Origin of the sequence: Hymenobacter caeli (assembly GCF_013294115.1) — a bacterium.
Lineage (GTDB): Bacteria > Bacteroidota > Bacteroidia > Cytophagales > Hymenobacteraceae > Hymenobacter > Hymenobacter caeli.
The window spans coordinates 1-56,008 of record NZ_JABSNP010000023.1 but is presented as its reverse complement, the minus strand read 5'-3'; the positions used below and the strand labels follow the sequence as shown (position 1 = coordinate 56,008).

At 61.1% G+C, this 56,008-nt stretch carries 53 protein-coding genes and 1 pseudogene (1 of these 54 cut by a window edge); 16 read left to right on the top strand and 38 right to left on the bottom strand.

All coding sequences use genetic code 11. The features are described from left to right. The 14 genes from HNP98_RS18945 to HNP98_RS18880 all read right to left on the bottom strand — a co-directional run. Window positions 1–741 carry the 5' portion of a transporter gene (locus HNP98_RS18945; protein WP_173811754.1) on the bottom strand. The gene continues 48 nt to the left of window position 1, outside the view, so only the first 741 of its 789 coding nucleotides appear in the window; the start codon lies at window positions 739–741; its stop codon lies beyond the left edge, outside the window. Between the two features lie 42 nt (window positions 742–783). After that, window positions 784–2,121: a hypothetical protein gene (locus HNP98_RS18940; RefSeq protein WP_173811753.1), complete on the bottom strand. Its 1,338-nt coding sequence runs from the start codon at window positions 2,119–2,121 to the stop codon at window positions 784–786. A 245-nt stretch (window positions 2,122–2,366) separates the two neighbouring features. Beyond that, window positions 2,367–4,349 (bottom strand): heavy metal translocating P-type ATPase, encoded by a 1,983-nt coding sequence (locus tag HNP98_RS18935; protein WP_246275224.1) that lies wholly within the window; start codon window positions 4,347–4,349, stop codon window positions 2,367–2,369. A gap of 414 nt (window positions 4,350–4,763) precedes the next feature. Further along, window positions 4,764–4,973, bottom strand: coding sequence for a heavy-metal-associated domain-containing protein (locus tag HNP98_RS18930; RefSeq protein ID WP_173811752.1), 210 nt, complete (start codon window positions 4,971–4,973; stop codon window positions 4,764–4,766). Between the two features lie 201 nt (window positions 4,974–5,174). Further along, window positions 5,175–5,555: a DUF6799 domain-containing protein gene (locus HNP98_RS18925; protein WP_173811751.1), complete on the bottom strand. Its 381-nt coding sequence runs from the start codon at window positions 5,553–5,555 to the stop codon at window positions 5,175–5,177. Window positions 5,556–5,653: 98 nt separating this feature from the next. Then, window positions 5,654–8,125 carry a multicopper oxidase domain-containing protein gene (locus HNP98_RS18920; RefSeq protein ID WP_173811750.1) on the bottom strand — a complete coding sequence of 824 codons (2,472 nt, stop codon included), beginning with the start codon at window positions 8,123–8,125 and terminating at the stop codon, window positions 5,654–5,656. A 119-nt stretch (window positions 8,126–8,244) separates the two neighbouring features. Next, window positions 8,245–8,838 (bottom strand): hypothetical protein, encoded by a 594-nt coding sequence (locus HNP98_RS18915; RefSeq protein WP_173811749.1) that lies wholly within the window; start codon window positions 8,836–8,838, stop codon window positions 8,245–8,247. A gap of 126 nt (window positions 8,839–8,964) precedes the next feature. Then, window positions 8,965–9,561 (bottom strand): hypothetical protein, encoded by a 597-nt coding sequence (locus HNP98_RS18910; protein WP_173811748.1) that lies wholly within the window; start codon window positions 9,559–9,561, stop codon window positions 8,965–8,967. 367 nt (window positions 9,562–9,928) lie between these two features. Further along, window positions 9,929–10,375, bottom strand: coding sequence for a hypothetical protein (locus HNP98_RS18905; protein WP_173811747.1), 447 nt, complete (start codon window positions 10,373–10,375; stop codon window positions 9,929–9,931). 25 nt (window positions 10,376–10,400) lie between these two features. Beyond that, window positions 10,401–11,021, bottom strand: a complete 621-nt coding sequence (locus tag HNP98_RS18900) for a hypothetical protein (protein ID WP_173811746.1) — start codon at window positions 11,019–11,021, stop codon at window positions 10,401–10,403. Between the two features lie 140 nt (window positions 11,022–11,161). After that, window positions 11,162–11,890: a cupin domain-containing protein gene (locus HNP98_RS18895; RefSeq protein ID WP_173811745.1), complete on the bottom strand. Its 729-nt coding sequence runs from the start codon at window positions 11,888–11,890 to the stop codon at window positions 11,162–11,164. Between the two features lie 188 nt (window positions 11,891–12,078). Continuing rightward, window positions 12,079–12,414 (bottom strand): four-helix bundle copper-binding protein, encoded by a 336-nt coding sequence (locus tag HNP98_RS18890; protein ID WP_173811744.1) that lies wholly within the window; start codon window positions 12,412–12,414, stop codon window positions 12,079–12,081. 48 nt (window positions 12,415–12,462) lie between these two features. Beyond that, window positions 12,463–13,119, bottom strand: a complete 657-nt coding sequence (locus HNP98_RS18885; protein ID WP_173811743.1) for a helix-turn-helix domain-containing protein — start codon at window positions 13,117–13,119, stop codon at window positions 12,463–12,465. A gap of 287 nt (window positions 13,120–13,406) precedes the next feature. Beyond that, a complete protein-coding gene (locus HNP98_RS18880) occupies window positions 13,407–13,892 on the bottom strand; it encodes a hypothetical protein (RefSeq protein ID WP_173811742.1) in 486 nt (161 codons plus the stop codon). A 412-nt stretch (window positions 13,893–14,304) separates the two neighbouring features. On the opposite strand from HNP98_RS18880, the gene HNP98_RS18875 reads away from it, so the two are divergent. The 5 genes from HNP98_RS18875 to HNP98_RS18855 all read left to right on the top strand — a co-directional run bounded on the left by HNP98_RS18875 (window position 14,305) and on the right by HNP98_RS18855 (window position 21,710). Further along, a complete protein-coding gene (locus tag HNP98_RS18875; protein ID WP_173811741.1) occupies window positions 14,305–16,569 on the top strand; it encodes a heavy metal translocating P-type ATPase in 2,265 nt (754 codons plus the stop codon). 12 nt (window positions 16,570–16,581) lie between these two features. Continuing rightward, window positions 16,582–16,959, top strand: coding sequence for a cupredoxin domain-containing protein (locus HNP98_RS18870; protein WP_173811740.1), 378 nt, complete (start codon window positions 16,582–16,584; stop codon window positions 16,957–16,959). Then, window positions 16,959–17,594 (top strand): helix-turn-helix domain-containing protein, encoded by a 636-nt coding sequence (locus tag HNP98_RS18865; protein ID WP_246275220.1) that lies wholly within the window; start codon window positions 16,959–16,961, stop codon window positions 17,592–17,594. Before HNP98_RS18870 ends, HNP98_RS18865 begins: the two co-directional genes overlap by 1 nt. A 535-nt stretch (window positions 17,595–18,129) precedes the next feature. Further along, the gene (locus HNP98_RS18860) at window positions 18,130–20,370 is read left to right on the top strand and encodes a TonB-dependent receptor (protein ID WP_173811739.1); all 2,241 of its coding nucleotides are present in this window, start codon (window positions 18,130–18,132) and stop codon (window positions 20,368–20,370) included. Between the two features lie 89 nt (window positions 20,371–20,459). Then, a complete protein-coding gene (locus HNP98_RS18855) occupies window positions 20,460–21,710 on the top strand; it encodes a hypothetical protein (RefSeq protein ID WP_173811738.1) in 1,251 nt (416 codons plus the stop codon). 75 nt (window positions 21,711–21,785) lie between these two features. Here the strand turns inward: HNP98_RS18855 and HNP98_RS18850 are convergent, their stop codons facing one another. From HNP98_RS18850 to HNP98_RS18835, 4 genes and pseudogenes are all read right to left on the bottom strand, one after another. Next, window positions 21,786–22,058, bottom strand: a complete 273-nt coding sequence (locus HNP98_RS18850; RefSeq protein ID WP_173811737.1) for a hypothetical protein — start codon at window positions 22,056–22,058, stop codon at window positions 21,786–21,788. 27 nt (window positions 22,059–22,085) lie between these two features. Continuing rightward, window positions 22,086–22,820, bottom strand: coding sequence for a ZIP family metal transporter (locus HNP98_RS18845; RefSeq protein WP_246275219.1), 735 nt, complete (start codon window positions 22,818–22,820; stop codon window positions 22,086–22,088). 29 nt (window positions 22,821–22,849) lie between these two features. Beyond that, a complete protein-coding gene (locus tag HNP98_RS18840; RefSeq protein WP_173811736.1) occupies window positions 22,850–23,695 on the bottom strand; it encodes a hypothetical protein in 846 nt (281 codons plus the stop codon). Window positions 23,696–23,707: 12 nt separating this feature from the next. Then, a pseudogene (locus tag HNP98_RS18835) lies at window positions 23,708–24,022 on the bottom strand (heavy metal translocating P-type ATPase); the annotation flags it as partial. 131 nt (window positions 24,023–24,153) lie between these two features. On the opposite strand from HNP98_RS18835, the gene HNP98_RS18830 reads away from it, so the two are divergent. Next, window positions 24,154–25,623: a Fic family protein gene (locus tag HNP98_RS18830; RefSeq protein WP_173811735.1), complete on the top strand. Its 1,470-nt coding sequence runs from the start codon at window positions 24,154–24,156 to the stop codon at window positions 25,621–25,623. Between the two features lie 474 nt (window positions 25,624–26,097). Continuing rightward, on the top strand, window positions 26,098–26,358 hold the full coding sequence (locus HNP98_RS18825; RefSeq protein ID WP_173811734.1) for a hypothetical protein: 261 nt from the start codon (window positions 26,098–26,100) through the stop codon (window positions 26,356–26,358). 76 nt (window positions 26,359–26,434) lie between these two features. On the opposite strand, the gene HNP98_RS18820 is transcribed toward HNP98_RS18825, so the two are convergent. From HNP98_RS18820 to HNP98_RS18770, 11 genes are all read right to left on the bottom strand, one after another. Then, window positions 26,435–26,968 (bottom strand): hypothetical protein, encoded by a 534-nt coding sequence (locus HNP98_RS18820; RefSeq protein WP_173811733.1) that lies wholly within the window; start codon window positions 26,966–26,968, stop codon window positions 26,435–26,437. Beyond that, a complete protein-coding gene (locus HNP98_RS18815; protein ID WP_173811732.1) occupies window positions 26,969–27,856 on the bottom strand; it encodes a hypothetical protein in 888 nt (295 codons plus the stop codon). A gap of 22 nt (window positions 27,857–27,878) precedes the next feature. Then, window positions 27,879–29,279, bottom strand: a complete 1,401-nt coding sequence (gene traM / locus HNP98_RS18810) for a conjugative transposon protein TraM (protein ID WP_173811731.1) — start codon at window positions 29,277–29,279, stop codon at window positions 27,879–27,881. Window positions 29,280–29,297: 18 nt separating this feature from the next. Next, on the bottom strand, window positions 29,298–30,197 hold the full coding sequence (locus HNP98_RS18805) for a DUF4138 domain-containing protein (RefSeq protein WP_173811730.1): 900 nt from the start codon (window positions 30,195–30,197) through the stop codon (window positions 29,298–29,300). A gap of 42 nt (window positions 30,198–30,239) precedes the next feature. Next, a complete protein-coding gene (locus HNP98_RS18800) occupies window positions 30,240–30,989 on the bottom strand; it encodes a conjugal transfer protein TraK (RefSeq protein ID WP_173811729.1) in 750 nt (249 codons plus the stop codon). A gap of 48 nt (window positions 30,990–31,037) precedes the next feature. Then, window positions 31,038–31,757, bottom strand: a complete 720-nt coding sequence (locus HNP98_RS18795; protein WP_173811728.1) for a hypothetical protein — start codon at window positions 31,755–31,757, stop codon at window positions 31,038–31,040. A gap of 36 nt (window positions 31,758–31,793) precedes the next feature. Continuing rightward, window positions 31,794–32,951 (bottom strand): hypothetical protein, encoded by a 1,158-nt coding sequence (locus HNP98_RS18790; protein ID WP_173811727.1) that lies wholly within the window; start codon window positions 32,949–32,951, stop codon window positions 31,794–31,796. A gap of 2 nt (window positions 32,952–32,953) precedes the next feature. Continuing rightward, window positions 32,954–35,560: a VirB4 family type IV secretion system protein gene (locus tag HNP98_RS18785; RefSeq protein ID WP_173811726.1), complete on the bottom strand. Its 2,607-nt coding sequence runs from the start codon at window positions 35,558–35,560 to the stop codon at window positions 32,954–32,956. Between the two features lie 100 nt (window positions 35,561–35,660). Further along, complete coding sequence (locus HNP98_RS18780) at window positions 35,661–35,852, bottom strand: hypothetical protein (RefSeq protein ID WP_173811725.1); 192 nt, start codon at window positions 35,850–35,852, stop codon at window positions 35,661–35,663. A 12-nt stretch (window positions 35,853–35,864) separates the two neighbouring features. After that, window positions 35,865–36,287 (bottom strand): hypothetical protein, encoded by a 423-nt coding sequence (locus HNP98_RS18775; protein WP_173811724.1) that lies wholly within the window; start codon window positions 36,285–36,287, stop codon window positions 35,865–35,867. Window positions 36,288–36,343: 56 nt separating this feature from the next. Continuing rightward, window positions 36,344–36,958 carry a hypothetical protein gene (locus HNP98_RS18770; protein WP_173811723.1) on the bottom strand — a complete coding sequence of 205 codons (615 nt, stop codon included), beginning with the start codon at window positions 36,956–36,958 and terminating at the stop codon, window positions 36,344–36,346. Between the two features lie 360 nt (window positions 36,959–37,318). On the opposite strand from HNP98_RS18770, the gene HNP98_RS18765 reads away from it, so the two are divergent. Both HNP98_RS18765 and HNP98_RS18760 read left to right on the top strand, forming a co-directional pair. Continuing rightward, window positions 37,319–37,717 (top strand): hypothetical protein, encoded by a 399-nt coding sequence (locus HNP98_RS18765; protein WP_173811722.1) that lies wholly within the window; start codon window positions 37,319–37,321, stop codon window positions 37,715–37,717. An 86-nt stretch (window positions 37,718–37,803) separates the two neighbouring features. Continuing rightward, entirely contained in the window at window positions 37,804–40,842 is a 3,039-nt protein-coding gene (locus tag HNP98_RS18760) for a toprim domain-containing protein (RefSeq protein WP_173811721.1), read from the top strand. Between the two features lie 24 nt (window positions 40,843–40,866). Here HNP98_RS18760 and HNP98_RS18755 read toward each other — a convergent pair whose 3' ends face one another. From HNP98_RS18755 to HNP98_RS18730, 6 genes are all read right to left on the bottom strand, one after another. Then, window positions 40,867–42,666 (bottom strand): hypothetical protein, encoded by a 1,800-nt coding sequence (locus HNP98_RS18755; RefSeq protein WP_173811720.1) that lies wholly within the window; start codon window positions 42,664–42,666, stop codon window positions 40,867–40,869. Between the two features lie 5 nt (window positions 42,667–42,671). Next, window positions 42,672–44,807 (bottom strand): AAA family ATPase, encoded by a 2,136-nt coding sequence (locus tag HNP98_RS18750; protein WP_173811719.1) that lies wholly within the window; start codon window positions 44,805–44,807, stop codon window positions 42,672–42,674. Next, a complete protein-coding gene (locus HNP98_RS18745) occupies window positions 44,804–45,448 on the bottom strand; it encodes a hypothetical protein (RefSeq protein WP_173811718.1) in 645 nt (214 codons plus the stop codon). The genes HNP98_RS18750 and HNP98_RS18745 overlap by 4 nt, the downstream gene beginning before the upstream one ends. Before the next feature lie 121 nt (window positions 45,449–45,569). Further along, window positions 45,570–46,526, bottom strand: coding sequence for a HipA domain-containing protein (locus tag HNP98_RS18740; protein WP_173811717.1), 957 nt, complete (start codon window positions 46,524–46,526; stop codon window positions 45,570–45,572). Continuing rightward, entirely contained in the window at window positions 46,523–46,852 is a 330-nt protein-coding gene (locus HNP98_RS18735) for a HipA N-terminal domain-containing protein (protein WP_173811716.1), read from the bottom strand. Before HNP98_RS18735 ends, HNP98_RS18740 begins: the two co-directional genes overlap by 4 nt. Further along, entirely contained in the window at window positions 46,849–47,073 is a 225-nt protein-coding gene (locus HNP98_RS18730) for a type II toxin-antitoxin system Y4mF family antitoxin (protein WP_173811715.1), read from the bottom strand. Before HNP98_RS18730 ends, HNP98_RS18735 begins: the two co-directional genes overlap by 4 nt. A gap of 410 nt (window positions 47,074–47,483) precedes the next feature. Here HNP98_RS18730 and HNP98_RS18725 point away from each other — a divergent pair, with 410 nt between their 5' ends. The 6 genes from HNP98_RS18725 (at window position 47,484) to HNP98_RS18700 (ending at window position 51,918) form a co-directional block, all read left to right on the top strand. Next, entirely contained in the window at window positions 47,484–48,485 is a 1,002-nt protein-coding gene (locus HNP98_RS18725; protein WP_173811714.1) for an ArdC family protein, read from the top strand. 106 nt (window positions 48,486–48,591) lie between these two features. Continuing rightward, window positions 48,592–48,882 (top strand): hypothetical protein, encoded by a 291-nt coding sequence (locus HNP98_RS18720; protein ID WP_173811713.1) that lies wholly within the window; start codon window positions 48,592–48,594, stop codon window positions 48,880–48,882. A gap of 21 nt (window positions 48,883–48,903) precedes the next feature. Further along, complete coding sequence (locus HNP98_RS18715) at window positions 48,904–49,233, top strand: hypothetical protein (RefSeq protein ID WP_173811712.1); 330 nt, start codon at window positions 48,904–48,906, stop codon at window positions 49,231–49,233. A 30-nt stretch (window positions 49,234–49,263) separates the two neighbouring features. Further along, window positions 49,264–49,641, top strand: a complete 378-nt coding sequence (locus tag HNP98_RS18710; protein ID WP_173811711.1) for a hypothetical protein — start codon at window positions 49,264–49,266, stop codon at window positions 49,639–49,641. A 216-nt stretch (window positions 49,642–49,857) separates the two neighbouring features. Then, complete coding sequence (locus HNP98_RS18705; RefSeq protein ID WP_173811710.1) at window positions 49,858–50,448, top strand: hypothetical protein; 591 nt, start codon at window positions 49,858–49,860, stop codon at window positions 50,446–50,448. A 468-nt stretch (window positions 50,449–50,916) separates the two neighbouring features. Beyond that, a complete protein-coding gene (locus HNP98_RS18700; protein WP_173811709.1) occupies window positions 50,917–51,918 on the top strand; it encodes a hypothetical protein in 1,002 nt (333 codons plus the stop codon). Here HNP98_RS18700 and HNP98_RS18695 read toward each other — a convergent pair. Next, window positions 51,904–52,512, bottom strand: a complete 609-nt coding sequence (locus HNP98_RS18695; protein WP_173811708.1) for a hypothetical protein — start codon at window positions 52,510–52,512, stop codon at window positions 51,904–51,906. The genes HNP98_RS18700 and HNP98_RS18695 overlap by 15 nt on opposite strands. A 9-nt stretch (window positions 52,513–52,521) precedes the next feature. Next, window positions 52,522–53,289 (bottom strand): PD-(D/E)XK nuclease family protein, encoded by a 768-nt coding sequence (locus HNP98_RS18690; protein ID WP_173811707.1) that lies wholly within the window; start codon window positions 53,287–53,289, stop codon window positions 52,522–52,524. A gap of 580 nt (window positions 53,290–53,869) precedes the next feature. Here HNP98_RS18690 and HNP98_RS18685 point away from each other — a divergent pair. Then, a complete protein-coding gene (locus HNP98_RS18685; protein WP_173811706.1) occupies window positions 53,870–54,253 on the top strand; it encodes a hypothetical protein in 384 nt (127 codons plus the stop codon). Window positions 54,254–54,569: 316 nt separating this feature from the next. Here the strand turns inward: HNP98_RS18685 and HNP98_RS18680 are convergent, their stop codons facing one another. After that, window positions 54,570–55,793, bottom strand: a complete 1,224-nt coding sequence (locus HNP98_RS18680) for a hypothetical protein (protein ID WP_173811705.1) — start codon at window positions 55,791–55,793, stop codon at window positions 54,570–54,572. Between the last annotated feature and the right edge of the window lie 215 nt (window positions 55,794–56,008).

Below are 56,008 nucleotides of genomic sequence, written 5' to 3'. Positions count from 1 at the left end.
GGTGCCCAGGCCCGCGGCAGCCCCGGCGCTGAGGACCATTCGCGGATTCATCTGGCGGCGGATGCCGGCCTCCACGGACGACCCCATCTCGCCCCGGAAGCGGCGCTGCTCGCGCACAAAGTCTACGACCAGCGACGACTGCGGCGCGATGCGCGTGGAGTAGCCCACCAGCAGGGCGAAGCGGTCAAGGCGCTCCTCCTTTAACTGGCCGCCTTCGGCCTGCACGCCGGGCTGGCTGTTGTGGAAGTAGGCCAGGTTGAGGTGCAGGCGGTTGAGCGTGCCCAAAAAGCTTTTGGTGAGGATGAAACGGCCGTTGTAGTCGGTGCCCGCGCTGCGCAGGCCGGTGGGTAGCGTGAGGGTGCCGGCCAGGGCCACGGCGGGCAGGTACTTGCCTTCGGTGTTGAAGTTGTAGAGGCCCGCCACCTGCACGTTGCCGCTGCCCGACCGGTCGCCGTTGCCCGAGTACACGGGCACGGCCACGGCTAGCTGGGTATTGCGGAAAGGGCCAAATTCCAGCGTAGGCGTGTACTGCACCAGGTTGTCGCCCTGCTGGCTGCGCTGGTAGCGCACGGGCAGTTGCAACTCACGGTTGCCGTAGGCCGTGGGGTAGGCGTCTTCGAGGCGGGTGGGCAGGCCGGCATCGAGATTTATCTGGTCGGATTGGGCGTGGGCTAGCGGGGCCAGACCCAACAGGCAGAGCGCCGCCAGCAGCAGGCCGCGCAGGGTAATAGACTTGTTCATAAGAAGCTGATTCGGGAGATGAGAAAGAAAACGGCAGCGGCACTAGCGGGCCAGCGGGGCCAGCGTGGGCTCCTGGCTCATGTCGAGCGGCGGTACGTCGGGCATTGAGCCGTGCTTCTCCTGCCAGCCCTTGAGCATGGCGTCGCGCATCATTTCGGGCGTCTTACCGGGTTCCAGGGCCCCCGGCATCATCTTCATGCCGGGCATCAGCTGCATCATCGCGTCGTGCAGCGAGCCCTCGATTTCACCGGGCTCCATGCCGGGGCGCATCTTCATCTGAAACTGCGCCATCATCTTCTCTTTCATATCCGGGGCCATGTCGGGCATCATCAGGGGCATCATTTCCATCATCATCTCCATCATAATTTTCGACATTGCGCCTTCCGGGCCGGCCATCCAGGCGGGGTACTGGCGCGGGTCCACGTCGGGGTAGGGCAGGTCGAACTTGCGCACGTACTTCTCGTCGCCCGGCTGGTAGCTCATCGCGTCGATGACGCGGTACAGCTCGTCGCGCTGCTGCTGCTCGGTCCAGCCCTCGTAGCTGAGGATGTCGTAGGCCAGGCCGTGCAGCATGTGCAGGTTATCGAAGATGTTGGCCGACTCGGGCGACATGCGGGCATAGCGCGGCATCAGCTCCCGGCTGAGAATCATGCGCTGGGGCCGGTTTTTGTACACCTCGTTAAACATGAGGTCGTTCACTGCTTTCAGCGCCGCCTCCTGGCCACCGCTGGCGTTACCGCTCAACATCTGGGCCTCGTAGATGGCCGGGTGCCACCAGTGCGCCACCCAGGCCTGGGAGTTGGACTTGGGGTAGAAGTTGCGGTAGTAGGTGAAGTAGGGCTTCATCATGCAGGCCGCCCGGCGCATGGTGATGTCGAGCGGGGCCACCGAGCGGGCCACGTCCTGGTTGCGGGCCAGGTAGAGCTTCACGGCGCGGTCGGTCCACTGCTTTTTCTTGTCCCAGGCCACGCGCTGGCTGGCCATGATGTCGTAGGTCTGCTCGTGGTGCTGGTGGGTCCAGTCAATCGTGCGAAACAGCTTCCAGGCCACCCGCGCCGTGTAGGGCCCGAACAGCTCCATCGAGGGGCCCACCTTCGACTTTTTGTTTTTCACGAAGTCAAACACCTGGGCGTCGAAGTCGGCGTCCACCTGCACGCGGTCGGCCAGCTTGGTTTGCAGCAGCACGTCGTGCTCGCGGCCGTGGTGGAAGTGGAAACCCGCCGACAGGGCTTCGGATTCGCCGTGCCGGTGGAAAAATGCCGCATTGTACGGCCCCCGAATGTAGCTGACCTCCTTGCGGGGCTCGGTCGTGGTGTGGCTGGCCGAGCACGCCGCCAGCAGCATTCCCAGTCCCACCCCAGTAATAAACTTGAATGCCATAGTAGTGAGCTTATTAATCTGGTGCCCGTGAGGGCAGTTAGTTGAAATGAGTTGATTTTACGGCCCTGACGCAGGGTAGATTTATCCCTGTTCCCACGGGTTGTTGCATAATTTCGAGTACGCTTCAGCTTAGTTGCACCCATTTATAAAACGAAAAACGCCCGGTCATGCCGGGCGTTTTTGGCTGCTGAAACAAGGGGGGGTAGGCCGCTAGAAACTGCCGCCTGGCGAGGTAGCGCAATAACTTACTTCAGGGACCGGCGCAGTAGCTGCGCGTTCAAGGCCACGATGACGGTGCTCGCGCTCATGAGTACCGCGCCCATGGCTGGGCTGAGCACGAAGTGCGGGTAGAGCACCCCGGCCGCCAGGGGCAGGGCGATGACGTTGTAGCCGGTGGCCCAAAACAGGTTTTGCATCATCTTGGCGTAGGTGGCCTTGCCGAACTCCACCAGGTTGGTGATGTCCAGGGGCTGGCTGTTGACCAGGATAATGTCGGCGGTTTCGGCCGCGATGTCGGTGCCCGAGCCCACGGCGATGCCCACGTTGGCCTGGGCCAGGGCGGGCGCGTCGTTCACGCCGTCGCCGGTCATGGCCACGAACTGGCCTTTGGCCTGCAAGTCCTTAACAATTTTGACTTTCTGGTCGGGCAGCACCTCGGCGTACACCCCGTCCAGGCCCAATTCTTTGGCCACGGCGTCGGCCACCTGCTGGTTGTCGCCGGTGGCCATGTACACCTTAATGCCCTGCTGTTGCAGGCGCTGCACGGCCTCTTTGGAGTCGTCCCGAATGCGGTCGGCCAGGGCCACGTAGCCTGCCAGCTTACCATCCAGTAGCACGAACACCACCGTTTCGGCTCCGTTGCTGACGGCATCGGGGGGTAGGGCGATATTCTTTTCTTTGAGGTAGCCGGGGCTGGCCACCACCACGGCCTTGCCGGCCACGGTGGCAGATACGCCCTTGCCCGTCAGCGACTGAAAATCTTGAATGGCGGGCAGGGCAAGCCCTTTTTTGTGCGCCTCGCGCACGATGCCCTGGGCAATGGGGTGCTGCGACTGCTGCTCCAACGCCGCGGTCATGCCCAGTAAAGCCGCCTCGTCGAAGCCGGCGGTCAACACTTTAACGCGGGTCACGCCGAACGCGCCTTCGGTGAGGGTGCCGGTTTTGTCGAAGACCATGGCCGTAATCTTGCGGGCTTCCTCAAAAGCGGTGCGGTTGCGAATCAGCAGGCCCTTGCTGGCCGAAATGGACGTGGAAATGGCCACTACCAGCGGAATGGCCACGCCCAGCGCATGTGGGCAGGCCGTGACCATCACCGTGACCATGCGCTCGATAGCGAAGGCCGCGTCCTTGCCCAGCCAGAACCAGACGGCCAGCGTGCCGAGGCCGCCCACCAGCGACACCGCCGTGAGCCAGCCGGCGGCGCGGTCGGCCAGGGTCTGGGTTTGCGACTTGGTATTTTGGGCCTCGCCGACCATCTTCACCACCTTACTCAGGTAGCTGTCGGCCCCCTGGTGCGTGACGCGAATGGTGAGCGCGCCCTCGCCGTTGACCGCCCCGGCGATGACCTTGCCGCCCGCTTCCTTCTGCACCGGCACGCTTTCCCCCGTGAGCATGCTCTCGTTCACGGCGCTGCTACCGTCTGTTACTTCGCCATCGGTGGGAATCCGCTCGCCGGGCCGCACCAGCACCACATCGCCGACCACCAGGGCCGTGACCTTGACGTCGCTGATTTTATCGCCCTGCTTTTGGTGGGCCTCGGCGGGGAGCAGCTGCACCAGCAGCTCCAGCGCGTGCGAGGCCCCGGCCACCGACTTCATCTCCAGGTAGTGGCCCAGCAGCATGATGTCAATCAGCGTGGCTAACTCCAGAAACAGGTCCATGCCCCGCAGCCAGCCCACCGTCACGGCCACGCTGTAGCCGTAGGCCACGCTGATGGCCACGGCCACCAGCGTCATCATGCCCGGCTGCCGGCTGCGCAACTCGCCCACCGTGCCGCTGAGGAACGGCCACCCGCCGTAGAGGTAAATAGCGGTGGCCAAGGCCAGTAGCACCGGCGTGCTGTACGGGAACGTGAAGTGGTAGCCCACCAGGTTTTGAAGCATCATCGACCCGGCGACGACGGGCACCGACAAAGCTAGGCACACCCAGAACCGGCGCAGGAAATCGGCAATCATGGCCCCGTGGTCGTGCCCGGCCATTTTGCTGTGGTCCATTTTTTCGTGGTCCATCGGCTTGGGGGCCGCGCCCGGCGCTGCCGGTGACGACGCGGGTGCGGCCGGTCCGTGGTGCCCCGCGTGGTCCGGCGCTGGCAACTTGGACGGCGATTTGTCGCCGGGGGCAACGGGCGGCGGAGTGGCGGTAGCCGGCTCAGATTGGCTATTCATGATGCGGAAGGTTAGAAGACAGGGTTACCTGCCTACTACTGTTGGAGAAGAGCAGCGGGCGCAGAACCAGCGGTAGCAAAGGTCCACCGGGGCTGGACGCGGGGGCATGACAAGTGAAGCCCCGAAGAATGAGCTTTGTCATGCTTCGTAAGGCTAACTACCCTGGCGACGAATTCAGCAGCGGAGAAGGAACGGAACCGCCGCTAAACCAAAAGCGCCCGGTGCTACCGGGCGCTTTTAGCTGTTAAAATAACGGGCTTAGGCCGCCTGAATCCTGAAGCCGGCCCCCTCTACGGCCCGCACGACTTGCTCGGGAGTGAGCTGGTCGGAGTTGACCGTGAGAATCTTGTCGGGGTTGGCGGTATCCACCTGCCAGTTGCCGGCCCCGGCTTCCTGGTTGAGGGTAGGCGTAACGGACTTGATGCAGCCGCCGCAGTTGATGTTGGTTTTAAATTGGAGCGTTTTCATGACGAATGGAACTAGGGGGACCACCGGTGGTCCGTGTCAATAGAACGTACAGAGAGGCCGCCAGGTGCTACTAAAACGGTGTAGAATTACGTCGCCGGCTTGCATGATTTGGGACCGGGAAAGAATCGGGAGGCGTTAAAAAGCGGGACAGGGCTGCCCTAATTTCAGGAAGACCCTGTCGCACGGTTGGCCTTGTTTGGGTCACATTTTCATGTTGCCCATTTTCGCGTCCGCCTTCATTTTGCCATTCTGGTGCATTTCCGCCATCGTGGTTATCTTGCCGTTCATCATCATGCACTGGCCGTCCTTCATGGTCATGGTAGTGCCGTCTTTCCTGGTGCAGGTGCCGTCGGGCTTGCAGACGCTGCCGTCGCTCATGGTCATGTCTTTGGTCATAGGCATCATCTTGCCGCCCATCATCGTCATCATTTTGCCGTCTTTCATGGTGCAGCCGGCCTTGGCCATTTGGCCGTGGTGCATTTGGCCACTCATGGGCTTAGGAGCGGGGGCAGTCTGGGCTTGGGCCAGGGGGCAAGCGCCGCTGAGCAGCAGCGCAGGCAATAGTTTCAATACGTTTTTCATGGGGAAGGGAAAATTGAGGGAGAAAGAAATAAATGCCGCCGACCAGGAGGGCTCGGGTTGTGGCCGGTTTTAAACGCTGGCCCCGGCCGACTACGGGCTTAAAAGCGGTAGCTGAGGCCCCCGCCGCCCCCGAAGCGGTTGTCGTAGCTGCCCATCAGCGAGAAGTTGCGCGAGAGCAGGTAGTCGGCACCGGTATGCCAGACGACTTCTTTCTCAAAGCGGCGGTTGTTGTCCAGTGTGTTCACCCACCCGAAGTCGGCCTGGTACTCGTAATAGCCGGATACGAGCAGCCGCGGCAGCACCATAATTTTCCGGCCCAGGCTCAGGCGGGGCCGCAATTGGTTGTCGATGCGGGCGTCGAGGCTGAACAGGTAGGGCGTCAGGAAGCGGACCCCGACCACGGCCTTCACATCGGTTTTGGTAACCATCCGGCCCGCGGTGCCCGGCTCGGTGAGCGGGGCGGGCAGCTGCTGCCGGAAGTTCTCCACGTTCACGCCCCCAAACACGCGGAAGTAGTCGTAGAGGTAGCGCTCGTAGGTGGCCTCCGTTTCCATGTTGCGGTTCCACCCGTTCTCCACGCTCAGGTTGAACTGGTTGCGGATGTTGGACGACATCAGGTTTAGCGAGCCCATGTGCGAGGCGGCATCGAGGCGGCCCCAGGTGTAGTACCGGTCGGTGCCGTGCACCGCCGTGCTCGCCGGGAAGCCCTGCATCCGCGGGTCGCGGGGCGTGCCGTAGCTCACAACGCGGGCCATGCCGCCCACCAGGTGGTAGAGGACGTGGCAGTGCAGAAACCAGTCGCCCGACTCGTTGCCCAGCACCTCGATGGTGACCTGCTGCATGGGCGGCACGTTCACCGTGTGCTTCAGGGGCGAGTACGCGCCGTTGGCGTTGAGAACCCGAAAAAAGTGCCCGTGCAGGTGCATGGGGTGGTGCATCATCGTCAGGTTGTTGAAGGTGATGCGGGTAACCTGGTTGACTCGGATGGGAATTTCGTCTGCTTCCGATAAGGGCACGCCGTTCATACTCCAGATGTAGCGCTGCATGTTGCCGGTGAGGTTGAGCAGGACGTTGCGCACGGGCAGGTTGTCGGCGTAGGCCGTTTTCTGCGGGGACCGCAAGAAGTCGTAGTTGTACTCGGCGAACATATCCATGCCGCCCATGTCCATTCCAGCCTTCGCCTTACTAGCTTCCATATTCATCCCGGCCATCGGCTTATCGGTACCCATCTTCCTGCCGTTCATCAACATACCGTGTCCGGCGTGGGCCGAGTCGGCGGGCATTTTCATACCATCCATCTTCATGCCGGCCATACCGGGCTTAGATGAGGTAGGCTGGTCGTCCATCTTGATGCCAGCCATTTTCTTATCGCCGCCCATGTCCATGTCAGCCATCTTCTTGCCGCCGCCCATGTTCATGCCGCCCATTTTCCCATCCGTTCCTTGCTTGTCCATCTGCATGCCCCAGTTGGCCTTCATCTGCTCGGGGTCGACGTGGTGGGGGCGAAACTTGAGGGCGGGTGCACCCATGCGCATGTCCATTTTGGCCATCTGCTGCATGAGCGCGATTTTGTCGGGCCGGGGCAGCACCGGGGCGGCCAGCACCGGGCCCGTGCCCAGGTACGCTGAGGTGGTGCCGGAGCCATCCTGCGCCATGGCCCGCAACTCCAGCTTGCCGGAGGGCGGAATCGTGACCAGGAAATCGTAGGTTTCGGCGATGGCAATGAAGGTTTTGTTGTGCTTCACCGGCACCACGTCCTGCCCGTCGGCCGCCACCAGCAGCGGGTCTCCGCCCCCGAACGTCAGCCAGAACTGCGTCGACGTACCCCCGTTGATGATGCGCAGGCGCACCCGCTCGCCGGGCTTCAAATCCGGGTATTGCTGCACCGGCTGGCCGTTTACCAGGAAGGCGTCGTAGGACACGTCGGCAATGTCGAAGCTCTCCATGCGCTGCTTCCAGAAGTTAAGCTGCGCCCCGAAGGCCCCGCGGGCAATAACGCGGTTGAGCGGCGTGGCCGTGCCCTTGGCAATGTTATACCACTCGGTGCCCCGCTTGAGGTTGCGCAGCACGTCTTTAGGCTTCTGGTTCGTCCAGTCCGAGAGCATCAGCACCAGGTCCTTGTCGTAGGTGAGGCGCTCGTGCCGGGGCTCGATGACGATGCCGCCGTACACGCCGGTTTGTTCCTCTAGGGAGTGCGCGTGGTACCAGTAGGTGCCGGCCTGCTTGAGGGGAAACAGGTATTTTAGCTCCTGCCCCGGCTTGATGGGCGGCGTAGTGAGGTAAGGCACGCCATCGTAAAAATTGGGCACCAGGACCCCGTGCCAGTGCACGGACGCCTCCACGTTCATTTGATTCTTGACGTAAATCACGGCGTAGCCACCCTCTTTGAAGCGCAGGGTGGGGCCGGGAATGCCGCCGTTGACGGTCGTCCCCGTCACGGTTTTGCCGGCCTTGTTTACCGGCTCCTGCCGCAGGGTCAAGTGATAAACGGTCGTATCGGTCTGGGCCCGGGCCGGCCGGCCCGTGAGCAACAACAGCAGCGAAAAAAAGAGTAAGGCGTTAACTTTCATGTCGGGGTTGTTGGGGTGCCCGCCGCCCGCCGGGCATTGGGTATGCCAGAATTGGATTCAGCTGACATATGCTTAAAAAATTATGCTGTTCCGGCGCTGAACTGGGCGCTGTGGCCGGCCTATTTCGCGTTTAGCAACAGCTGGTTGACTTTATACATCTTGTGGAAATCGTCGTAGTCGGCGACGTTCGCGTTTTGGAATTGCGCGTCCAGGGCGTTGTGAAACGCGTGGTTGCCGGGGGTGGCCTGTTTAAGGGCCTCCAGGGTCAAGGGCTGGATGGGGCCGTCCAATTGGGTGCTGAAGTAGAAATCCATTTGCTTCCCCAACTCCTCGCCGCCGACGGGGTTGACGGCCGTTTTTTGGTAGATGACCAGCCCGAGGTTTTCCAGCAGCTGGTAGTCTTTGTTCTGGAAGAACCGGAAGTCGTGGCCGCCGCAGTCCCGGACGCCAAAGATTTCACTCTTTTGCAGGGTGTTCTTCTTGCCCTCGTGGATGACGTTGATGAAAGACTTATTGCTGAACTCGTGCAGCTCAATCCGGTGGACTTCCGTCTGGCAGTTGACTTGCAGGAACATTTTTCCCTGTTGAAAGTCCTTCGCGCTGCGGTACACCCCGCTGCCGACGGGCGCGTGCGGGGGCTTGGCGCGGCCAGCGGTTAGCGTCGATGCGCTGCTCAGCAGCAGCACGGACAGCAGATACAGTGCCTTTTTCATGGTACGGGAGGTTAGTAGGTGGAAAAAATACCCCGGCCGATTCGGCGGAACCGTCGCAGAACCATTGCATCCGGCGGCGCGGGTTGCCTGGATGGCATTATTTGCCGGCAGGAGAGCCGGCAGCCCTCAGGGGGTCGATGCGTTTAGCAACGACTTCTGGTAGAGGTAATTGATTCGGTATTGGGCGTTGTGTGCGTCGTATGCCGTCAGGTCCGTGCCGTTGGGAAACGACACGTCCAGGGCGCTCAGGAAGGTGTGGTTGCCGGCGTAGGCCTTTTGCAGCCCCGCCAGGTTCAGGCGTTGCACGGGGGCGTCGGGGCCGGCGCTGAAAAAGTAGGGCGAAGGCAGCGGCTGCCCCTTCGCCTGGGTGTGCTGGGGCGTCTGGTAGAGCAGAATCGGCCCCTTGCTCAGCACTTTGTAATCAAGGCCGTCGGCCAGCCGGTAATCGGTACCGGCACCGTCCCGCACCCCGAAAATCTCCTTTTTCTGGTATCGGTGCGTTTCGCCGTGGTGCCTCACGGTGATGTAGGACTTGTTGAAAAACTCGTTCAGCTTAATCCGGTGGTCTTCCCGCTGCGGGTCGCTTTCCAGGGTCAGCTTGTCTTGTTCAAAATCGGCCCCCGTGAGGTACACGCCGCTTCGCAGAGGCGGTTTTGCGGGAGACTGGGCAACCACCGGCAGCAGGGCCGCCAGTAAGGCGACGGATAACAGGAGCTTTTTCATAAGCGATAGGCCTGAAAGCAGGTGTAAATGGGGGCGAAATCCACGCGGGTCAGGACAACTGATGGCCGGGGAGGTGGCCCCCGCAAGGCACTGCAAAATTCGGCGCGAGCCCACCGCTGGGCTCTGCGTATCGTCATGCTTATCAATGATTTTCGTCATCCACAGGCCGGCAGCCGAAAAGGCATTTTGCGAAGGCCTGGGGCATCAAGCAGCCGGGTCCAGCCAACGGACTTAGCGGAGCAAGAACCAAGCAGTAGAAACGACAAAGCCCGGCCGTTGAACGACCGGGCTTTGGCTAGAAATCGGGTGGCGGATTGTGCTGGGCGGCTATCCCCTGCCGGCAGCCTGCTGCGGACCCCCGCGGGGCTTAGTTGCTCGTTTCGTCCTGCGGCGTCAGGGCCGGACCGCTGGTGTGGTCATCGCCGAACTGCTGGTCGTGCATTCGGAGGCCCGCGCCCAGCTCGTAGCTGCCCTCCTCGGTGAAGCCGGGGCCCTGGGCGTGCTCGCCGGCGGTGGTGTGGTTGTTGCCGCCCTGGGGCTCGGTTTCGGAGCCGCCGATGTGCAGGTGCTGGAGCTGGTCTTTCTGGTCGCTGCGCTGGGTGTAGCTGTTGGCCCCCATGCTGCGGTGGGCGCTGGCGTCGTCGCTCTCCTTGCCGTTGCTTTGGTCGCGCTGGTAGGCGTGCTCCCGGGCCAGCGCTTCGTTGTAGCCGGCCGGAATGATAATGGTCGGGTTCTGGTTGGGCGCATCAATTTGCTGGCTCTGCTCTTCGGGCAGCGTACCGTCTTCTTCGAACAACTCGTCGCTGGGAATCATAAGGGAGGGTTTACGTAGTTACTGGTCAGTGATGTAACACCGGACTGGTTGTATGCAATGTGGGTTTGTAGTGCCTTTGGACCGTCCGGCATTGGCTTCGTGGGCAGTAGGTATATTTCTGGCCACCGTGAGGTAGAAAGAAACTCAGGCTATAAATCAAGAATGGCAGAACCGCGAATTGCAGCACGGGGGAAAAGCCCACCCCGAGGCCTGGAAGAAGGGGCATGCGGTCGGTGTAAACCCAGCTTCCCGCCGCCAGGTGGACAATCTCGGTTAACACGGCTCCGGCACTTCCAATCATCACGAGCCAAAAAGCCCGTCGCCACGTCAACTGCCGCACCCAGAGGCCATCCTGGTACACGAGCGCCAAACTCAAGTATAGCAACGCCGCCATGACGGCATCCGCCAGCGCTGCCAGGGCTAAAAAAGCGACGTGCCGCGGGTCATAGCCGCAGCCTTCGTACAATGGGCAATGGCTCAGCTCCCAACTGAAATTCAGCGCAAAAGCCAGCACCAGTGCGCAGCCGATGAACCGCTTGAACGCGCTGCGGTCGGGCGCTCTTTTTACAAAGTAGATGCAGAATATCCCTGCAACTGCCAACGCTATTGTCGGCACCACAAACATGCCAGGGGATAGAATCGTCATTGGGGTCGCGGTAGCGGGGAAACAGGTTAGAAAACCAGCCTGCCACAAAAGTCCCCGCGACTTGCTGCCCTTCCCATGATAAGAATCACCGCATTGCCTGACCTTTGCCAAGGGGGAACCCGCGCTGCATTCGCCAGCTACTACTTAGCGGCAGGGTTAGCCATGGTGAGCAGAAACACCGATTCCTGCCGGGCCGCCACGCTGTACGGCAGGTTGGCTTGCAGTGTCAGCAACTGCCCGGGTTTCAGTTCCACCGTCTGCCCCTCCGCCTGAAAACCGAGGTGGCCTTCCAGCACCTGCACGCTGATGATGCCGGGGGCAGCGTGCGTTTTCATCTCCGCGCCTGCGTGCAGGGCTATCAGCACCAGGCGCAGCCCGTCGGCCTGGAGCAGCGTCAGGGCGTTCCGGTCGCTGCGGTGCCAGGCCGACTCCTGCTTGATTTGCGCCTGGGCCTGGGGTAGGTCGAGCACCAGCAGGGGCGCGTTCAGCGGGCGGGTGCCGGCCGGGCGCTGCGGCGTGGCCTCGTTCGATTTTTCCAGTGGGCCCGCCGTTTCCTCGGGCGAAGCGTAGAAAATAGGATGCTTTTGCAGGGCTTTCACCATCTCCGTGTTCAGGGCCTCGCTGGAAATCCCGTAGCCGTTCACCAGGGTGCCTTTCACGCCGTATTGGAGCGAGGAAATGGCGTACACCACGGCTCCGTCGCCGGGGGCCGACGGGCCTTCAAAGCGGTAGTGCCTATCCACCTGAAAATCATCCGGGTAAAGCTGGATGGCATCGCCGGGGCCCATCAGGCAGTCGTCCCGTAAGTTGAAGTCGACGGTGTAACCCTCCTTATTTAGCTGGTCTAACACCTCGGAAACAGTGGTCATGGGTATCATAGCTGCCGGGCGCAAAGGGTGAAACTGGGCAAGGCCGAGATACCGGTGGCCCCGGTGGCTTGGCTACTTGAGCTTTTTGCCTACGATGGCATCCGCAGTACGAGTGGTCAAGCGTAAGCAGAGCCCCCGTTGGCAAAGCGCTTGCGGTAGTCGCTCACAAGCTTCTTTTTGCCATTGGACTAGGCAGCCAAACCCGCTCGGCAGGCTTCCTCGCAGCGGCGGCAGGCCACGGCGCACTCCTGGCAATGCTGCATGTGGGCCCCGTGCTTCTCGCACTCATCGCCGCAAGCCTTGCAGATTTCGGCGCACTCTTTTAGCAGGTGTTGGGCATGGGCGGAATCGCGGGCCACGAAGCGGGCCGTGAGGGCGCAGATGTCGGCGCAGTCCCGGTCGAGGCGGATGCAGCCAACCATCATCTTTACATCGTCTTCTTGCAGGCAGGCGGTGGCGCAGTGTTCGCAGGCCGCCACGCAGGCGTTGAGGGCGTCGAGCAAGGATTGGTTTTGAGTAGGCATGGGAAAAGGAGTTGGCGGTGGATAATTTCCCCTTGGTATACCCGGCCCCTACCCCCTCGGTTTTACGTTATTCGCCCGTCGGCTTGCACTATTTGGTGCCTCCGCATCCAGCGCGGCCGCTTCGGCGGTGGAAAGCAGCTGCTGCCGGTACGCGGACGGGGCGCACCGCGCAAACCGCCGAAACTGCCCGGAAAAGTGTGCCAGGCTGCCGTAGCCCAGTAGCCGGGCCAGCCGGCCGATGCCCAGCGGGGAAGCGCCCAGCAACTCCTGCGCGTAAGCCAGCCGCTGGTGCGTGACGTAGCTGAGTAGGCTCTCGTGGCCGGGCAGCCGGGCAAACAGGCGGTGCAGCTGACGCGCACTTACGCCCACCTCCTGCGCCAGCGTAGGAATGAAATCGGGGTGCCGAAGCGTGCCGGGGCGGCGCAGCAACTCGTTGACCACCCGTTTGACCCGCGCGGCCAGCACGTGCTGCGGATTTTCCAGCAGCGCAAACCCGGCCGCTGCCAGCGCGGCCCGAATGTGCACCCAGTCCAGCTCCTGGGCCGGGCCCGCCACGGTAGCCGCCCCCAGGCGCACGGCGAGCACCCGCAGCCCCAGGCTTTCTAATTCGCACCGCACAACGCGAATACCGCGCGAGCAAACCATGTACTTAATGTAAAGCACGCAGCCGCCACTGTCGGACGTGAGGGAATGGTCAGGAGACATGATTGATTTTTAAGGGCGGGTGCCACCGGATTCCGGCCGGCACAGAGGCAGCCAGGCTTCCGCTTCCTTGGCCGCCCGGGCATTGGGCGGTAAAGCCTAGGCAGGTCATGGCTGCCCGAGCACGAAACCAATGGCAGCCGCAACGTGGCGTAGGCCTAGTAGCGCGGAGGGAAGACCCGAAAATGTGAGGGAGGGCGTGTGGTCAGGCCACGCCGACGAGCAAACGAAAAGGCTCGCGCCGGCCATAGCGGAGCTATGCCGGCGCGAGCCTCAGCGCGTCAGAAAAATCAGACAGTCAGCGACTGAACGAAAATGCGGATGTCGGGTATTTTGGGCTTTAAATGCCGGGGTGGCACCAACGTAACCGCTTGGGTGCGGTCCCACGGGCCGGCCTGGGACCGGAAATGAAACGCAATTGCCGTCGGTAACACGGCCGGGGCGGGCAGAAGCAGCTGCTTCTGCCCCGGCGAGTTCAGCGACGAAAGCAGCGAGGCCGACTTGTCCTTGCAGCAGTCGTGGTGGGTGGTCGATTTAGGCGAATGGCCCTTATGCTTGCCGGGGTGTTCCGCTGGGTCGCCGTGGCCGTGGCAGCCCGGATGCGCGGGCTTTTCGGCGGCTTTGTGGTGCGCCAGGCCCGCCGCATGCGGGGCCACGGGCACCGGGTTTACCGTGGCGCACCAGCACTGCCCCACGAACACGTTGACGAAGACGAGCAGAAAGCTCATCGCCAGCAAACGGCGGAAGGGGAACAGAGTACGGAACATGACGGGCACGAAACAACCGCAAAAATAGGCCTGGCTCCGGTGAGGAGAAGGCTCATTTGGTCAACTACACAACCCGCAAAGGGTTTCGCGCCCGGCTACCAGGGGGAGTAAAACGGAGGAAAATGCGGCACTGGGTTGTTTTTTAGGCCATTCCGCAAGGGTAATGGGCTGTGGCCAAACACTATTCGTTGCCAGGATTATGCAAGTGCGCAGCCGGATTTTATGAGTTCGTAGCGGCGAGCAACGACAAATAAACTGGGATTTAACCAGCTGAGAATGGCGCTACTGCCCGTCAAATTATGCAATTCTGCGGCGTTATTCAGTACCAACTTCGCTGGGGGAGCGCCGTTCCTTTGCAGGGTGGTTGTGGGCTTGCTCTTTTGAGTGTTTGGGCCCGGCAGCCACGTAGTAACCTGCTGTTATGGAACCAACTACCAAAACCGAAACCCTCGACATCGAAGGCATGACCTGCGCCTCGTGCGCCTCGGCCGTAGAAAAGTCGCTGAGCCGGGCCCCCGGTGTGCAGCGCGCACTGGTCAATTTCGCCACCGAAAAGGCCACCGTGCAGTACGTGCCCGGCCAGGCCAGCCCGGCCACCCTGAAGGAAGCCGTCGTGAATGCGGGCTACAGCGTGCTAGAGCGGGCCCCCGACACCAGTGCCGCCGAGCGCAGCGCCGAAATCGACCGTCAGAAGGCCCTGGCCTACCAGCAGCTCAAGCGCCGCTTCGGGGTGGCCGTGGGCCTGGTGGTCCTCATCATGCCCCTGAGCATGCTGATGCTTTGGCCCGCCCTGATGCAGCGCGTGAATACGCAGTGGCTTAATTACCTGCTGCTGCTGCTCACGCTGCCCGTGCTGGGCTACAGCGGGCGCGAGTTCTACGCGTCGGCCTGGAACGGCTTCCGGCACCGGTCGGCCAACATGGATACGCTCATCGCCGTGGGCACCGGCGCGGCGTTTGGCTACAGCCTGGTGGCCACCGTGGCGCCCGGCTTTTTCACCAGCCGGGGCCTCGTGCCCGAGGTGTACTACGACACCACCGCCACCATCATTGCCCTGATTCTGCTGGGCAAGGTGCTGGAGCTGCGCGCCAAAACCCAGACCTCGGCCGCTATGAAGTCGCTCATCGGCCTGCAAGCCAAAACGGCCCGCGTAGTGCGTCCCGGTGGCCAGGAAATCGATGTGCCCATCGAGCAGGTGCAGCTCGGCGATATTGTGGTGGTGCGTCCCGGCGAAAAGGTGGCCACTGATGGCCGCATCACCGAAGGCCAGTCGTCGCTCGATGAGGCTATGCTCACCGGTGAGAGCCTGCCCGTGACGAAGCAAACCGGCGACCCGGTGTTCGGGGCCACCCTTAATAAGACCGGCTCCTTCCGCTTTGAAGTAACCAAAGTTGGGGCCGACACCATGCTCTCGCAGATTGTGCAGCTGGTGGAAGACGCCCAGGGCAGCCGGGCCCCCATTCAGCGGCTGGCCGACAAGGTAAGCGCCATTTTCGTGCCCACGGTGGTCGTCATTGCCCTTCTAACCTTCGTGCTATGGTTTGATTTGGCCCCGCTGGGCACGCGCCTGCCGCTGGCGCTGGTCAACTTCGTGGCCGTGCTCATCATTGCCTGCCCCTGCGCGCTGGGACTGGCTACGCCCACGGCCATTATGGTCAGCACCGGCAAGGGGGCCGAGCACGGGGTGCTGATTCGCAACGCCGAGGCCCTGGAAAAAGCCTACCAGGTAACTACCGTGCTGCTCGACAAAACCGGTACCATCACCCGCGGCGAGCCGGCCGTGACGGACTTTGTAGCCCCCGGTCAAGATGCCCCGCGCCTGTTGCAGCTGGTAGCCGCCGTGGAGCGCCAGAGCGAACACCCGCTGGCTGAGGCCGTGGTGCGCCACGCCGACGACCAGGGCGGAGATAAACTGACGGCTACCGGCTTCCGGGCCGTGGAGGGCAAAGGGGCGGCGGCCACCGTGGACGGCCAGGCCGTGCTCATCGGCAACCGCCGCCTGCTCACCGACGAGGGCGTTACCCTTTCGCCCGAACTGACGACGCAGGCCGAGCAGCTGCTGAGCCAGGCCAAAACCCTGCTTTACGTGGCCGTGGCCGGGCAGGCCGTGGGCCTGGTGGGTGTGGCCGACACGGTGCGCGACACCTCGGCCGCCGCCATCCAAAAGCTCCAGGCCCTGGGCATTGAAGTGGTGATGATGACGGGCGACAACCCCCAGACGGCTGCCCAGGTGGCGGGCCAGGTGGGTATCACGCGCTACTTCGCCGAGGTGCTCCCGGCCGACAAGGCCGGTAAGGTGAAGGAGCTGCAAGGCGAGGGCCGCGTCGTGGCCATGGTCGGCGACGGCATCAACGACGCGCCCGCGCTGGCCCAGGCCGATATCGGACTGGCCATCGGCTCGGGTACCGATGTAGCGATGGAAGCGGCCGGCATCACCCTCATGCGCTCCGACCTGCACGGCGTGGTCACGGCCATCGAGCTGAGCCGCCAAACCATTCGCACCATCAAGCAAAACCTGTTTTTTGCCTTCATCTACAATACGTTGGGCATTCCCATCGCGGCCGGGCTGCTCTACCCCTTCTTCGGCATCCTGCTCTCGCCCATGCTAGCGGCGGGCGCGATGGCCCTCAGCTCGGTATCAGTGCTGACCAACTCGCTGCGCCTGCGCTCTTTCGACAACCACTAACCCTTGCTACTTATGGATTCAACCGCCATTATCGTTACCGTAGTTGGGCTGGGCCTGGCGGCCTTTGTGCTGTGGTACTTCTTCTTTTCGGCTCGCCAGGCGGCCAGCGCCGTTTCGTCCTCCAGCGGTGTGCAGGAGGTGGCCATCACTGTAAAAGGCGGCTACTCGCCCGACATCATTGAAGTAGAAAAAGGCAAACCCGTGCAGCTAAGCTTCTACCGGGACGAGGAAAATAGCTGCTCAGAGGAGTTGCTTCTACCCGATTTCAGCATCCGCCGCGACTTGCCAGCCTTTAAAACGACGCTGGTGGAGCTACTGCCCGAAAAGGCCGGTACGTTCCCGTTCACCTGCGGCATGGGCATGCTGCGGGGTAGCTTAGTGGTGAAATAATGACGCATCCCATGAAAGCCGATGTCAGCATTGCCCACGTCCTACCGCCGCCGGGCTCGCACCGGCTGCTGATTAAGAACATGGTCTGCCCCCAGTGCATCCGGGTGGTGGGCGAAGACCTGGCGGCCCTGGGCTTGCAGGTACACCGCGTGGCGCTGGGCGAGGCCGACATATCCATGCCCGATGGCACGTCCCTCGATTGGGCCGCCATCCGCCGCCGCTTGCACGACGCGGGGTTTGAACTGCTGGAGGATGCGCGCGACCAGCTGGTGGACCGCATCAAAACCTTGCTAGTCGCCCTGATTCACTACCCCCCGCCCGGCCCGCGCCTGCTCAACTACTCCGATTACCTGGTCGAGCACCTGGGCAAGGACTACCACTACCTTTCCCACTTATTCTCCGCTGCCGAAGGCCTAACGATTGAGAAGTTCATCATTCGCCAGAAGGTGGAGCGGGCCAAGGAGTTGATTGGCTACGACGAGCTGCCCATTGCCGGCGTGGCCGAGCTGCTGGGCTACAGCAGCCCGGCGCACCTCTCGCGGCAGTTCCGGCAGGTGACGGGCCTCACCCCGACCGAGTTTCAGCGCCTGGGGCCCGCCAGCCACGCCCGCCGCAGCTTGGACTCGCTGATTTAGGGTGTCCGTCGGCTTCCGGTTACTTACGGTTTTTCGGACGGTCCTTTCTGGCAAACTACCGGGAAATCCACTGTCTAGGGGTTAGAAGGACTATTTTTGCCCCGTATTTCACTGGCTGCCTGTGCCTGTCCGTTCTCTACTCCGTCTGCTTACGCTGTTGTTGGGTATTTTTTACCTCGATACCGTATGCCAGACCGACGCGGAAGATGCCCGGGCATACTATGCGCGCGGCATTCAGGAGTACGTAGCCGCTCCCGGTGCGGTCGTGGTGGCGGCCCCAACGCAACAGCCGGCGGTGTCCGTGCCCCGTAGTTCGGGCGGTTACTGTCCGCCGCTGTTCTGCTGGCAGCGCCGGCTGGCGGCCCAGGCGTCGCGCGGTTTGTTACCCCTACCCCCGCTGCTCCGCCGCTGGCTAAGGTGCGGGGTGCAGCAAGTCTGAAAACTAGTAGATGCCCGAAGCCCGGCGCTGGAAAGTCCCGCCGGGTAGTGCCTGCCAGTTCTTCCGCTTTCTGGACGCAGTGCGTCCTACTCTCTCGTGAAATCTCTCGTTTTTATGGCGCTGCTGCTGAGCAGCGCCGGTACCGCCGTGGCCCAAAGCCCACTGCGCGTGCGCGTGCGCGATGCGCGTACCCATTTGCCGTTGCCGGGGGTAACGGTCACTATACCAGAGCTTAAATTAGGAACGGCTACCGACGCGGTGGGCCAAGCCACTTTGCCGGGGCTACCCGCTGGCCGCCACCGGGCAGTATTTTCCAGTCTGGGCTATACCCCGCGCACCTTGTCGCTGGTGCTCCCGCAACCCACAACCGAGCCCCTGGTGGTGGAACTGGCGGCCAGTGCGGCCGCAATCGAAGAAGTTGTTGTGACGGCCACCCGCACGAATTCCCGTATCGAAGACCAGCCCGAACGCATCGAGGTGCTGGGCGAAGAGGAGATGCGCGAGGAGGGCGGTATCAAGCCCGGCAACATTGCCAGCCTGCTCGGCGACATTGCCGGCACCCAGGTGCAGCCCACCTCCCCGACTACCGGCAATGCCGACCTGCGCATTCAGGGCCTGCAAGGGCAGTACACCCAGATTCTGCGCGACGGCCTGCCACTCTACGGGGGCTTCGCGGGCAGCTTTGGCCTGCTGGCCATTCCGCCCCTTGACCTGCGCCAGGTCGAATTGCTCAAAGGCTCGAACTCCACGCTCTACGGCGGTGGGGCCATCGGGGGCCTGGTGAACCTGGTGAGCAAAACCCCTACGCTTGGCACCCCCCAGTTTACGGCTACACTCAACCAAACCACGCTGCGCGAAACCAACCTCACCGGCTTTGCCGCGCAGCGGGGGGCGCGCTGGGGCTACTCGTTCTTCGGCGGCCTTACCCGGCAGCAGGCCGTGGACGTGGACGGCGACGGCTTCGTGGACGTGCCCCGCGTGCGCAGCCTCACCCTGCACCCACGGCTGTTTTACTACCCCACCGCCCATAGCCAGTTGGCCGTGGGCTACACGGGCACCTTCGACAGCCGGCAGGGCGGCGACCAAACCGTCTTGCGCGACGGGCCCGACCCGGCCCTGGGCCACGCCTATTTCGTCACCAATACCAGTCAGCGCCACACTCTCGACGCCGTTTACACCCAGGATAGCCTCGGCGCGGGACGGCTCACACTCAAGGGTACTGGTACCAGCTTTGACCGCACCGTGGCCACCAATACGGTTGGCTTCCGGGCCCAACAAACCAGCTATTACACAGAGGCCAGCTACCTGCACCCGCTGGGGCAGCAGCACACGCTGGTAGTTGGGCTGAATGCCAACGGCGAACAGCTACAGGCCGCCGCCGGTAGCCCTACCCCGTTGCGGAGCCCGTACACCTACGCCACGCTTGGCGCGTTTGCGCAGGACGACTGGCACCCGGCCGCCCGGCTCAACGTGCAGGCCGGTTTCCGCCTCGACCGCCACACCACTTACGGCACGTTTCCCTTGCCGCGGCTGGCCATCCTTTATAGGCTAACCGATGCGTTGACGGCGCGCCTCAACGGCGGCCTGGGCTACCGGGTGCCCGTGCCCTACGTGAACAGCCTCGACGAACGGGAGTACCCGCAGATTCAGCCGCTGCAAGGGCTGCGAGCCGAAACGTCGCAGGGGCTCAACGGCGACCTAAACTACCAGCGCGTCATTCCGGGGTTTGACGACGAGGGCGAATCGCTGGTTATCAGCCTCAACCAATCGTTTTTCTACACCCGCCTGCAACACCCGTTGGTGTTGCCCGACGGCACAGCCGGCAGTGGCACCTACCTGCCCGGCAGTGGCCCGCTGAGCTGGCGGAACGCGGCGGCCCCCGTCGTGACCCAGGGCCTGGAAACCTACCTGCGCTTGCGCCTCGATGAAACGGAACTCTACCTGGGCTACGTCTTTACCGATGCCCGCCGGCAGTACGACCCGGTGAATCCCCACGTTGAGCTGGCGGCCCGCCACAAGTTTGCCGCCGTGGGCACGGTGGAGGTGACCGACAATTTCGGGGCGGGCCTGGAGGCTTCCTACACCGGCCAGCAGTACCGCGCCGACGGCACCCCGACGCCCGGCTACCCCATCCTGGCCGCATTGCTGCGCTACCGGCTGGGCCCCTGGACGCTGGTGCTCAACGGGGAAAACCTGCTGGATTACCGCCAGACCCGCCGCGAGCAGGTGGTTCTGCCTCCCGCTGGCAACCCGGTTTTTCGCGAGTTGTGGGCCCCGGTGGAGGGCCGGGTAGTCAATCTGTCGCTGAACTGGCGGTTTGGGGCCACGGGATTTTAACTGCCTGTGACTTGCCGGATTTGGCTGGCCGGGTGGCAGACCCTAGGGTTGTGCGCATCTTAGTGGTTTCATATATCCCACCCCACTTTATGTCTGCCGCGCTACCGCCGCTTATCCAGCAATACAAGGCTGATTCCGAGTCCGTTTACAACACTTGGTTCATCAACAACGAGGAGCGGCTGAAAGCCTTCCGTTCCATCCGGCGCGGGGTGCAGCAGGTGGTGAAGGACATCAAGGCGGGCAGTTTTGGCAACGACTTTAAGGGCACTTCACTCGAATTTGTGCTCAGTGTCATCAGCGAGCAAAAACAGGTGTTCCAGGGCGCGGCCCACCCCTTCTATTGGAAGCCTAAGCTGCGCATCCCCGACATCTACGAGCACGAGGACAACAAGCGCGCCTTCGGACAATTCCTGGAAAGCTGCTTAGCGGCCACCACCGAGCAGCAGCTACTGCGCGAAATTGATATCCTCGACCGCCGCAAAATTAAGGGATTGGGGCCGGCTGTGGCCAGCATCCTTTATTTCCTGCATCCCACCTTGATGCCGCCCTGTAACACGGCCATCGTCAACGGGTTTAATGCCCTGTTTGGGGAGAAAATCAAGCTGGGGTCCTGGTCCGAGTACCTGCGGATGCGCGCCCGGCTGCGCGACCTCAACCAGGAGCACCGCCAGCACTTGAGCCTCGATTACGGGGCTCTGAGTGGTCTGCTCTTCGACGTGGGCGTGAAGAAGATGATTGCCGGCGACCAGCAGTTTGCCACCGATGAGGACCGCGACAAGTACCAGCAGCAGGCCCAGAAACGCCACAAAGAGGTCCAGACCGAAGCCCAGGAGGAAAACCAGCACACCGAGATGCAGCACCACCTGCTGCGCATTGGCAAGGTGCTGGGCTGCGACGTGACGACGGCCATTAACGACCGCAACCGCCTCTGCGGCGGCCAGAAGCTCTCGTTTCTGTGCCTCGACAAGCACCCCGAGCTACCCGTGCCGGCCGACGTGGCCAGCACCATCCGCCTGATTGACATTGTGTGGTTCGCCCCCGGCACCAGCCGGGTGGTAGCGGCCTTTGAGGTGGAGAAAAGCACCAGCATCTACAGCGGCATTCTGCGGTTGACGGATTTGGCCTTTTCGATGCCCGAGCATGAAACGGCGCTGTACCTGGTGGTGCCCGATGCCCGCGAGAAGGAGGTGCAGGCGCAGCTTTCGCGCCCCGCCATCCGGGCCGCCGGCGCGACTATCCACTATATCCTGTTCTCGGAGTTGCGTCAGCACTGCGAGGCGCTGTGCAAGTTTGGCGACTCGCCGGCGGCGATGCGCAAGATTGCGCGGTCGGTTTCTTAATGCAGGCAGTTGTGCACTAGGTTTTTATATTCTGTCTAGGTTTTTATATTCTGTCTTAGTGCGTTCGAACAGCTGCTAAAGTAATCCCGTGCTTGTACTTACGATGTGGCTTCGAGCTTCTTCTTCACCCTGTTGAGTGTCGTGCTGCACGTAGTATTCCAGTTGCGTGCCCGGTGCGAAGGCATCGGTGTCGAAATAGGGCGAACGGGCGTACACGGCCAGGCGCACCCAAGGTTTGCCCTCGCCGCCCACACGGCGGAAGACGTGGGCGACATCCAATAGCTCTTTGCTGAATGCTAGGTGGCGACCAGATGCCGAGAGTGTCAGTTCAATTCTGGCGGGGTTCATCAGGAGAATAAACTATGAATGAAGGTACTAGGCCACCATACCCAGCAGCAGGAACAGTAGGAAGCCAACGAAAAAAGACAGCGTGAGCAGTGGAGTTTCGGTTTCTTCGTGCGCCTCGGTCAGCAGTTCTTCGGTCACGAGGAACAGCAAGGCAGCCAGCCCAAAGGAAAGCACTAGTTCGAGCAGGTTGCCGGTGGCCCCGCGCAGCACGGTGGTGCCGATGCCGGCTCCTAGCAACAGCATGAGCGAAGTGCCGGCCACAATGGCTACCGCCCGGACCTTACCATGCCCCCCCTGACGCAGCTCCACGGCTGTGGCCAGGCCCAGTGATAACAATTCCAGGGTCAGGGCGATGGCCAGCAAGGTGCCTTCTTTCGCCCCGGCGGCAAACCCGATACCGAGGAGCAGGCCGTCGATGAAAATATCGATGCCGATTGCCACCAGTAGGCCCCACGGCAGGGGGGCGGTGCTTGTATCAGTAGAGGTAAGGGTAGAATTTGCAGATTCCTGCTTTTCTAGGTGCTGGGTGAAGTAGCGCAGGCCCAGCATCACGGCTACCCCCAGGCCAAAGCCTAGCGCGACCTCATACGGGGCGTGGTGCTGCACGATGTCGGGCAGCAACTCCACGGCAACCACCGAGAAGATAACGCCCGCCGCGAAGTGCAGGATGGCACTGCGCAGCTTAGGGCCGGGAGCCCGCCAAACGGCCAGCGCGGCGCCGGCAATCATGACCACGGCCGGCAGCAGGGCGAAGCCCAGCATGGTAGTCCAGGGTGGGCTAGTAACAAGCATCATTCGGCACGGTCAGCCAACAGGTCCAGCAGCGCCGCTTGGCTACTGCGGAATGAGTTTAGCACCGGGGTTGAGGCTCCTAACAGGCCGGCTAGCGCGCCAGCTATTTCGCTGATAGAGGCGAGGCTTTTGAACCAGTAGGCGCAATCATACGCGGGCGGCAATTCAATAAAATCGCTGTTGGCGGGTGCATAGTGGTGCTGCTGCGATAAGTGGCGCTGGACCAGATAGAAGTAGGCCAAGTGTCGCGTATCGGGGTGGGCCTTGATTTGCTCAAACATCTCTTTCTCGCCCAAGCGCCGGGCAAAGTTGCCGGGCACATGAAAAAGGGCGGGGTCGCTGGTGGCCCGTAGGACTTGGGCGCTTTTTAAGTCGTTGCTGCCCGCCTCACGCAGCAGGTGAGAGGCTTTCTGCTGCAAGTTTGCCCAGCGAGCTTGAGTTTCCTGAGCTACATCGGCCGCCGAAGCCCCCGGCATTTCCAGGTCGGTATTTTCGATGATGGTTTTGACGAACTTGACATAGTCCGCATCCAGTACCAGCAACTCATTTTGGAACGCGACCGGGTCCGCATGGAACGTGGCCAGGTACAGCCCCGTAAGTGCGTCAGTGAGGGCGGTGCGAAAAACCAGGGAAATCGGCAGTTTCAACTCAACTATCGCCGGCCACCGTTCCAGCTGCACGGCCACGCCCAATAAGCTGTACTGGATGCGGCGTAGCAGGTTTAAGTAAGTGCGCTGGGTCAGGTCGGCGCTGTCAAACGACTCCCCAGTCGCCTCAATGTTGTCAATGAGCGCCCCGCAGTAACGCCGCAGGATATCACTATCTTTTTTATCGCCTCGAATCATAAAGCCGGAAAGTTAAAATTTCATGTGTAGGATGCGCACGGCGTTGAGAATAGCGAGCAACGCTACCCCCACGTCGGCAAAGATGGCTTCCCACATGGTGGCCGGGCCGCCGGCCCCGAGGGCCAGCACCACGGCTTTCACGGCGAAGGCCAGCCAGATGTTTTGCCAGACGACGGTATGCGTGGCCACGGCGATGCGGCGGGCGGTGGCAATCTTGCTCGGGTGGTCGGTCTGAATCATCACGTCGGCCGTTTCGATGGTGGCGTCTGAGTTGAGGCCGCCCATCACAACGCCCACGTCGGCCAGGGCCACTATGGGGGCATCGTGGCGGGAGGCTTTTTTGCTACGAACGCCCGATAACTATTGTGTGCGCCGGCCTGTTCTTAATCTAAATAAAATCGTAAAAATCCACGTTTAAAATAATAAATTTAACACCTTGGCTCCTTTAACACGCCTTAATGGAAAAAAATGTACGCTGGCCTCTGTTGGTATTCAGCACTTCTGACCCGACTCTGAACCGGCAGATTCGGAGTGCCCGTCAGCGCGGTGAGCTGCGCGAGGTGGCCTCCCGCATCTACTCGTCGGATTTAGCTACCGCACCGGAAGTGCTGATTCGCAAGAACTGGCTGCCGGTGGTGCAGCACCTGTTTCCGGGCGCGCTCATCAGCCACCGCTCGCAGTTGGAGGGCCAGCCCACAGCCGACGGGCACCTGTTTTTGACCTATAAGTACACCCACAACGTGACCCTGCCGGGGCTGGTAGTGCATCTATTGGAAGGGCCGGCCCCGTTGCCGGGCGATGCGCCCTTTGGGGACGGTAGCCTGCTGTTCGCGTCGGAGGCCCGGGGCCTGCTGGAAAACCTGCAGCCGGCCCGCGTTCGGAAAGGTGGGGTAAGCAAAGCACTGCCGCTGGAGAACGTAGAGGAGCGCTTGGAAATGGTGCTGCGCATCCGGGGCGAGGAAGGCTTGAACGCCCTGCGCGACCAGGCCCGCGAAGTGGCGGCGGCCCTGGAGTGGCCCACCGAGCTGGCGGTGCTGCAACGCATCGTGGGCGCGCTCCTGACCACCCAGTCTAGCAAAATCCTGACTTCCCCGGTGGCCCGGGCCCGCGCGCTGGGGCTGCCCTTCGATGCCGGCCGGTTGGCGCTGTTTACTACGCTGCTCAGTGCGCTGCACGCGGCGGTGCTGCCGCGGCGGCCGGACCCCGCGCCCGTGGCGCCCCCCTTCTACACCGTGGCATTCTTCGAGGCCTACTTCTCCAACTTCATTGAAGGCACCGAATTTCAGGTGGATGAGGCGCACCGCATCGTGGAAACCGGCCAGTTGGTGGGTGGCCGGCACGCCGATTCGCACGACGTGCTGAGCACCTACCAGCTGTGCAGCAACGTGGCTGAGATGCGCGTAGTCCCGCAGTCGGCCGAGGACCTGCTGGCCATTTTGCAGCGGCGGCACGCTCAGCTCATGCGCGCCCGCCCCGACAAGCGTCCCGGCCAATGGAAAGAATACGCCAACCAGGCCGGCCTGACCAGCTTCGTGGACCCCGGTCTGGTGCGCGGTACCCTGCACGAGGGCTACAAGCTCTACCGCAGCCTGAGCGAGCCGCTAGCGCGGGCCATGTTCATGATGTTTCTCATCAGCGAAGTGCATCCGTTTGACGATGGCAACGGCCGCCTGGCCCGCCTGATGATGAATGCCGAGTTGGTCAGCGCCGACCAGTGCCGCATCATCGTCACCACCCATGCCCGCGAAGGCTACCTGGATGCCCTGCGCCGGCTAAGTCGGCAAAGTGACCCCAGTTTGTACATCCGCATGCTGAGCGGGGCCCAGCAATTCGTGGCGGACTTGCAGCCCGCTTCTTATGAGGCAGTAAAAGCACAGTTGGAAGAGCAGAATGCCTTTACGGAGGTGTCGTCGCAGCTGCGTTGGTAACCTACTAGGCAGGGCAGCTTATTGGCGAGGCTGCTGGTTCGTAGCACGTAACCCAGATTAGATGGCACTCAGATTTTAGTGGGCTTGGCAACTAGTCAAAAAGGCTGTTTATCTGATGAAAAATGGGCGAAATAGCGGAAACAAGGCCCATTTCTTACCGTATTGTCTAGCTTTGTGGCCCTAATGCGGTTGCCGGATATAATGGCGTTGGAGTTCCACTGTTTCTGTAGTTACCGCTGGTACTCGGTCCCCAGAGTCAACTGGCCGACCCCGGTGGTCCGCATGCGGCTGCCTATTCACCAGCGCCCCGCCCTGTTTGTGGGCATGCTGACCTGATTCCCCTTTCATAGCCCGCCTGCCTCATTGGGCGCACTAGCTGCCGCCGCGCATTTTTGCCCGGCTGGCTGAGGGGGCTGTTTTTGCCCACGGCATATTCTGAGATGTCCCTATCCCTTTTCCTTGAAGTTATAATTAATGATTGCGAGTCCATACCGCTCGTTCTCCAGCCTTAGCCCTACCGTGCAGGCGCTGGTGAGTCGGCTCATTCAAGAAGAGTTACAACCCTTCCTCCAAATTCCCCCTGCTGCTACCGATGCGATTTGGGACCAGGCCATTCAGGCCGCCGACCCAACATTGTTTTGCCAGTACACCGACATCTTCACCGTTAAAATTTGTCCAGAATCCCGCCCGCAACTGCTCCAGCGCATCCAGCAGGAGTTAGCCAAGGCTGCCTAAAAACCTTATAAACAAGAAAGCCCGGCCAGTTTAACTGGTCGGGCTTTCTTGTTTAAGGGGGTATCCGCGCGGGCCGCTAGCGGAAGTGGTAGCGTAGGCCCACGCCAGCATAACCGGGCCAGCGGTCAATCAGCGGGTTATTGAACAGGTAGCCTTTGGTGGCCGTGGCGACCACCGAAGCCCGGTTGCCGAGAAAGAAATCGGCTTCGGCCCCGGCCTGGGGGCCGTAGGTAAAGCGCTGGCGGCGCTCAGTGCCGAGGCCATCGACGGTGGGCTGCTCACCGCCAAACTCGTAGTTGCCGGCCCCGCCCAGTAGCAGGTGCAGGTAGGCAAACTCCCCTAGGTGCAGCAGTTGCGGCGCGATGAACACCCGGCCGCCATACGACGAATAGTTGCCCGCTATCCCCAGGGAGCCTCTTTCATAAAGGCCGCCAATGCGCAAGGCCGTGCGGTTGGTTAGGAAAGTGGAATAGCCCAGCTCGTAATAGTCGCCTTGCTCCGTGCGGCCGAGCTGAGCGCTCAGGGTGGAAATGTGCTTGATGTGGCGCTGGGCCAGGGCTGGCCGAGTGGTGGCCCCGGCGAGCAAGAGCAGCCAAAGTATCTTTTTCATTTAGTGCCGGGCCCGCCGCTGCCGGTCGAGCTGAATGAGGGAGTTCTGTACCAGCACGTCCGAGTACACCGTTTCGGCCGCCGCGCGGGCCGGGCCTTTCTGCTGCGATTCGGCCATGAGCCGGTCGCCTTCCTGGCGCAGCTGCATGGCCTTTATCATGTTGTCGTTCGAGCTGTTGAGGGCCGTCATGCGCTCGCCCTCGGTCATGGCGTAGCGGCCGGGATTCTTCAGGGTGGCGTTCAGCTCAATGCTCTGCTGGGTCATCTCGTCGGCAATCTTGTAGTAGTCGAAGGCGGTAGCAATCTTCTTTTTCTGCACCATCTCCTCGTAGGCGTAGCCCGAAACGGCCGCCTCTTCGCGCCGCGACTGGTAGGTGGTCGAGCTCATTCGCTCGTTGGCATTGCCCCCGTCGCCGAGGCGCGAAAACACCGAGTACACCGTTTCGATGTCCTGCTGGGGATGGTGATTTTCCAGGGCAATGCGCAGGCGCTGCGCCTTCTGGAAATTTGGCATGTAGCTGGTGCCGCTCGACGAGCCCGCCATGGCCAGCGCCCGGGCGAAAAGCTGCTGCGGATTAGCCAGGCGCAGGTCCTGAATGCTCTGCACCTTGCGCAGGTCGGCCTGAATCTCGCGCTGCAAGTCCAGCCCCTGCGAGGTCAGGTCTTTTACCTCGCCGGTAAGGTCCTTGGTGACCGAGGCGATGCCCTTGGCATCTTTCACCACCTGATAGTTCTGCACCGTGGTGGACCACTGCTGCAAGTGCTTGGCAAACTCGCCGATGTGCACGCCCATGTGCAGCGGGTCATTCATGACGACCTGCGCCTGCGCTGGTAAGGTCGGGGCCAGCGACAGCAGCGCCACCCCGATGGGCAAAAGAAGCTTTTTCATAACGAAGCGTGAAGGGTGAAGATTAGCGCGCGGCCCCGGCCGTCGTAATCAGAATGGGGTAGCCGTCGGGCAGTAGCACGTCGCGGAGCTTGGTGCGGGTGCGGGGCCGCGCGAGCAGTGTGGTGGCCAGCCGGCCGCCCACGCCCACCACCGAGTTGGCCGCTGAAGCGGAGCGGTCGATGGCCGTGCTGATTTCCTGGGTGGACTGCTGCTGCAGCGACTGGCCGGCGTAATTCGCATCCTTGGCCACCTTCTTCACCGGGTCAATCATGATGCCGGGCATGTAGTTGAAGTCGAAGATGTCGGCCTGCACGCGGGTAGCCCCGAGGCGGTTGACGGCCAGCGTCACGTTGTTGGCCCCCACGCTGGCCACCGAGGCGAAGACCATGTTCTTGGGAAACGTAACCCCGCTCACCACCGCGTCTTCCAGCAGGCGCAGCAGCACCACGGAGCCCGTGCGCACTTTCTGCTCGCCGTTGATGACGCACTTGAAAAACACGTCCGGCGTGAGCTGCTCGGGTTGCGCCCCGGCTGCTACTCGGGCATTGCTGCCCACTTTCACCGTGAAAAAGCCATCCAGTCCCGGCACGCTAGCGGCGGCTTTGCCCGAGCGGGCGGCCAGCATGGCCAGGGCCGCATCGGGGTCGCGGTAGCGCTTGCCGGTGGTCTTTTCGTAGGTGTCGCGGGTGGTTTGAGAAGAGGCGGCCAGCATCCGCAGCACGTCGGGGTCGGTTTCGAAGGGAGTGCCATCGGTGTCCTTGGCGGGCAGCGCCGCCCCGCCCCGGCCGCCGGCGCGGGTGCCGGTGGGGCCGGGGCTGCCGGCGCGACGGCGCGGCACCAGCACGGTGGCCGCGCGGTACAGGCCCGTGTTGGGGTCCTGCACCGTGGTTTCCACGGTATCAACGTTGGCGGCCGCTAAACGAGCGGCTTCCGCGCGCTGGGTGCTGGCCGCGGCGGCCCGCTGGCGGGCCAGCCGGCGACGCGCGCCGGCCTGGGCCGTGTCTACCGCGAAGGCGCTGACCACCTCATCCGAGTTGGGGCCGGCCGGCAGGCTGCGGGCGTCCTGCTCGGCGCGGCGCTGGGCTTCCAGCTGCGCCGAAGGCGACACGGTTTCCGGGGCGGGCGCGGTTTCCGGGGCGGCAATGCTGGGCTCGATATTGGCCGAAGTAGCTGCCACCGGCTCGGGGTTGGCCTGGGCCTGCTGCGTGGCGGTGCGCAGCCAGAGCGCGAGGCCACCGACGGTGAGTAGAACGATGAAGCCAGCCAGCGGCAGCCAGAACTTGCGCAGCAGCTCAGTGGGCGTGGGCTTAGCCGGCGGAGCCGAGTGACGGGCGGCGGGCGCGGCTTCTTCCTCGTGGTAGTCGTCGTGCCCGTCGGCTTCCTGGGGCGGGGTGGGCGGGGTTTGGGGGTGGAGCGGTTCCATAGAGAATAGCGTGAAAGCTTAAATGGTGGCCGCCCGGTTTATGACCCGCGACGGCACCGGCAGCACCAGCACGCGGGCCCCGTTTAGCTCGCGAAGGGTCACTTCCAGGTAGCCGCGCTCGGTGGCGGCGTACAGCGGAATGGCGTAGGTCAGGTAGCCCGTGGTGCGGCCGGTAATAATCTGGTTGGGCGAGCCGCCGGCGGGAGCCAGCGGCCGGCGGGCCTCATTTTTCTTGCGGGCCAGAAACTTCTGCTTGGCGTTTTCCACCAGCTGGAAGTCCGTGAAGTCCACGTTGTAGTCGATAGCTGTCTTGTTGATGACCTTGAAGCGCAGGTAGGTGAAATCCTTGTCATTGCGCACGTTGGCCAGCGACAGCACGAGGTCGTTATCAACTACGGCCACCGTCTGGTGCTCCTCGTGAGCTTTGCGCAGCTTGCTGAGCTTGCCTTCGACTTCGTTTTTCTTCTCCAGCTCCTTGTCCATCGCCAGCTCATTCTTGGGGGCGGCCCCGGCGGCCGTGCCGGTACCGGTGGCCCCGAGCAGGCCGCTGCTGTTCTGGTAGTCGTAGAGCTGGAGCACGGGACGATTGACGAAAACCAGCCGGCCCATCCAGTACTTGCTGCCGAAGCGGATGAGCATGGGCGTGGCCGGGGGCAGCTTGCGGCGGGCGCGCACGAACACGGCGTTGCCCTCAATCTTAACCAGCCAGTTATTGACCATGCCTACGTCGACCAGCGTCACGGGGCCAGGAAAAACCAGGTAGGTAGTGGAGCTATCCGAAACGGCCACGTCCTGGAGCTTTTCGGAAGCAACCAGGCCCGCGGCGGCCGGGATGGGCCGGCTGGGCGGCAGCGGCCGGGTCTGCGCGGCGGCTACGGTAGTAGCTAGCAGCGTGGAAAAGAACAATAAAATACGCATTGAACAGAGAGAAATGGAAAAGTAGAGAAGTAGAAAAAGAGACTAGCGCGCCGGGGTAATTGGGGCCGGAGTAGTGGGGGCCTGTCCGGCGGCTGGGCTTAGGCTAGGCTCCATCGGGGCGGCGGCGGCTTCTTTCAGGCGGCGCTGCCGGTCCTGCTCCTGCTGTTCGAGGGCATCTTTTTCCTCCCGCGATGTGGGCGGGGCGTAGGCCACGTAGTCGAAGTTGGTAATGAGCAGCCCGTAGGGGTTGGCGTCGGAGCGGTCGGTTTCAATCAGGTTGAACTTGGCCGCCAGGGGCAACGCTTCGCGCTGCTGGTCGCCGATGAAAATGCGCTGCTTGGTGTACACCACGCCCGAGTAGGGCCGCTGCTCCATGTTCAGGTGGATGCTGTCCACGTCCACCACGTTGCGGGCCGAGTAGCGCTGGTAGTTCTGCAATACCTGGCCCTGGGTGAAGCCCTCGAAGATGCGGCGGCCCCCGCGCCCCTCAATCAGGGGCAAGGCCGCGTCGAGGTGTTGCTTGAAGGTGTATTGGTCGTGGCCGAACATGGTTTGCATGAAGGACTTGACCAGGTTGCGGGCCTCGAAGGAAGTGTGCACGTCTTCTTTCAGGGCCAGGGCCGTCGCCGAGCCGTTGGCACTGACCACGTACACGCGCCGGCCGGCGTTTTCATTGGTGCGGTACACCATGAAGCCCGAGCCGATAACTACCACGATGAGACCCAGCACACAGGCCAGGGCCACGTTGCGCATCGTGGTGAAGGAGGAGTTTAAATCTTTGACAGTGCTCATAAGAAATCGAAATGAAGTGGGTGGGACCTTGCTCCCCGACTGCCCCGGTCAGGGCCGAATAGGCAGCGTGACCATCTGCCGGGCGTCGGGCAGGGAATTGGCGTGGTGGTAGGGATATACCACCAGCAGCGGGTGATGGGAAGGGTCTTGGCCAGCGAAGGCGTAGAGGGTGCCGCGCACGGTCACCGGCTCATTGGGGCGGATTTCACTGATGGTATAGCGCTCCGCACCCGGCACGTTGGGGTTGGCCCCGGCCACCTGCCAGCCGGCCAATGAGTCGCGGCCGTTGGGCGAGTACAGCGCGATGGTGGCCGGCACCCGCTCGCCCGGCCGGTAGCCGGTGGGCTTCCACTTTACTACTGCCTCAAAGGGAATGCGGTAGCCGGGGGCCACCTGCGGGTAGTTGGGCTTGAGCGAGGCCCACAGGCCGGGTAGGCGCACCAGGGCGGGCTCAATCTTTTGCGGGGTGGCCGATACCAATTCCAGGTAGCCCTGCGCCGGGAGCAGCTGCTTCACGCCGGCGGTCAGGTCCACGGCCGCCGGCGACAGGGCCTGGGGCAGGGTAGTAGCCGTCTTCCAAGCATCCTGGCGGGCTTTTTCCTGGGGAGAGCTGGCCACCTTTTCGGCCGCTTTGGTCAGAATTTGGGCATCTACCTCAGCGGCTTTTTCAGAACCCGACTGGCAGCCAGCTAGGACTACAAAGGCTGGTAGTACAAAAACCTGCTTATAAAAAGTGGTTTTTGACTTATAAAAAGTGGTTTTTCGCATGACGAGCTAGGTTTGGTGAGAAAGAATGAATTCCCGTCAGGAGGTCCAGAGCCCCGAGGCGCGCTGCCGGTATTGGGGGTTGAGCGCTTCGGCCATTGAAATGGCCGGCAGGCCCGAGGAAGCGGAACTGCCGCTGCTTTCACCCCCGCTGCCACCACTGCTACCCCCGCTGCCGCTCGCGCTACTGGCCCCGCTGCCCGAGCCGCCGCCCCCGCCGCCCTTGCCATTGCCCAGGGCGCGACCCACCGCGCCGGCCACGCCCCCGGCCCCCGGCGAGGCTACGCCGGCCGCCGTGGTGGCGGCCCCGATGGCCATGCCCATCATCGAGCCGGCGAAGCCCTGCACGGCCGAGGAGCCAATGAAGAGGCTGGTCAGGTAAGGCACCATGCAGTAGAGGAGCACGAAGGCCACGCTCATCATCATCAACTTGGCGTCGGCGGCCGAGTTGACCTGGCCGGAAATGGGGTTGAATACCCCGCCGCTGCCGATACCCGACTGGGCCGTGGGCGTGGCCGCGTAGAAGGTGTACATCGTGTCGAGTAGCACGAAGGAGAGTGACCAGAACTGCACCGCAATGAAGTTTTGCAGCCACTTGATGGCCAGCTGCCCGAACGAGGGCACGACCGATAAGCTCATGGCAATCGGTCCGCAGACGTAGAGGAAGCCGAGCACGAACTGCCGGATGAAAAGCATGATTTCGCGAATCAGCATCACAGTAGTGCCGGTGAACAGCCGCGTCATCAGCCCGGTGAAGGTGAACGAGCTGAGCGTTTCCGAGATGCTGGCCACCAGGTTGCTGGCCCCCGTCACCACGTCGCCGATGCCGAGCGAGTCACTGGCCGCGGCCGCCGCAATCGGGGCCGGGGTGGTCAGGCGCTGCAGGGCTTCGGCGGCCGAGGTGGCCCCGGCCTGGCTGGCAAATAGCCCGGTGAAGCCGCTGATGCCGGCGCCCAGCACGTCAAGCAAATCCCGGTAGAAGTACAGCAGAAACAGCACCCACAGCGCTTTGAGTAGGGGGCTGAAATCCATTTGCAGGCCGTTGCCCATGAGCAGGCCCCGGCCCACGGTGTAGAGCAGGGCGATGCTCATGAAGGTGGGCGTGATGAAGCGGCAGTTCACCAGCACCAGGTCCAGGGTGTTGTCGCAGGCGGCCAGAAAGCCGGGGTCCACGTCGTAGGCGACCATCAGGAGCATATTCATCGGCGCAGGGCTCCTTTCTGCTTGTCTTCCACGAACTGGTCGACGGCGTAGTCCAGGCGCTGCACCACGGTGGTTTTGTACTGCGGTAAGCCGTCTTTTAGCACTGGCTGGCCGTTTTTGTCCAGCTTGAGCGTGCGCTGGTGCTGCTGGTAGAACTTGACCAGCTGGTTGAGGTGGTTGCGCTCCACCGGCTTCGAGGTCAGGATGGCGTCGAGCTGGGGTGAGGCTTCCAGGGCGTACACCTTGGCCTTACCGCCCTGCTTGATGAAGAACTCGCGCAGCTGGTCGGTGGCCCGCACCGACTTAATGAGGTCCATTTCGTGGCCCGTCAAACCCAGCGGCGCTTGCAGCTGGGCCAGCGAGTCGGGGTTGATGTGGCGCAGGATAATCTTGGTCGAGCTGTTGTTGATGACGGCCGACCCGATTTTGCTGCTGGTAATCTCGTGGATGCCCTGGGTGATGATGGTAACCGAGCCATTCGTTTTCCGAATCGTGCGGTACATGCTTTCGATAAACTCGGCGAGCACGCCGCTGAGCATGGTCCAGGCCTCATCGAGGGCGATGTACTTCACGGCGTCGGGAAACTTGCGGAACAAATCGAGGCTCAGCTCGGTGATGAGCATGGCCACCACCGGGTACAGGTCGGGGTCGGCCTGCACCTTGGCCAGGTCGAAGCAAATGAGCCGGTACTCACTCAAGTCCACGTCGCGGTCGGCGTTGAGCACCTTCTCGTAGCGCCCGCCGGTCACGTACTGACTGAGCACCAAGAAAAACTGGTGCATGTCGATGTACTTCATGTCCTTCTGGTACTTGCGGCGCTGGCCGTCGCGCGGGTCGGGCTCCTGCCCCTCGTGAGGCTCGCGCACCGGCCGCATCATCTCCACGTCGTAGGCCTGCACGAAGCGGAAGAAGCTCTCCATATTGGGCCGCTCCTCGTCGGTCTGGCCCAGCCGGTCACTCTCGTTCAGCAGCGCGTAGTACTCAATCAAAAAGCGGCTCAGGATGGCCCGCTCCGACTTGTCGAGCCCGGTATCCTTGCTGCCCTTCCAAAGGGCGGCCAGCAAGGCCAGGTGGAAGTTGGTTTTCTCGTCGGTGTAGAGCCAGGGGCCGGTTTCGCCCTCGCGCGGCACCAGGAAGGGGTTGAACTCAATCGGGTTAGCGGGGTCGTACTCGAAGTAGGTGTTGACGAAATCGGCCCCGTTGAGTGACTGGAGCACGTTGCGGTAGGTACCGCCCACGTCCATGATAATCTGGCGGGCCCCCTTCTCGAAGCGCTGCACAATCAGGTTGCCGAAGGTGTAGCTTTTGCCCGAGCCGGAAGGCCCGATAACCAGCGCGTTCTGGTTGTCGAGCGACGTGTTGAAGAGGTTCACCTGCACCAGGTTGCGGAACCGGTCGGTGAGGTACTCCCCCACCGCGTCGGTCTTGTAGGTGGCCGTCCAGTGGAAGTAGCAGCTGGCCCGGTCGGCGGTGGTCGTTAGCCAGCGGTCGGGCACCTGCCAGCCGTTGCCGGGCAGCAGGCCGAAAAACAGCGGCAGGACTAGGTGGCCCTCGACGACGCTTTCGGTCCCGAACATGGCGCGAAAGGCCGCTGTGACGCGCTCCACGTTTTCGCGCCGGTTGGTGTCGTTCGTGTCCCAGAGCATCACCGAGAGGTGCAGGCTCACAATCTGCTTGTTTTCAGCCCGCACCTCGGCGGTAAACTCCTCGACTTCGGCCGCCCGCAGGTGGTTGTCCTGGGTGGCCAGAATGGCCAGCGAGTTGTTCAGCTTGCGGTCGGTGTCCAGGCTGCCCAGCGCCTGCTTGGTATGCTGAATGAGCAGGGCCTGGGTGAGCACGTGCGGGCATTGCAGCACGTGGGTGAGCGGAAACAGCATGGGCGCGGTCACGCCGTAGCCGTTGCGCACGGCCGGGTAGGCGTCGGAGCCCTGCCCCACCATCGACACCACGTTAACCTTGTTTTCGCCCACGGCCAGCGTGCCGATTTCGTTGGCGATTTCGCGCTCCTGCCGGGTGGGCTGGCCGTCGAAGTTGAGGTTGAAATACTGGCGGTAGAGCCCCCGGATTTCCTCGCTGGCCAGGCGGGCGAACTCCACGCCGCCCAGGTCGCGCACGGCCTGCACCAGTTCCAGCGCGGCGCTTTCGGCCAGCTCCAGGGTTTGCAGCAGGCTGCCGAACGGGTTCTTTACCAGCGCCTCGCCGGCCCGCGTCACCAGCGCGTTCACGGCGTTGGTTTTGGTGGGCTTGACATCGACGGGGGCGAACGAGATGAACAGGTAGGACTTCTGAAATAGCACCAGCCGCTCGAAGAAGTGCTTGTTCATCTTGCCCTCGAAGTAGGTCTGCTGAGTCTTGTCTTCGCGGTACGGGCGGTCGTAGTAGATGTCGGTTTTCTGCACGATGGTGCCGGTGGGCAGCGGGCGCAGGGCCCCGAGCAGGGCGGTCTGGAAGCTGTTATAGTCGTCTTCGGTCCAGCTCTCCATCTCGGCCGGCTCCACGGCGAAGCCGACCGCCACGCGCCCGTCGCGGAAGATGACCTTGTCCGCCTCGAAGCTGTGCACGGGCATAACCGCGTCAAACGCGGCGGTTTTTGGTTTTTTCATGTGCGGCGGGAATTGGCCCCACCGCAATGCGGCGGGGCTGGATGAAGGTGAATGAGAGCCAGCCCATCAGAAAGCCGGGCGCGCGGGTCTTGCTTAGGTATCACAGGGCGAAGAGCAGCGCCAGCTCCGTCAGGATGACGACCAGGTACACCAGCCGGGGAATCCTGATGGCCATGCCCAAAAAGCCGAGCAGTAGCACCGAGCCGATGAAAAGGCCCACGACCAGGCCCAGGTCCTGGATATTCATGCCCAGCACCTGGGCCGGCCGCTCAATGGATTTGTAGGAGCGCATAAGGCTACTGGCTTAGCGAACGCCGCCCCCACCGGTACCCCCCACGGCGCTCACGAGGTCGTCTTTGAAAAGCTGGAAGCCAAACCACAGAATTACGCCGCCCACGAGCCAGCCCAGGGCCCCCAGCGCGTCGGGTGCGCCCTGCACGAACTTCATTACCACCCGAATCAGGCCCACCACCAGCACGATGGCGAAAATGACCTGCACGATTCCCACGACGGTTTCCTGCACGCCGCTCAGCGCGGCGGCGGCGCCCCCGCCGCCCGTCTGGGCCAGGGTCGGGCTGGTGGCCAGCGCCAGCGTGGCCAGGAGGGCAGCGAGGCGCTGCTCGGTTTTGGAAGGCTGGTAAGCCTGGCCGGCTACGACCAGGGTGTTAAGTGAAGCAGCCGCCGTAGTAAAGACACGCTGGCCGCTGGCGAAAGGTTTGTTAAACATAAACGAGGTTTATAGGTGAAAGAAGGGTGCTTATCTCCCCGGTAGCAGGTTGGAAATCAGGAGACTTTGGCGGGGGTGGGCTTGCCCGCTGCGCCGGGAAATAGGCCGCTTAGCGCATCGCGTTGCGCGGCCGTATCGGCCGCCATGCTGGCGCGGCGCTGCTTGCGCAGCGCGATTTCAGCGGCGCGGTTGGCCTGGTCGTTGGCGGTGGGGGCCGGGGCTGTAATGGGGTTGTAGTAGAGTGCCGGGGCGGCCGGCTCCTCGTCGGGTTCGGGCGTGGGCTCCGCAGCTGGTGCTGGGGGCGCGGGCGTTGGGTCGGCCGCTGGGGCTTCGTCCAGCGCATCCAGTAAGGAGGCCACTGCGCCGGCCGCGTGACGGGAAGAAACCAGCCGCGGCGCTTCGGCTTCAGCGGCCGGGTTCTCGTCGGGCGCAGGCTCTTTCGGAGGTATTTCTTCGATTGTCTGCTGCCGGCTTTCAGCCTGCGCGGCTTCCGCACGGTCGGCTTCGGCTTGTAGCTCAGCGGCTTCCTGCGCCCTAAAATCCTCTTCGGGTAGCAGGCTGGCCAGGGCCCTGCCCGGCGCGGGTGGCGCGGCGGCTACTGGCTGTGTGATAGCTGCGCTGGCCCGCTCGTAGTGGAAGAGCGGCAGGGAGTGATGATTGCGCGTGACCATCGGGGCAGACGGGGTGATAACTGGCCGGCCATTGCCTTTGAAGCGCCACCATAGCAGCGCCCCGAGCGCGACGGCAGCTACAAAGACCACGAACAAGAGGATACCGGTGCGCATACCGGCTCCCTTACGGACGGGGCTTTTGTTGGGTTAGTAAAAAGTTAGTGAAAACTTAAAATTTACTTCGTCGTTATAGCGTCTGTCTTTACGGGTCGGGCTAGCAGCGCGAAACGGCGGGATTATCGGGGTAATAAGATTTGGTTTTTCCCAGCGGCGGATTGCGACCAGTAGCGAGCGAAGTGCGTCCTTTGGGGATTATTTGCTCTTCATTACTGGCCGATTTCCTCGGCCGCGCTTCCCCGCATGCTATCCCCCGACCACGCTGCTGCCCCCCTGGGGTTTCCTGATTTAAGCCTCTCTGCGCCCTACGCCGAGTGCCTGCGCTACGTGCAGCACCGGCTAAAAGCCATCGGGCAAGGGGAGTTAACTAGTTTTTGTACCCAGCATGGTCTTACCTATACGAACGTCGTCAACCTGAAAAACGGCAAGCTCAAGCGCGACGAGCCGCGGCTGGTGCAGCGCGTGCTGCGCGCCCTGGGCGTGCCCACCGAGATTGTGCGCATCGACATTGGCACCGGGGCGAACCAGTACGTTTTTCCCACGGCGGAGCTGCTGACGAAGTTCCGCGAGCAGCTAGCCTTTTTTGACGCGACCGCCCAACGCGCCGCCGGCAGTGCCGCGCCCGAGGCCCCTACCCCCTAACCCCCGACCCACTTCTGACGGGCCCGGCTACCAGCCGGGCGCGGAGCTGCTGGGCTCCCTCCTTCCACCCAGCAACTTCCGCCCGCATGAATGCCCCCCGGGAAAACGACCCCACCGAGCTAGACCGTTTCAAGCGCGACATCGACCTAGTTGACTACGCCCAGCGCCAGGGCTACGCAATCAAAAAAGAAAGCCGGCGCGGCGACTGGCACCACTTAGTCAAGGACAACGAGCACGTCATCGTTACGCGCAAGGGCGACCATCAGGTATACCTCAATACGGGCGACGACCGCGACGCCGGCAGCATCATCGACTTTGCCAAGACGCGGGGTGACAACGGCTACGGCCTGAGTCTGGGCCAGGTGCGCCAGCAGCTGCGCGAGTACCTGGACGGGGCCCCCGCCCCGGCCCGCGCGTACGCCACCCCGCCCGACGCCGCCCGGCTGAGCAGTTTGCCCGTGGGCGACCCCGCCCAGGAGCAGGCCGCCGCTGAGGAGCGTAAAACGCGGCTTATCTCGGAAGTGCTGGGCGTAAAGAAGGAGCTGACCGACCGCACCTACCTGCACAGCCGGGGCTTGGAGGACAGCACCATCGACAGCCCGGCGTTTCAGGGGCGCATCTTCACGGCGCAGCAGAACGAGCACAAAAACACGGCCTTCCCACTCTACAACGAGCAGGGGCTGGCCAGCGTCGAGCAGAAGAACGAGCACTACAAAAGCCTGCTGCCGCTGCCTAAGAACGGCATCTGGGTGTCGCACCCCACCGAGGGCAAGGACACGCCGGTGGTGCGCATCGTGGTGAGCGAGTCGGCCATTGACTCGCTCTCGCACTTCCAGCTCAAGCACGGGCAGGACCCGCGCAACACGATGTACGTGGCCACCAGCGGCACGCCCACCGAGGCCCAGATAGCGCTCATTCAGCGGGTGATTGACAAGCAGGCCCCCAAGGAAGTGGTACTGGCCAACGACCGTGACGCCGGCGGGCGGCAGTTCAACATCAACTACCTCAACGAGCTGCAGCCCGCCCGGCCCTTCGTGCCGGTGGGCGAGCAGGCCGCCTACAAGGAAGCCACCCGCCCGGTGGAGTGGCACGCCACGTCGGACAAGTACCACGTGAGCCTGAAAGTGACCTTCCAGCACGATACTGCCGAGCAGGGCGGGCAGCAGGTGCAGCAGCTCAGCGAGCGGGTGGCCCGCATGAACAGCACCCAGGAAAACGGCTCTGCCCTGGCCGTGGAAGTGCAGCGCAGCACCGACCGCGCCACCATCGTGCGCCTGACGGTGGCCCGCGCCGACACCGCCCAGCTCGAGGTAATTGCCCAGGAATTGTACCGCCAGCGCGAGCAGCTGCTGCCCGAGCCGGAGCGCCAGCGCGAAAGCTTCCTGCGCGTCGATTACCCCCTGGCCAAGGACTTTAACCAGGAGTTGGCCTACACCCAGCAGGGCCTCACCGCCGAGCAAATCCGGGCTGAGGCCCTGCGCGAGGAGCAGCAGCGCGAGTCGGAGCGGCAGCAGCGGCTGGCCGAAACCCAGCGCCAGCAGCGCGAACAGCGGGAGCAGGAGCGCCAGCAGGCCCAGGCCCAGCTCGAGGCCAGCCCCGCGGCCCAGCGGGAACGGCAGGAAGATGACCGGCAGCTCACCCAGGCGGTGGTGGGCGCGGCCGTAGCCAGTGCCGCCGATGTGGAGGCCCGCCCGTTCCGCTCCTACCAGACTGAAAAGGAAGCGGCCGAGCACACCGCGCAGTTTGTGCACGCCCGCGATGCTGGTCTGGTGCTGCTGAAAGAATACATCAACGATAACCCGCCGCCCACCGGCCGCAAAGTCGACGAAGCCGAGCTAGCCGACAACCGCGACCGGGCCAGCTATGCCGCTGCGCAGGCCAGCGCCGCTATGGAGAAAACCGCGACGTGGAAGATTGACGAGCTGGCTCCGAACACCACCGGCCGGGCCGAGGCCTGGAAAGAGGTGCTCGATAAATCCGGGTACTCGATGCAGACCAGCGAAATCCGCAGCACCGTGGATGAGCAGGGTATCCGGCGGGCGGAGTTCGACATGACGTACCGCAACGACCAGCCCGACATTGCCATCATCCATGCCATCGTGACGAACACGAATGAGCGGGCCGCGGCCGGGCTGGAAAAGTTTGCCGGGGTGAGCGTGGCCGAAGCTGAGGCCGACCGGGCTGCCCGCCAGGTGGCCGCCGAGGCCGCCGCCATCCAGCCGCACAACCGTGACCGTAGTCAGGATGTGGCCGCCAAGCCAGCTGCTGAAGCCCAGTTGGAACGCCAGGCTACTACCCCAGATGCTACCCCAGGTCTCACTGTGCCACCCGCTCCAGCTGCCCCCGCGCAACAATCAGAGCGGGTAGTGGCTACCCCCATCCTCATCTACCTCAACGCCATGCCGATGCCGGATGGCACCATCCCCGACCGCGACACCAGCACCCGCCCCGCGAGTTACAGCCTGTATGAAATCCGGGTGGATGCTGAAAACCCAAACAAGGCCATCATCATGCCCGCCGCCGCCGCGCACCCGCAGCTAGTGAGCAACCCCAATTTTGCTGTGCGGCCGGTCTACGACCTTACCGCATCGCCGCAGGCCGGCGAGGCTTACCTGGCCGTGGCAACCCCCACCCAGGCCGAGCGCACCCCGGAGGGCTGGAAAATAACCGAGCGGGGCCAGGCCGGCTTTTCCACCGAGAAACCCCTTGAGCACAGCGCCGGCCAGGAGCGCAGCACCGAGCCCACTCGGTCCGAAAAGGAAGTGGCCAGCGTTAGTGCCCAGGGCAGCGAGAAGCAGGTTATCATCAAGGTAGATGAGCCGGCTATCACGCCGGGCGAACGGGGCCAGGCCGAGGCCGTGAAAGCGGCCATTGCCAGCAGCGGTGCCAAAGCCGGCGACGTTCAGAGCACCACTGATGCCGAAGGCATCCGGCACTCGGAGATGAAGGTTTTCTACCGCACCGACCAGCCCGAGATTGCCAAAATCAGTCACACGCTGGACGCCGTGGCCAAGCAGAGCGGCAGCCAGGTGATAGAGCATGGTGGTGACCGCGCCGAGCGCCAGCAAGCTGCTGCCAGCGTAGAAAGTGGCCGGCCGGCTGCTGGTACGCAGCTAGAGCGGTAGGGCTGTTTTAGTTGGATTGATTATCTAGGAACTATAATTAGTATAAGCACTTGGCGACACTTTATTGCCCGGAATTATACAAGCCACTACGTAGTCTGGTCGAGTATTTCCAAGGTTGTAGTAAGGGGATAAGTGCATCAACGTAAACAACTCCCGAAAATCATTGACCGGAGCCCCGCCCTTTTTCGGGCTGATATCGAAAACTACCAGCAAGCCCAGTTGATGGTAGGCGTGCACGTAGGTTTGGGCCTGCGCCAGATAGTTTGCTTTTATCAAAGACCAATCAGGTTTGCTGTCGTCCTTTTTGATTTCTATCGGAAAAACAAGATTGTTTTCCGAATACACGATGTCCATTCGGCCGCTCCCGATTTTATCGGCCGGTTCGTAGCTGTAGTATTCAGCTCGGCTACTGGACGTCAAGGCCATAAACAGGTGATTTTGGAATGTTTCTTCCTTGTCTTCAGCAGGGTCATACAGATGCGGAAAAAACCGTTTAGGCTGTCTTATCGACCGGTAAGCATAGGAAATGATATCCGCCAGGGCACGGAAAAACGTGCTCTGCTGCTTAGGTGCGAGCGTGGGTAAGACGTGCTGTATTTCCCGCGCAATGTTGGCCAACACTTCGTCACCTACTAAGAAGCCCGTTTCATAGTCAACGAAGCTACCTTGCTGCGTTTCGGGCAGGTAGCGAAACGCAAGGTCCGCCAGCAGTTGAGCGTCAGCCTGTCCGGCCGTACTCAGGGCTGCTACATCGCGCATAATCCGGGCAGGCTCAATTTGGGGAAAGGCGCGAATTAGCTGGGCTATCTGGTTGGTGGTGTCGGCTTCGCTTTTTTTTTCAAGCGCCGCCTCCAACTGCTGTAAAAAAAGAGTTAGGTCAGCATTTTGTTCTCCCAGCTCGGCGAGCACCGCGCTGATTTTCAGCCGACAGGCGGACAGGTTCTGCACGTAGTAATGGCGCATCACTCGACTGGCGATGCCATTAGCGAATTGCTGATAGGAGTTTTGCAAAGTGCTGCTGAGGGAATCCAGCAAAGCAATATCATTACACAGCTTGCTGAGCTTGGCAAACTCCTGGTGATAGTCCGTCCACGACGACTCGGCCGCCGTGCGCTCGCCGATTAGCCGCAGGTTGTCAAGGCCGTGTAGAATATGCCATTCCAGCAAGTAGGTGGGTTGTTGCCAGCTCCATAGCTGCCGCTGCCAGAGCAGGGTATTGAGGGCCGCCAGCAAGGGCTCGTAGTGTTCGCGCCGCTGCCCGAGTAGGGCAATCAGGCAGTCGGCAACCAAGCCGAAAAACTCGGCATCGACCCGATTCTCGGCCAGTATTCGGGCCTGTCGAAAACACTGATTTGCCTGGGCTACCTCTTCAAAAAACTGTTGCTCGGTGGCCTGGCCGGTCCGGTACAGCAGGTGTACCAGCCCTTGCCGGAAGTAAGCTTCTGAAGCAATTTCTTCGTCGGTATTCCCGAGGGCACTCGTGAGCGCCAGATACACGTCGGCATCATCCCCGCAGAGCAGAAACAAGTACTTGAGCTTACAGATGCTGATGTAGCGCTCTTCGGCTGCGGCCACATCGAGCAGAAAATCCCGGGCAAAATCGACCCGCAGTACATCGGCCAAGGCCAGTTCCCCAATTAATTCCAGCGCCTTTTTGCGCACGTGCTGGTTGGGGTCTTGCTCGAATACGGCGCTCAAAAATCGCTTAATGGTGCGCTGCTCGGTGGGCACGGCAATGCTATCCCAGGCCAACTCATCGAACCATTCAATCCGATAGTCTAGCGGCTGGGTGCTGAATTGGGCGTAGTCGAGCGAAGCAGGCAAGGGCATTAGAAAAAGAACTCGCCTCTGGTACGCACATCTGCTTTTTCCGGGGACACGGCCGCCTGCAGTTCCCGCTGCGCCGTCCCCACGAATACTTGCAGCTCGCTACCAAGAGCCGATTCAATATAGGCCAGCGTGTCCTTTAGCCCCTCCAAAAAAGTCTGGTCGGCCTCTTCACCGGCCGGCGAATCGAGCATGATGAACCGTGGATGCCGGCCGTTTTGGAACTGCACATCCATGTCTATCAAGGCAATGTACAGCCCTAGCCTAGCCCGTAGCTGCTCGCCGGCCGAAAGCTCGTCAAATTTGAATTCCTGCTCGTGTTTGGTGAAGTGAATGCGAAAGTCCCCATCGATGCTCACCTTTTCGTAGTGCAGTAGGCCGAAGGCCTGCAAGTGCTTGAGGTAAAGCGCTTCCAACTGGTGTACTACCGTTTGGCTGCGTTCGGCCTGCATCACCAGCAGCTCCGTCCGCGCAATTTCCAGCAAGTTCACTTTTAGCTCCATCTCGGCCAGTTGGGTATCGGTGCCGCCGCCCGGAGTAGCCAGGGCCTTCACCTCGACCTCAATCGCCGCTTTGCGCACGTTCAGCGCCGTCATTTCGGTTACCGTGGCCAACACGTCCACTACCACGGGCGGCGGTGCGCTGGCGGCCTTTTCTAGTTGCTCTATCTCCGTAATTACGGGTTGCAGCGAAATACCGGCCAGGCGTTCCTTCTTTTCGCCCAACTGCTTCGTCAGCAGCGATTGCTGATGGCGCAGGCCGGCCAGCTTGACTTTGAAGTTGTACTCGTCCACCTTGAAGCCTTGCGCCTCAGTCTGCAATTGGGCTACCTGCTCGGCATAGGCTTCCGGCTCGATGGCTTGGGCCGGCACTTGGTGGTCGGTGCACAGCCGGCAGCTGCCGGTCTTCTTCTCCTGCACTACCCGTGCGGTGGCCACGTCGTGGCTGCAGCTAGGACAGGTTTTGACCTCTAAGCTGTTGAAGAATTCTCCGAACTGCTCGTACTCAGTCAGGTCATTGAGGCGGCGGTTTCGCTTGTTCATTTCCACCGTACTCTCGTTCATGCTACGGTAGGCGCGCGTAGCCTGCTTTTCCAGGTCGTTATGCTCGTTGTTACCGCTAATAATCTCGGCGTTCAGCGTGGTTTGCAGTTGCGACAACGTATTGTAGCGGTTTCGCGCTATTTCTAGCTGGCGCAGCGTAGTAGCTTGAGCTGGCGTAGCGGGAACGGTTAAGGCTTGGGTAAGCACCGAAGTTCGGCGTTCAATCTCTTGCAAATCAGTTTGCAGCCCCGTCAGGCGAGTTGGGTCAGCTGCGGCTTGTGGCGCAGCCTGCATCTTATGCAGGCCAATATCATTCTTCAGGTTGTCGGCCTTCACCTTCAGCCGATTGATAGGATATGTTAGCTCCAATCCCAGCAGCATCTGGAAGACCAGCTCCGACTGGTTGCCATAGAAAAAGGAGTTGTCGTTGGCTTCAAGAAAAATGGCTTTGAAATAGGTTTTCCAGCTGGCCGGCACGGTCAGCAAGTTGGGGTTGTCTTTTTGGGAAGCCCGTTGGGTTCGTTGCAGCCGGTAGTAGTCAAACTCGCGGAAAAAGAGGTTTTCAATAAAATCCGCGTAATTCGTCAGCACGCCTTTGAAGCTTTGCGCAGCCTCCACCTGCTCCGGGCTGAAGGCTTGCAAGACCTGTCGATTGGCGTTATAAAACCGGTAGATGGGGCTGCGGTCATTCTCTCCCTTGGTCATATGCACCGAATAGGAGTTGCCGCCGATTTTAAATTCGACCCAGGCTTCCCGCAGCCAGCCCATAATTTCCTTATCCAGGCTGTCATTACCAGAAAGCGCCAGCTTCAACACTTTGAAAATACTGGTTTTGCCTTTGGAGTTGTCGGCCACCCACAGGTTGACACCGTCGGCCATCGTGCGGGCGCATTCGATTACCTCCCCGGTGTTTTTTACGCCGGAAAAAGATATCGATACCACTCGCAGGGTCTTCCCGACGGAGCGGGGACTATCACGCTGGTAGGCGTCTTCGTCCAGCGTCAGCAGCTCCTGAATCTGGGGCAGTGCCATGGTGCCGCCCGCGCGTTTGGCCACCAGCTTGCTGAGTTTTTCTAGTTCGGTGGCGGCGCTCATAGCTGGGTGTTGAACAAGGTGAAGTATTCGGTCCGAACCATTGCCTCGATGTCCTGGATGTAATCGCCGAGTGGCGTTTCCCGGTATTCCTCAATGGCGTACTGCCGGTTTTTCAACTGGGTGCCTGAGGCATCGGCAAAGTAGCGTTTGATGAGCTGGCAGCGCTCAAAATACCAGGATGCCGAGGGCACGTTGACTAAGCCCCGCTCGATGCGTTGAATTCCGTCTTGCGTGAGGAAGTACGCTTTTCGGATGTCCTTTAGCCCCATGCTGGTCTGTTTTCTAAACTCGACCAGCCCCACTGATTTTAGAAAGCCGATGATGTCGTCCAAATCCTGATAAGCCCCATAAAAAAAGCGCTTCATTTCATCGGTGCGCAGTTCAGGTTCCCCCTTAGCGAAAACAGTGCTGACAATTTGCTGCACATCAGCCCCACTCGGCACTCCGGTTTCTTGGTGCAAGCGTAGCAATTCAAAGCATAGATAGCTGGGGTAGCGCAGCAGAAAGTCTACTTTTTGAATTTTTACTTCCGAGTAAAAGACCCTAGCCAGTGTTGGCTCCAATGGCTCCGTATACTCCTCGGAGAAAAAGTAGAGGATGAGCAAAACACGCAAACGCTCTCGGTAAGGGGCTATTTTCATGGTAATGTAACGCGGCGGGCCAGGTGTGAGCGGCGGCCCTGTTTCGGCTCGCAAAATAGCGTAGTTTTATTCTGGCCCATTCCAGTAGCCTCACAGTGGCCCTCAATTGCTGGCGCATCAATTAAGTCAAGCCCAACTGCCCAAAACGACTGTCCAGCAGCTGGTGGAACTGCTGTTGCAACGCCTCCGGCACAAAGCTGCTGTCAATGAACTCGTGCCAGGCAGGCTGGGCTTTTTCGAAGCGTGAGAGCATGCCCGTCACCACTTTGTCGTCGACGCCGGCGCGCTGGGCGGCCTGCCGGAAGTCGGTCTGCCGCAGACGCTTCTTCTTGCCGTTGAGGGTGAGGGCCAGCTCTTCGGTGTCGGCGGGGTTAACCAGGGCGGTGGCCACCAGGTCGTAGGCCGGGGCCAGCCCGTAGCCCAGGCCGGGCGTTTGCAGCAGCGAAAAGTTCTTGAGGTGCATGTCGGCGTTGCCGGTCAGGAAGCTGAACAGCACCAATTCGTAGTAATTAACCACATCCAGGCCGGGGTTGGCCGAGTATTTAAGGATGGCCTTGGCCACCTGCTCGTGGGAGCCGTCGTACTTGTTTTCCGTCAGCCGCTCGGTGAGCTGGCACATGTCTTCCATGGCCAGCTTGCGGCCTTTCACCCGGTCAATACGGCGCGTAACGTAGGCCAGCGCCCCGCCCTCCAGGCGCAGCAGCCCGTGGGGCACGGTGGGCAGGTGGGCCAGCGTGGCCAGGTGCATGGTCAGGTCTTCTACTTCGGGGAGGTGCGGGTAGCGCGCGGTGGGCGGCTTTAGGATGTACTCCCCATCGAGCGCCCCCACGATGGTGAAGCGGCTGGGCTGCCCGGCCGCGCCGGCTGGGGCCACGCTTAGCGAGAGCTTGGGCTGCACCCCGGTGACGGTGATGTGCTGGCGCACGACGGCCTCGGCCAGGGCCAGCATTTCGGCCTCGGTGTAGGGAAATGCCGGCGGCACGGCCTTGCCGAACAGCTTGCGGCTGCACGCCGGGTGATACGCCGGGCCTTCGGTGGTGGCGGGCAAGGGCTGGTAGCAATACAGGCAGCGGCTCATAGCTCGTCAGTTTCCAGGGGGTGAATGCTCACTGCCCCGATGCAGTCGCGGCAGCAGGCCAGCAGCAGGCCCATCCGGTCCCGGGTATTGAGCTTCCAGTTGCGCTCGGCCACTTCCAGCAACCAGCCCTCGGGAATCAAGCCATCAAAAAATGGAAACAGCACCCGCTCCACGTAGGGCGAGGGGCGCAGCGGCAGGGTCAAGCTCACGGGCTCGGCACCGACAGTCAGCAGGTGCGCGGGCGCGTAGGCAAAGGTGTAGCCCTGCTCGTCCTGGGTGAGGTACCCAGCCAGCTGCCCGTGCAGGTGTACTTCGGCCCGTCTCATACTGGCTCCGCTAACAGGGTACGGTCGAGAGGAGCCGGGGCCAGCTCGTGGCCGAACAGCCGCAGCACGAGGTTCACCTTATCCAGCCGTAGGGTGGCTTTGCCCTGCTCCATCTCGCGCACGAAGCGTAGCCCTACCCCGGCCTTGGCAGCTAAATCTGGCTGGGACAAGTGCAACAGCTTGCGGCGGCGCTTGACAAAAGTGGCCAATGTATTCGTCATAATTGGTGTACCCGTTCGGGGGCAAAATGAGCGGATATTACATTAAAGTACCCTTTCGGGTATAAATATACGCCTCAAGGGTTATTCTATACTTGAACGGGTACTATTTTGCTGAAATAGCTGCTGACGGGTTTGTTTGCCTTTCAAGAAAAAATGCTGATTTTCAACGTCTCCGCCGCAAGTTTAGCCAGTGTGCATTGAGTTTACCAATGCGTAATTGAATGGTGCCGAATCGGCGCGATTCGGTTAGCGAGCGGGCCGAATGCCAACAGGGGCAGTAGGGAAAAAAGTCGGATTAATGTCATCAATAAAGAGCAAAAAGATATATAAAATAAATAAAAAAGAGAACTAATAAAGCCTGTTTTGCGTATAATAAGTATAGTAAACGCCCAGTAAAACAGCGCTTTATCATGAAGAAGACCCGCTCAGCTACCGCCAAGGCAGCCCCCACCACGGCCACCCGCCCCGACGTTTACCAATTGGTTACCGACCGCATTGTGTCGGCCCTGGAAGGCGGCATTATTCCCTGGCGCAAGCCGTGGAACGCCGTGTACGGCCTGCCCCGCAACTATGCCACCGGCAAAGCCTACACCGGCATCAACGCTTTTTTGCTGCACTTCAGCGGGACGCTGCCCTTCTTTCTGACTTTCAAGCAGGCGCTGGCGTTGGGCGGCAACGTGCGCAAGGGAGCCAAGGGTCACCCGGTGGTCTACTACAACGTTTCGGTGCGTGAGAACCAGCAAACCGGGCAGGAGGAGAAAATGCCCTTCCTAAAGTACTACACCGTGTTTTCAGTGGAAGACATCGAAAACATTGACTTTAACCTGCCCGAGATAACGCAGCGCGACCACTCGCCCCTCGGAGCAGTTGAGGCCATCGTGGCCAGCTGGGACGGCCGCCCGGCCATTCAGCACCTGCATCAGCGCGCCTACTACGCCCCGGCCCTGGACCTGGTGAACATGCCCGAGCCGGCCACCTTCACCACCGCCGAAGGCTACTACGCTACCCTGTTCCACGAGTTGACCCACAGCACCGGCCACGCCGCCCGCCTCAACCGCCCCGACCTGACTGCCGGCGAGGGCAAGCAGTCGGCCAGCTACGCCCGCGAGGAGCTGACGGCCGAAATGGGCGCGTCCTTCCTCTGCGCCGCCGCCGGCCTCAACACCGAGCAGACCGAAGAGAACGCCGTGGCCTACATTAAGACCTGGCTGGAGCGGCTGAAAAACGATAAAAAGCTGGTGCTGCAAGCTGCCAGCAAAGCCCAGCGGGCGGCCACACTCATTCTAGGGACGGTGGATGAAGAGCCCAAAGCACCCACCCCCGCCCCAGTACTGCTGCCTATGCTGGTGGAAGATGACGATACGGCCCGCGAATATGCCGCCGCCGAAAGAAGCTGGCTGATGGCCGCTTAAGCAATAAATTGGGAGTAGTAAAATGCTACTCCCGATTTGCTTTTGACAATCTTCTTTTTGCAATTGTAAAAATATGATAATAAAAAAACCGCTCAAAATCTCGGCAATGAAAGCATCTGATGCGCCCGTGTTTGGGGATAGCGACTGGAACTCGTACCGGGCGGGCGTGGCCAATGCCCTCACCGATGTGGAAGCGGATATGCAGCAGCGCGGTTACGGCCTAAATACCGAAGGGCTGACCGCTGAAGTAGCCGCCCGGCTAGCGCTGCTCATCGATATGCCAGAGGATTTCCAGGTGCTCGAAGCGCTGGTAAAATCCCTGCGTCCCATCGCCCGCGAGGCCGTCCGCACCACCCGCGAGGACCACGGCGGCCAGTTTGTACTTCTTTTGATTTAGCCAACACCCTAGCCAAATTTTATGACAACTTCCCCAGATTTAACCGTCGGCGAAGCCGTGCTGTACCCCCGCGAGCAGGCCGTGGGCCTGATATACGCCGTCTATGAGCGCGGCCGCGGTGAGCGCCCCGGCGTGCAGCTGCTGCTCAGCGACGGCCGGGACCTGAGCGGCTTCAGTGCCGAGGAGGCCGACCAGTTTCTGCGGACCGTAGGTCACACGGGCTTGGAGTACGAATTCCGCAACGTGGGCCAGCTGCACGCTGACTACCAGCGCGGCGTCTTTGCGCCGGCTTTTGCCACGGCCCGGCTACTGGCCGGTTTTCGCGAGATAAAATACCTGAATGCTAGATAACACTTCTGATTCACTGCTGATTAATTGCCCATGCCTACCCTTCCCAAAACGGCGCTGCCGGAAGCATTCCCTGCCCAGCAAGCGTACTTGGCCATTGAGCAGCCCCCTGCCAACGCCGCCGAAAAACGGTGTCTGGCCCAGGTCCGCCGGCACGTGCTGGCCCACCCCCACACCCAGGATTTGCGCGAGCTGGCGGGGGCAGTGAAAAAGCTGTTGGGCCCCGCTTACGAAGTAGGCTGCGGTAGTGCCCATATCTGGGTGAAGCGACCCGGCGACCCGGAGCGCCTGGCCATCGTTGCCGACCGACTGACAACGGCCTACCGCGATTGGTTTGAGCCCCGGCCGCCGCGCGAGGGAGCCGCGAACACCAGCCGCAACCCCCACCGCCGCCTGGCCCTGCCTGGGTGAGTATCGGAATTCTGAAGAAGTGAAGAGCCGTAAAAAGGGCCGTTGCCAACCAGGGCAACGGCCCTTTTTTGTGAAGTCGTGAGTCAGGGGCGATGGGAAAAATAAGGCTCTTAATAAAGAGCAAAAAGATATAAAAATTGGCTCAAAAAGTGAACATAAAAAGCCCCCGAAACGTATAATATATAGAAGCAACCATCAATAAACCAGCTCTGTACTATGGAAAATATCATTCAACAGGAGCCGCTGCTGTTCAGCCTGCATACGACGGAACTGGTACAGTCGCCCGCCGCCAATTCCCCGCTACCGCCCCGCCTCTTTTTACAAGCCTCGCCCGCCGGACCGGCCCGTATCGTGGCGCTGTGCGGCACCACGGGCAAGCGCTTCGTAACCACTGCCTATGATGCCGGCCCCTACCAGCTGGCCGATGAGCAATACCCTACCCGGCAGGCCCTGGCTGATTTTTTCCAAAGCCAGCGCGCGCGGATGCTGCCCGCCGAGGGAGCCGCCACGCTGCTGGGGATAGATAGCAGCGTGCGGGAAATCCGTCCTGACAAGGGCCGCAATAGCTTCAAGCTGCCGCAGCTCTACGCGGCACTGGAGGCGGAGTATGTGGATGTGCATTGCCCCCAGCACGGGCCTTACGAAGGCTACATCATGGTATTTGACGATGAGGGCAAACACAACCAGCGCCCCATCAACCCGCTGGCCACCGCCCTGTGGTACGAAACCTATCCGCTCGACCGGTACGCGCCCGTCGACGTGGTAGCCGGGCCGGTGCTGCTGATGAAGTCCAATATGATGAGGTAGCGCCTGAGCAGGGGCGGTTCCGACAGGACGCCGCCCCTACAACCGGCCGCTTGGCTGAGCTTATCCTCCTCCATTTAAGTCGCTGTTATGTCCCGCGTTGCCCCTCGCCCAAACCTTGCCCCTACCCTCCCCAGTTGCCCAGTGGCGGCCCTGCGTGCCGAGCTATCGAGCCTTCTGGACCATCCGGCTATTGCCTCCGAGCGTCGGTACGTTGCCGAGCCGTTGCTCCGCCAGTGCCTAGATGTGGCCCGGCTGCTGCGCTGGCAGCAGCTAGTTGTACAGGAATGCGCTGCTTGGGAAGAGAAGCAGTTGGCAGCCGAGGAAGCTCAAATCCGCCGTTCGGTTGGGCAATATTATAATTCCGATTGTTATTAAACAATCTTATTTTTGCAATTGTAAAAACACCATTTAGTTTTTACAATCGTTTTTAATTCCTACCTTAGTTGTCTAAACCTTAGTTTTATCCTTATGAGCCAGCAAAGTATCTCTCTCGACCGGGCCACCAAGTGGGACGCCATTTGCTTTCCAGTAGAAGCTGTAAAGCTTGCTGACTTGCTGCCAGCGGATTATCAGTTGCTGCCGGCTGACCGGCAGCGGGCCATTGTGGGCGAGATGAAGGAAGGCCAAAAAAGCATTTTTGCCTTGCAGAGTGAAGATTACAGTCTGGTGCCCAACGCCCTTATTCGCCGGCTGGCGGAGCAGAGCTTTCCCAAGCACGAGATGAATGTGCGCTTCACAGACCGGGGCGAGTTTTCCATCAACCTGATTTTGCCCGACGAAATCAACATTGTCAGCAAGCCCGGCCACGCCGACCGGCTATACAAGACGATGATAATTAACAATTCCTACACCGGCAAAACCCCGTTTACGCTCCAGGGAACGGCTTTGCGCGAGCACACTGGCACCCGGATGCGGGTGAGCTACTACCGACTGATTTGCGAAAACGGGCTGATGGGCTGGGCCGATGACTACCTGACGCTGGATGAGTACCTGCGCTGGCTGGCCAACGGCAAGCCCAAGAAGTACAAGGATGCGAAGATTGTCAAGCCGGCGGAAATGGTGGAGAATCTATTGGTCAGCGAAAGCGAAATTCTGGTGCAGAAGAAGTTCGCGCACAAAGGGTTGAACCTTGCCTGGTTTGAGGAGCATCTGCTCAGTGTCTTCCAGGCGTTCAGCCAGCAAAGCAGCTCGCTGACGGTTGAGGTTTATCGCCAAATGGCGCAGGTGGCTGCGCCGGACGATGCGGCGAAAGTTATTGCCGAGGTGGGGCTGCCTAAGATGCTGGCCCGCACGGCACTGGAGCGGCTGCGCAAGGAGGAGCGCGAGCTGGAAACGCCCGCCAACCTGTGGCTGGCCTACAATGCGGTCAATTATGCGCTGTTCAACAGCCGCAGCTCGCTGACTATCAACGACCGGTACCGGCTGGATGAGACGGCGTTTCACCACCTGGCTACTTTATCGGCGAGCTAAGTCCGGGTTGCGGGTCAACTCGTTCAATTCCGTTAATAGCGCGGTCATTTCCGGGGTTTGGAAGCGGGCTACTTTGGCGGCTATCTGGTCGAGTAACTTCTCGGTTTCGAAGTGGGCGTACCACGCCAGGCGGAAGGGGCCAAAGCGCGTATCGGAAGCGGTGCCAAAGCGGAAGTTGAATTTCTCCTTGCCCATAAAACGGCCCTCCCACCACTCATCAATGCGCTCGAAACAGGTCATTAGGGCGCTGAATTCAGAGCCTTTGAGGAATTGGATGGTTGCCTCTATATCGTTGAGATTATTGCCACGGACTTCTAATACAAAAACCCCGCTCCACGATAAAACCAGGCAGATGGAGTATTCTCCAAAAGCGGTCAGATACCAAACCATAGTAAACTCATCGGGGCCAAACTGTTTGAAAGACCAGCCTGGTGCGGTGTGTTCCTGATGGAAATAACTGTTAGCCCGCGACACAGCCGTGCGGGTCATGGCCCGCTTCAGGTTGTCGGCTTGCCGGCTCAGCGTAAGGAACGCAGCCCATTTTTCGGGCGTGTCGAACAGTTGCAGGGCTTGGTTTATTTCCTCGGTTTCCATGAAAGTAGGTTAGCGGGCTTGCCAGAATTGAATGTATTGCCGGGTGAACTCGCGTAGGCGGTGGTTACCCGCCGGGAGCCGCACGATTGCGTTTTCCAGCCATTGCACCACAAAACTGCGGAACAGGTGCTGTTCCGTTTCCATGGGAACGACGAGCGGTAGGTGCGCTCCCCACTCGGCCCATTCCTCCGGCCGGCGCAGCGATTGGGCGTCGGGCTGTTTCCAGCCTGCCGGACTGAGGTAGACAAGCCGGTAATGGCTCTTGGGCGGGCGCTCAATCTCGGCCGCCGGCCGATGCTGGGCCTCTTGCTTGAGGTAAATTTCCTGATGCCAGTAGCGGTACAGCTGATTGGGCTGGTCGATGGCGTAGTTTGATTTGTTTTCGATGACCACGACGGTGTGCGGGTGGGCACGGCGGATGAGCACATCTACCCGGCCGGTTTCTGCCGTTACTGCCCAGTCGTGCGCGGTCCCGCCGGGCGCATCGATGCCCAGCAGCAGTAGAAACTCCGCCAGAAACAGCGTGCCCTGGCCATGCTGCGCCCGAGGGTCCAGAAAGTAGGCGAGTAGACGGCTGTGTGTCGTTTCGCCAGGGCTGAAAAACTGAAACACATTCAGGTTACCGCTTTCCAGTCGATTACGCTCCCGGCTGGTAGCGGCGTGCTGGGTAATGGCCGGAATCAGCCCGGCCAAGCACTGCTGGCGTTGCCGCCGGCGCACGCTGTCAAAGTTGGCAATGGCATCGACTAGCGTCGCGTACAGGGCGATGTCAAGCATGAGGGTGTGCGAGTGGTTGGCAAAGGTGAAGAGAATCCGGGAAACGCAAAAACAGGCTTCCAGCCGTGGGCTGGAGCTGTGCTGGTCCGCTGCGCTCGGCTTCCTCCGCCGGCCACGCCCACGGGTGGGCTCGCTCGCTTGGCGTGCCGCACCGCTCCCCAGCCCACCCGCCGGCTTAGGCCCCGCCAAAAAGCGGCGCTCGAACCACCCCGGCCGAAAAGGCCAGGGCCATTCGAGGGGTGTTTTTCCGCTGCGCTCGGCTGCCGGCCCACTGCCCCACCCCATCGGTTCCGGCACTGCGGCACGCCTTCGTTGCCGGCCCCGACCAGCTGGGGCATTGCCACCCGAGTGAGTAGACGGGCGGCGGGGGCCACTCCGAAAAGGAGCCGCCCCCGCCGCTCGCGCAGCAACCAGGGGCAGTAGGGCAAAAAATGCGGATTCATTGAGTAGTAACGGGTGAAATATACTTGCATTTTATGTTATTTAACTTGCAAAAAATGCAACTAATAAAGCTCGTAATTGGTTTAAATTATAGACATTAAGGATGCTGAATACCAACACAATAAACTAAATAATTCTCATGCAAACGCTCCGCCCCGCCCGTCGTATTCCCGCCGCTCGTTTGGCTCGCCTGCGGGCGGCTGCCGCTGCCAAAGCCGAAGCCCGCCAAGACGCGGCGCAGCAATTGGTTGCCCCAACGCCTGAGTTTGCCGCCGTGCCCCGTCTGACGGCGCTGCCGGGCGGGCTGCATTGGTCGGGCCAGGGCGCGGTGCCGGCGCTGGGCTCTACCGTGTGCGTGAACCGGGCCGGCCAGCCCGAGCCGGCTACCGTGGCGGCTTACTGCCACGCGGCGGGGTTTCTGGGGCTGGTGGTTGAGCCCCAGCAGCCGGTGAAGCGGCGGGGCCGGTCGGTGAGCCTGCGCGGTAACTGCGTCTTCGGCAGCCAGGTAGCCCTGGCGGCTTAATATTTCTCACCAGGGAGCCCGCAAGGGCACCCACTAACTGCCTGACCCATGCCTGATTTGGCCCCCGGCGAAGTGCTGGAAGACTATTGGAGAGCATCAAAGAGTGTGGGGCAGCCAAATCAGATTGCCTTCCGTGGTACCTTGACCATTATCATTAAGAACTTGGCCAATCGTTCATTGCCCACACTGCCCCACACTTTTTGATGCTCTCCTCTACCCACACGGTCTAGTAGCGGCCTGAAGCATTAATTTTCTTTCGGCCCCAGTCACCCGTGCAAACAAACGTCTTTGTCCCGTAACGCAGCCGCTGGGGCGGTTATTTAAATGCGGTAAGGTTATAGGTAATGCTAGCAAAGGCGCCGGCTATCGGAAATACCTTTATGGTGGGGACGCTCTCGGGCAAGGACTTCTTTACATATTCTTGGTCAGTATGGTAGCCCTTATCCAGAATTTTTACCTCCCTAAACGTCACCCCACCCGTTAGGATTACCCTGTTTTTGGTTCCTAAAAGCAAGGAGTCCCCTAGGTGAAAGTTTAAGCCGTCGAGCGCTGTCGTTGTGCTTAGTCCAGGGCTAAGGGCAACGTTTGCAAATCGACCGGTTCGGTAATAGAAGTGTGCGAGTGCGCCGACCAAGAGTAAAACGCGCTGGCCTCCATCTTTTTCTTTGATGACCACCTTAGTGTCGTCCGTTGGGTTGGGGACGTATTGGAATTCCTGTCCCAGAAAATCGTGGTGACCGCTGTTGACAAAAACGCCGGTACTAAAATCTACCTTCCAGCCGCCGCTAGTCTTGTACGTTTCTGATATGCTGAATTTGGAGGGGATATCGCACGGCAGTTGCTTCAACGCCGAAATTTTTATGTCAAATTTAATCTCATCCGACTTCACTTTCACTTCGTCGCTAATGAAGGTGAAATTTGACGCATTCACTTGGTTGTATTTATCCACCAAGGCCTGCGTTTTATTGTCATCGTTAAATTTTTTCATTTCCGTGACCACTGCCTGCGCTTTAGCAACTTGGGCCTTAATCGTTTCTTTATAGTTGGAGTAGGCGATGTTCTCAGCTTTCGCTGCCTGATAAGCCAAGGAACGGCGGTTATAGGAAGGGGCGCTGGTAGGTAAGGGATGTTTGTCCCATTCGGAGATGACATCCTTGTTTGATTCCATTTCCAAGTCAATGGTGTAGAGGTAATTCGGCAAAAAACCTTCTAACGCGTGCCCGGCGCCGGTTGCACCGCGGTAAGCGGTTTGAATCCGACTGTAGATGGCTGCGCTTTGAGCCGTTCGCGGAGCAAGTGACTGATGTAAAAAGGCATCAGCTGCTGATACAACGTGGGCCTCAATAGTGGAATAAGCCGTGTTGCAGCTGTTAAGGCCGTTAGTGATGGTATTGTCAAGCTCGGCCGCTTCGTTAAAAACAACTAAGGCATTCGCTATCGTCGCCAATCGGGTGTCAATCTCATCCTTTAAGGAAGGGATACTTTGCTTAGGGGAAGCCGCCAGTGCGGGGTTATTACCAGGTCCCGTTGGTAAACTCAAGTTAAGATACGCCGGGAGTTTAACCGCTTCAAATATTTTAGGTTTGGTAGTGTTATAGTCTTGTTGCGCAACTGTGTCTTCTATTTTGTAGAGTGACTTGTTGATGTTGTTTATGACAAATGAGGTGGTCTAGTCAAGGCGCACAGAAGCAGGACGTATATTTCCTGAGTCATGAGTGCAGAAAAGACCAAGAAGACGCCGGATAAACGGCGTAA

Bases quoted from the DNA above. Each gene is read 5' to 3' on its own strand.
- HNP98_RS18940 (WP_173811753.1), bottom strand. From the start codon at position 2,121: ATGGCATTCAAGTTTATTACTGGGGTGGGACTGGGAATGCTGCTGGCG.
- HNP98_RS18935 (WP_246275224.1), bottom strand. From the start codon at position 4,349: ATGGACCACGAAAAAATGGACCACAGCAAAATGGCCGGGCACGACCAC.
- HNP98_RS18930 (WP_173811752.1), bottom strand. From the start codon at position 4,973: ATGAAAACGCTCCAATTTAAAACCAACATCAACTGCGGCGGCTGCATC.
- HNP98_RS18925 (WP_173811751.1), bottom strand. From the start codon at position 5,555: ATGAAAAACGTATTGAAACTATTGCCTGCGCTGCTGCTCAGCGGCGCT.
- HNP98_RS18920 (WP_173811750.1), bottom strand. From the start codon at position 8,125: ATGAAAGTTAACGCCTTACTCTTTTTTTCGCTGCTGTTGTTGCTCACG.
- HNP98_RS18915 (WP_173811749.1), bottom strand. From the start codon at position 8,838: ATGAAAAAGGCACTGTATCTGCTGTCCGTGCTGCTGCTGAGCAGCGCA.
- HNP98_RS18910 (WP_173811748.1), bottom strand. From the start codon at position 9,561: ATGAAAAAGCTCCTGTTATCCGTCGCCTTACTGGCGGCCCTGCTGCCG.
- HNP98_RS18905 (WP_173811747.1), bottom strand. From the start codon at position 10,375: ATGATTCCCAGCGACGAGTTGTTCGAAGAAGACGGTACGCTGCCCGAA.
- HNP98_RS18900 (WP_173811746.1), bottom strand. From the start codon at position 11,021: ATGACGATTCTATCCCCTGGCATGTTTGTGGTGCCGACAATAGCGTTG.
- HNP98_RS18895 (WP_173811745.1), bottom strand. From the start codon at position 11,890: ATGACCACTGTTTCCGAGGTGTTAGACCAGCTAAATAAGGAGGGTTAC.
- HNP98_RS18890 (WP_173811744.1), bottom strand. From the start codon at position 12,414: ATGCCTACTCAAAACCAATCCTTGCTCGACGCCCTCAACGCCTGCGTG.
- HNP98_RS18885 (WP_173811743.1), bottom strand. From the start codon at position 13,119: ATGTCTCCTGACCATTCCCTCACGTCCGACAGTGGCGGCTGCGTGCTT.
- HNP98_RS18875 (WP_173811741.1), top strand. From the start codon at position 14,305: ATGGAACCAACTACCAAAACCGAAACCCTCGACATCGAAGGCATGACC.
- HNP98_RS18870 (WP_173811740.1), top strand. From the start codon at position 16,582: ATGGATTCAACCGCCATTATCGTTACCGTAGTTGGGCTGGGCCTGGCG.
- HNP98_RS18865 (WP_246275220.1), top strand. From the start codon at position 16,959: ATGACGCATCCCATGAAAGCCGATGTCAGCATTGCCCACGTCCTACCG.
- HNP98_RS18855 (WP_173811738.1), top strand. From the start codon at position 20,460: ATGTCTGCCGCGCTACCGCCGCTTATCCAGCAATACAAGGCTGATTCC.
- HNP98_RS18850 (WP_173811737.1), bottom strand. From the start codon at position 22,058: ATGAACCCCGCCAGAATTGAACTGACACTCTCGGCATCTGGTCGCCAC.
- HNP98_RS18845 (WP_246275219.1), bottom strand. From the start codon at position 22,820: ATGCTGGGCTTCGCCCTGCTGCCGGCCGTGGTCATGATTGCCGGCGCC.
- HNP98_RS18840 (WP_173811736.1), bottom strand. From the start codon at position 23,695: ATGATTCGAGGCGATAAAAAAGATAGTGATATCCTGCGGCGTTACTGC.
- HNP98_RS18830 (WP_173811735.1), top strand. From the start codon at position 24,154: ATGGAAAAAAATGTACGCTGGCCTCTGTTGGTATTCAGCACTTCTGAC.
- HNP98_RS18825 (WP_173811734.1), top strand. From the start codon at position 26,098: ATGATTGCGAGTCCATACCGCTCGTTCTCCAGCCTTAGCCCTACCGTG.
- HNP98_RS18820 (WP_173811733.1), bottom strand. From the start codon at position 26,968: ATGAAAAAGATACTTTGGCTGCTCTTGCTCGCCGGGGCCACCACTCGG.
- HNP98_RS18815 (WP_173811732.1), bottom strand. From the start codon at position 27,856: ATGAAAAAGCTTCTTTTGCCCATCGGGGTGGCGCTGCTGTCGCTGGCC.
- traM (WP_173811731.1), bottom strand. From the start codon at position 29,279: ATGGAACCGCTCCACCCCCAAACCCCGCCCACCCCGCCCCAGGAAGCC.
- HNP98_RS18805 (WP_173811730.1), bottom strand. From the start codon at position 30,197: ATGCGTATTTTATTGTTCTTTTCCACGCTGCTAGCTACTACCGTAGCC.
- HNP98_RS18800 (WP_173811729.1), bottom strand. From the start codon at position 30,989: ATGAGCACTGTCAAAGATTTAAACTCCTCCTTCACCACGATGCGCAAC.
- HNP98_RS18795 (WP_173811728.1), bottom strand. From the start codon at position 31,757: ATGCGAAAAACCACTTTTTATAAGTCAAAAACCACTTTTTATAAGCAG.
- HNP98_RS18790 (WP_173811727.1), bottom strand. From the start codon at position 32,951: ATGCTCCTGATGGTCGCCTACGACGTGGACCCCGGCTTTCTGGCCGCC.
- HNP98_RS18785 (WP_173811726.1), bottom strand. From the start codon at position 35,560: ATGAAAAAACCAAAAACCGCCGCGTTTGACGCGGTTATGCCCGTGCAC.
- HNP98_RS18780 (WP_173811725.1), bottom strand. From the start codon at position 35,852: ATGCGCTCCTACAAATCCATTGAGCGGCCGGCCCAGGTGCTGGGCATG.
- HNP98_RS18775 (WP_173811724.1), bottom strand. From the start codon at position 36,287: ATGTTTAACAAACCTTTCGCCAGCGGCCAGCGTGTCTTTACTACGGCG.
- HNP98_RS18770 (WP_173811723.1), bottom strand. From the start codon at position 36,958: ATGGTCACGCGCAATCATCACTCCCTGCCGCTCTTCCACTACGAGCGG.
- HNP98_RS18765 (WP_173811722.1), top strand. From the start codon at position 37,319: ATGCTATCCCCCGACCACGCTGCTGCCCCCCTGGGGTTTCCTGATTTA.
- HNP98_RS18760 (WP_173811721.1), top strand. From the start codon at position 37,804: ATGAATGCCCCCCGGGAAAACGACCCCACCGAGCTAGACCGTTTCAAG.
- HNP98_RS18750 (WP_173811719.1), bottom strand. From the start codon at position 44,807: ATGAGCGCCGCCACCGAACTAGAAAAACTCAGCAAGCTGGTGGCCAAA.
- HNP98_RS18745 (WP_173811718.1), bottom strand. From the start codon at position 45,448: ATGAAAATAGCCCCTTACCGAGAGCGTTTGCGTGTTTTGCTCATCCTC.
- HNP98_RS18740 (WP_173811717.1), bottom strand. From the start codon at position 46,526: ATGAGCCGCTGCCTGTATTGCTACCAGCCCTTGCCCGCCACCACCGAA.
- HNP98_RS18735 (WP_173811716.1), bottom strand. From the start codon at position 46,852: ATGAGACGGGCCGAAGTACACCTGCACGGGCAGCTGGCTGGGTACCTC.
- HNP98_RS18730 (WP_173811715.1), bottom strand. From the start codon at position 47,073: ATGACGAATACATTGGCCACTTTTGTCAAGCGCCGCCGCAAGCTGTTG.
- HNP98_RS18725 (WP_173811714.1), top strand. From the start codon at position 47,484: ATGAAGAAGACCCGCTCAGCTACCGCCAAGGCAGCCCCCACCACGGCC.
- HNP98_RS18720 (WP_173811713.1), top strand. From the start codon at position 48,592: ATGAAAGCATCTGATGCGCCCGTGTTTGGGGATAGCGACTGGAACTCG.
- HNP98_RS18715 (WP_173811712.1), top strand. From the start codon at position 48,904: ATGACAACTTCCCCAGATTTAACCGTCGGCGAAGCCGTGCTGTACCCC.
- HNP98_RS18710 (WP_173811711.1), top strand. From the start codon at position 49,264: ATGCCTACCCTTCCCAAAACGGCGCTGCCGGAAGCATTCCCTGCCCAG.
- HNP98_RS18705 (WP_173811710.1), top strand. From the start codon at position 49,858: ATGGAAAATATCATTCAACAGGAGCCGCTGCTGTTCAGCCTGCATACG.
- HNP98_RS18700 (WP_173811709.1), top strand. From the start codon at position 50,917: ATGAGCCAGCAAAGTATCTCTCTCGACCGGGCCACCAAGTGGGACGCC.
- HNP98_RS18695 (WP_173811708.1), bottom strand. From the start codon at position 52,512: ATGGAAACCGAGGAAATAAACCAAGCCCTGCAACTGTTCGACACGCCC.
- HNP98_RS18690 (WP_173811707.1), bottom strand. From the start codon at position 53,289: ATGCTTGACATCGCCCTGTACGCGACGCTAGTCGATGCCATTGCCAAC.
- HNP98_RS18685 (WP_173811706.1), top strand. From the start codon at position 53,870: ATGCAAACGCTCCGCCCCGCCCGTCGTATTCCCGCCGCTCGTTTGGCT.